58 protein-coding genes (1 of these 58 running past the window's edge) are annotated in these 54,287 nt (G+C 69.2%); 28 read left to right on the top strand and 30 right to left on the bottom strand.

The annotated features are described in order from the left end of the window. Positions 1-283: 283 nt before the first annotated feature. From H0523_RS07845 to H0523_RS07855, 3 genes are read left to right on the top strand one after another with little or no spacing between them, the layout of a single operon-like run. A complete protein-coding gene (locus tag H0523_RS07845) occupies positions 284-2,572 on the top strand; it encodes an NADP-dependent malic enzyme (RefSeq protein WP_054428540.1) in 2,289 nt (762 codons plus the stop codon). Next, positions 2,553-3,785 carry a patatin-like phospholipase family protein gene (locus H0523_RS07850; protein WP_231689738.1) on the top strand — a complete coding sequence of 411 codons (1,233 nt, stop codon included), beginning with the start codon at positions 2,553-2,555 and terminating at the stop codon, positions 3,783-3,785. The genes H0523_RS07845 and H0523_RS07850 overlap by 20 nt, the downstream gene beginning before the upstream one ends. Continuing rightward, positions 3,782-4,249 (top strand): barstar family protein, encoded by a 468-nt coding sequence (locus tag H0523_RS07855; protein WP_054428539.1) that lies wholly within the window; start codon positions 3,782-3,784, stop codon positions 4,247-4,249. The genes H0523_RS07850 and H0523_RS07855 overlap by 4 nt, the downstream gene beginning before the upstream one ends. Positions 4,250-4,318: 69 nt before the next feature. On the opposite strand, the gene H0523_RS07860 is transcribed toward H0523_RS07855, so the two are convergent. Together H0523_RS07860 and H0523_RS07865 are read right to left on the bottom strand one after the other, a co-directional pair. Beyond that, positions 4,319-5,050 (bottom strand): 16S rRNA (uracil(1498)-N(3))-methyltransferase, encoded by a 732-nt coding sequence (locus H0523_RS07860; RefSeq protein WP_054428538.1) that lies wholly within the window; start codon positions 5,048-5,050, stop codon positions 4,319-4,321. A 104-nt stretch (positions 5,051-5,154) separates the two neighbouring features. After that, positions 5,155-5,628: a hypothetical protein gene (locus tag H0523_RS07865; RefSeq protein WP_054428537.1), complete on the bottom strand. Its 474-nt coding sequence runs from the start codon at positions 5,626-5,628 to the stop codon at positions 5,155-5,157. Between the two features lie 260 nt (positions 5,629-5,888). Between H0523_RS07865 and tkt the strand changes: the two genes are divergently transcribed. From tkt to H0523_RS07880, 3 genes are all read left to right on the top strand, one after another. Then, entirely contained in the window at positions 5,889-7,925 is a 2,037-nt protein-coding gene (tkt, locus tag H0523_RS07870; protein ID WP_054428536.1) for a transketolase, read from the top strand. Between the two features lie 15 nt (positions 7,926-7,940). Continuing rightward, positions 7,941-8,951 carry a type I glyceraldehyde-3-phosphate dehydrogenase gene (gap, locus tag H0523_RS07875; protein WP_006390861.1) on the top strand — a complete coding sequence of 337 codons (1,011 nt, stop codon included), beginning with the start codon at positions 7,941-7,943 and terminating at the stop codon, positions 8,949-8,951. Between the two features lie 98 nt (positions 8,952-9,049). Continuing rightward, the gene (locus tag H0523_RS07880; RefSeq protein WP_054428535.1) at positions 9,050-10,243 is read left to right on the top strand and encodes a phosphoglycerate kinase; all 1,194 of its coding nucleotides are present in this window, start codon (positions 9,050-9,052) and stop codon (positions 10,241-10,243) included. A 99-nt stretch (positions 10,244-10,342) separates the two neighbouring features. Here the strand turns inward: H0523_RS07880 and H0523_RS07885 are convergent, their stop codons facing one another. Beyond that, the gene (locus H0523_RS07885; RefSeq protein ID WP_054428534.1) at positions 10,343-11,323 is read right to left on the bottom strand and encodes a Bug family tripartite tricarboxylate transporter substrate binding protein; all 981 of its coding nucleotides are present in this window, start codon (positions 11,321-11,323) and stop codon (positions 10,343-10,345) included. 305 nt (positions 11,324-11,628) lie between these two features. On the opposite strand from H0523_RS07885, the gene H0523_RS07890 reads away from it, so the two are divergent. After that, entirely contained in the window at positions 11,629-13,320 is a 1,692-nt protein-coding gene (locus H0523_RS07890; RefSeq protein ID WP_082404283.1) for a SulP family inorganic anion transporter, read from the top strand. A gap of 91 nt (positions 13,321-13,411) precedes the next feature. Here H0523_RS07890 and fabI read toward each other — a convergent pair whose 3' ends face one another. The 8 genes from fabI to H0523_RS07930 form a co-directional block, all read right to left on the bottom strand. Continuing rightward, positions 13,412-14,185: an enoyl-ACP reductase FabI gene (gene fabI, locus H0523_RS07895; RefSeq protein ID WP_054428533.1), complete on the bottom strand. Its 774-nt coding sequence runs from the start codon at positions 14,183-14,185 to the stop codon at positions 13,412-13,414. Further along, a complete protein-coding gene (locus H0523_RS07900; RefSeq protein ID WP_054429211.1) occupies positions 14,182-15,366 on the bottom strand; it encodes an acetate/propionate family kinase in 1,185 nt (394 codons plus the stop codon). The genes fabI and H0523_RS07900 overlap by 4 nt, the downstream gene beginning before the upstream one ends. Before the next feature lie 78 nt (positions 15,367-15,444). Continuing rightward, positions 15,445-16,389, bottom strand: coding sequence for a phosphate acetyltransferase (locus H0523_RS07905; protein ID WP_006390855.1), 945 nt, complete (start codon positions 16,387-16,389; stop codon positions 15,445-15,447). Beyond that, the gene (locus H0523_RS07910) at positions 16,386-18,797 is read right to left on the bottom strand and encodes a DUF3141 domain-containing protein (protein ID WP_054428532.1); all 2,412 of its coding nucleotides are present in this window, start codon (positions 18,795-18,797) and stop codon (positions 16,386-16,388) included. The genes H0523_RS07905 and H0523_RS07910 overlap by 4 nt, the downstream gene beginning before the upstream one ends. Positions 18,798-18,980: 183 nt before the next feature. Beyond that, positions 18,981-19,382 carry a VOC family protein gene (locus tag H0523_RS07915; RefSeq protein WP_054428531.1) on the bottom strand — a complete coding sequence of 134 codons (402 nt, stop codon included), beginning with the start codon at positions 19,380-19,382 and terminating at the stop codon, positions 18,981-18,983. Between the two features lie 20 nt (positions 19,383-19,402). Then, positions 19,403-20,038, bottom strand: a complete 636-nt coding sequence (gene yfcF / locus H0523_RS07920; protein WP_082404281.1) for a glutathione transferase — start codon at positions 20,036-20,038, stop codon at positions 19,403-19,405. 85 nt (positions 20,039-20,123) lie between these two features. Continuing rightward, positions 20,124-20,453 carry a DHCW motif cupin fold protein gene (locus tag H0523_RS07925; RefSeq protein ID WP_006390851.1) on the bottom strand — a complete coding sequence of 110 codons (330 nt, stop codon included), beginning with the start codon at positions 20,451-20,453 and terminating at the stop codon, positions 20,124-20,126. 46 nt (positions 20,454-20,499) lie between these two features. Then, complete coding sequence (locus H0523_RS07930; protein WP_054428529.1) at positions 20,500-20,985, bottom strand: GNAT family N-acetyltransferase; 486 nt, start codon at positions 20,983-20,985, stop codon at positions 20,500-20,502. Between the two features lie 189 nt (positions 20,986-21,174). On the opposite strand from H0523_RS07930, the gene H0523_RS07935 reads away from it, so the two are divergent. The 3 genes from H0523_RS07935 to H0523_RS07945 are packed head-to-tail and all read left to right on the top strand — an operon-like array spanning position 21,175 to position 23,065. Next, positions 21,175-22,122, top strand: a complete 948-nt coding sequence (locus tag H0523_RS07935; protein ID WP_054428528.1) for a DnaJ C-terminal domain-containing protein — start codon at positions 21,175-21,177, stop codon at positions 22,120-22,122. A 2-nt stretch (positions 22,123-22,124) separates the two neighbouring features. Then, complete coding sequence (locus tag H0523_RS07940) at positions 22,125-22,439, top strand: chaperone modulator CbpM (protein WP_054428527.1); 315 nt, start codon at positions 22,125-22,127, stop codon at positions 22,437-22,439. A gap of 11 nt (positions 22,440-22,450) precedes the next feature. Beyond that, on the top strand, positions 22,451-23,065 hold the full coding sequence (locus H0523_RS07945) for a glutathione S-transferase family protein (RefSeq protein WP_054428526.1): 615 nt from the start codon (positions 22,451-22,453) through the stop codon (positions 23,063-23,065). On the opposite strand, the gene H0523_RS07950 is transcribed toward H0523_RS07945, so the two are convergent. The 4 genes from H0523_RS07950 to H0523_RS07960 form a co-directional block, all read right to left on the bottom strand. Further along, entirely contained in the window at positions 23,066-23,716 is a 651-nt protein-coding gene (locus H0523_RS07950) for a DsbA family protein (protein ID WP_054428525.1), read from the bottom strand. It lies immediately after the preceding gene. Positions 23,717-23,815: 99 nt separating this feature from the next. Next, the gene (locus H0523_RS07955) at positions 23,816-25,291 is read right to left on the bottom strand and encodes an inorganic phosphate transporter (RefSeq protein WP_054428524.1); all 1,476 of its coding nucleotides are present in this window, start codon (positions 25,289-25,291) and stop codon (positions 23,816-23,818) included. A 126-nt stretch (positions 25,292-25,417) separates the two neighbouring features. Then, positions 25,418-25,543 (bottom strand): hypothetical protein, encoded by a 126-nt coding sequence (locus H0523_RS32225; protein ID WP_006390843.1) that lies wholly within the window; start codon positions 25,541-25,543, stop codon positions 25,418-25,420. A gap of 40 nt (positions 25,544-25,583) precedes the next feature. Then, on the bottom strand, positions 25,584-26,708 hold the full coding sequence (locus H0523_RS07960) for a D-alanyl-lipoteichoic acid biosynthesis protein DltD (protein WP_054428523.1): 1,125 nt from the start codon (positions 26,706-26,708) through the stop codon (positions 25,584-25,586). Positions 26,709-26,987: 279 nt separating this feature from the next. Here H0523_RS07960 and mog point away from each other — a divergent pair, with 279 nt between their 5' ends. From mog to H0523_RS07975, 3 genes are read left to right on the top strand one after another with little or no spacing between them, the layout of a single operon-like run. After that, positions 26,988-27,635, top strand: coding sequence for a molybdopterin adenylyltransferase (mog, locus tag H0523_RS07965; protein WP_054428522.1), 648 nt, complete (start codon positions 26,988-26,990; stop codon positions 27,633-27,635). 39 nt (positions 27,636-27,674) lie between these two features. Next, a complete protein-coding gene (locus tag H0523_RS07970) occupies positions 27,675-28,022 on the top strand; it encodes a hypothetical protein (protein ID WP_054428521.1) in 348 nt (115 codons plus the stop codon). After that, positions 28,022-28,906: a peptidoglycan DD-metalloendopeptidase family protein gene (locus H0523_RS07975; RefSeq protein ID WP_180180047.1), complete on the top strand. Its 885-nt coding sequence runs from the start codon at positions 28,022-28,024 to the stop codon at positions 28,904-28,906. The genes H0523_RS07970 and H0523_RS07975 overlap by 1 nt, the downstream gene beginning before the upstream one ends. A gap of 88 nt (positions 28,907-28,994) precedes the next feature. Here H0523_RS07975 and H0523_RS07980 read toward each other — a convergent pair whose 3' ends face one another. The 5 genes from H0523_RS07980 to H0523_RS08000 all read right to left on the bottom strand — a co-directional run bounded on the left by H0523_RS07980 (position 28,995) and on the right by H0523_RS08000 (position 31,739). Further along, positions 28,995-29,309: a hypothetical protein gene (locus H0523_RS07980; RefSeq protein WP_054460441.1), complete on the bottom strand. Its 315-nt coding sequence runs from the start codon at positions 29,307-29,309 to the stop codon at positions 28,995-28,997. Between the two features lie 161 nt (positions 29,310-29,470). Next, complete coding sequence (infA, locus tag H0523_RS07985; protein WP_054460443.1) at positions 29,471-29,737, bottom strand: translation initiation factor IF-1; 267 nt, start codon at positions 29,735-29,737, stop codon at positions 29,471-29,473. Positions 29,738-30,355: 618 nt separating this feature from the next. After that, positions 30,356-30,895, bottom strand: coding sequence for an SRPBCC family protein (locus H0523_RS07990; RefSeq protein WP_054428519.1), 540 nt, complete (start codon positions 30,893-30,895; stop codon positions 30,356-30,358). Beyond that, positions 30,892-31,254 carry an ArsR/SmtB family transcription factor gene (locus H0523_RS07995; protein WP_054428518.1) on the bottom strand — a complete coding sequence of 121 codons (363 nt, stop codon included), beginning with the start codon at positions 31,252-31,254 and terminating at the stop codon, positions 30,892-30,894. Before H0523_RS07995 ends, H0523_RS07990 begins: the two co-directional genes overlap by 4 nt. A gap of 53 nt (positions 31,255-31,307) precedes the next feature. Next, the gene (locus H0523_RS08000) at positions 31,308-31,739 is read right to left on the bottom strand and encodes a GFA family protein (RefSeq protein ID WP_054428517.1); all 432 of its coding nucleotides are present in this window, start codon (positions 31,737-31,739) and stop codon (positions 31,308-31,310) included. Positions 31,740-31,935: 196 nt separating this feature from the next. Between H0523_RS08000 and phnC the strand changes: the two genes are divergently transcribed. From phnC to phnE, 3 genes are all read left to right on the top strand, one after another. Next, positions 31,936-32,778, top strand: coding sequence for a phosphonate ABC transporter ATP-binding protein (gene phnC, locus H0523_RS08005; protein WP_054428516.1), 843 nt, complete (start codon positions 31,936-31,938; stop codon positions 32,776-32,778). A gap of 29 nt (positions 32,779-32,807) precedes the next feature. Next, a complete protein-coding gene (gene phnD / locus H0523_RS08010) occupies positions 32,808-33,788 on the top strand; it encodes a phosphonate ABC transporter substrate-binding protein (protein WP_054428515.1) in 981 nt (326 codons plus the stop codon). Between the two features lie 76 nt (positions 33,789-33,864). Further along, a complete protein-coding gene (gene phnE, locus H0523_RS08015; protein ID WP_054428514.1) occupies positions 33,865-34,659 on the top strand; it encodes a phosphonate ABC transporter, permease protein PhnE in 795 nt (264 codons plus the stop codon). Positions 34,660-34,691: 32 nt separating this feature from the next. Here the strand turns inward: phnE and H0523_RS08020 are convergent, their stop codons facing one another. Genes H0523_RS08020 through H0523_RS08030 form a run of 3 tightly spaced genes read right to left on the bottom strand, consistent with a single transcriptional unit; the run spans position 34,692 to position 38,046 of the window. Further along, positions 34,692-35,189 carry a GAF domain-containing protein gene (locus H0523_RS08020; protein WP_054428513.1) on the bottom strand — a complete coding sequence of 166 codons (498 nt, stop codon included), beginning with the start codon at positions 35,187-35,189 and terminating at the stop codon, positions 34,692-34,694. After that, complete coding sequence (locus H0523_RS08025; protein ID WP_054428512.1) at positions 35,186-36,157, bottom strand: Bug family tripartite tricarboxylate transporter substrate binding protein; 972 nt, start codon at positions 36,155-36,157, stop codon at positions 35,186-35,188. Before H0523_RS08025 ends, H0523_RS08020 begins: the two co-directional genes overlap by 4 nt. A gap of 56 nt (positions 36,158-36,213) precedes the next feature. Further along, positions 36,214-38,046 (bottom strand): gamma-glutamyltransferase family protein, encoded by a 1,833-nt coding sequence (locus H0523_RS08030; protein WP_054428511.1) that lies wholly within the window; start codon positions 38,044-38,046, stop codon positions 36,214-36,216. 106 nt (positions 38,047-38,152) lie between these two features. Between H0523_RS08030 and H0523_RS08035 the strand changes: the two genes are divergently transcribed. After that, positions 38,153-39,112: a LysR family transcriptional regulator gene (locus tag H0523_RS08035; RefSeq protein WP_054428510.1), complete on the top strand. Its 960-nt coding sequence runs from the start codon at positions 38,153-38,155 to the stop codon at positions 39,110-39,112. Between the two features lie 61 nt (positions 39,113-39,173). Here H0523_RS08035 and phnN read toward each other — a convergent pair whose 3' ends face one another. The 4 genes from phnN to phnF all read right to left on the bottom strand — a co-directional run bounded on the left by phnN (position 39,174) and on the right by phnF (position 42,512). Further along, positions 39,174-39,752, bottom strand: coding sequence for a phosphonate metabolism protein/1,5-bisphosphokinase (PRPP-forming) PhnN (gene phnN, locus H0523_RS08040; RefSeq protein ID WP_054428509.1), 579 nt, complete (start codon positions 39,750-39,752; stop codon positions 39,174-39,176). Further along, positions 39,749-40,492, bottom strand: a complete 744-nt coding sequence (locus tag H0523_RS08045) for a DUF1045 domain-containing protein (protein WP_054428508.1) — start codon at positions 40,490-40,492, stop codon at positions 39,749-39,751. Before H0523_RS08045 ends, phnN begins: the two co-directional genes overlap by 4 nt. A 2-nt stretch (positions 40,493-40,494) precedes the next feature. Then, on the bottom strand, positions 40,495-41,691 hold the full coding sequence (locus H0523_RS08050) for an alpha-D-ribose 1-methylphosphonate 5-triphosphate diphosphatase (protein ID WP_054428507.1): 1,197 nt from the start codon (positions 41,689-41,691) through the stop codon (positions 40,495-40,497). A gap of 98 nt (positions 41,692-41,789) precedes the next feature. Continuing rightward, the gene (gene phnF / locus H0523_RS08055) at positions 41,790-42,512 is read right to left on the bottom strand and encodes a phosphonate metabolism transcriptional regulator PhnF (RefSeq protein ID WP_006390823.1); all 723 of its coding nucleotides are present in this window, start codon (positions 42,510-42,512) and stop codon (positions 41,790-41,792) included. 184 nt (positions 42,513-42,696) lie between these two features. On the opposite strand from phnF, the gene phnG reads away from it, so the two are divergent. From phnG to H0523_RS08100, 9 genes are all read left to right on the top strand, one after another. Beyond that, on the top strand, positions 42,697-43,167 hold the full coding sequence (gene phnG, locus H0523_RS08060; RefSeq protein ID WP_054428506.1) for a phosphonate C-P lyase system protein PhnG: 471 nt from the start codon (positions 42,697-42,699) through the stop codon (positions 43,165-43,167). 1 nt (position 43,168) lies between these two features. Next, the gene (gene phnH / locus H0523_RS08065) at positions 43,169-43,786 is read left to right on the top strand and encodes a phosphonate C-P lyase system protein PhnH (RefSeq protein WP_054428505.1); all 618 of its coding nucleotides are present in this window, start codon (positions 43,169-43,171) and stop codon (positions 43,784-43,786) included. Between the two features lies 1 nt (position 43,787). Continuing rightward, the gene (locus H0523_RS08070) at positions 43,788-44,903 is read left to right on the top strand and encodes a carbon-phosphorus lyase complex subunit (protein WP_054428504.1); all 1,116 of its coding nucleotides are present in this window, start codon (positions 43,788-43,790) and stop codon (positions 44,901-44,903) included. Then, a complete protein-coding gene (locus H0523_RS08075; RefSeq protein ID WP_054428503.1) occupies positions 44,900-45,790 on the top strand; it encodes an alpha-D-ribose 1-methylphosphonate 5-phosphate C-P-lyase PhnJ in 891 nt (296 codons plus the stop codon). Before H0523_RS08070 ends, H0523_RS08075 begins: the two co-directional genes overlap by 4 nt. After that, positions 45,787-46,563 (top strand): phosphonate C-P lyase system protein PhnK, encoded by a 777-nt coding sequence (phnK, locus tag H0523_RS08080; protein ID WP_054428502.1) that lies wholly within the window; start codon positions 45,787-45,789, stop codon positions 46,561-46,563. Before H0523_RS08075 ends, phnK begins: the two co-directional genes overlap by 4 nt. A gap of 2 nt (positions 46,564-46,565) precedes the next feature. Next, positions 46,566-47,282 carry a phosphonate C-P lyase system protein PhnL gene (gene phnL / locus H0523_RS08085; protein ID WP_054428501.1) on the top strand — a complete coding sequence of 239 codons (717 nt, stop codon included), beginning with the start codon at positions 46,566-46,568 and terminating at the stop codon, positions 47,280-47,282. A gap of 2 nt (positions 47,283-47,284) precedes the next feature. Continuing rightward, positions 47,285-48,484, top strand: coding sequence for an alpha-D-ribose 1-methylphosphonate 5-triphosphate diphosphatase (locus tag H0523_RS08090; RefSeq protein WP_054428500.1), 1,200 nt, complete (start codon positions 47,285-47,287; stop codon positions 48,482-48,484). 17 nt (positions 48,485-48,501) lie between these two features. After that, the gene (locus H0523_RS08095) at positions 48,502-49,044 is read left to right on the top strand and encodes an MOSC domain-containing protein (RefSeq protein WP_054428499.1); all 543 of its coding nucleotides are present in this window, start codon (positions 48,502-48,504) and stop codon (positions 49,042-49,044) included. A gap of 121 nt (positions 49,045-49,165) precedes the next feature. After that, positions 49,166-49,600 carry a hypothetical protein gene (locus H0523_RS08100; RefSeq protein WP_054428498.1) on the top strand — a complete coding sequence of 145 codons (435 nt, stop codon included), beginning with the start codon at positions 49,166-49,168 and terminating at the stop codon, positions 49,598-49,600. A 40-nt stretch (positions 49,601-49,640) separates the two neighbouring features. Here the strand turns inward: H0523_RS08100 and H0523_RS08105 are convergent, their stop codons facing one another. Both H0523_RS08105 and H0523_RS08110 read right to left on the bottom strand, forming a co-directional pair. Next, positions 49,641-50,018: a hypothetical protein gene (locus H0523_RS08105; protein ID WP_054428497.1), complete on the bottom strand. Its 378-nt coding sequence runs from the start codon at positions 50,016-50,018 to the stop codon at positions 49,641-49,643. 169 nt (positions 50,019-50,187) lie between these two features. After that, entirely contained in the window at positions 50,188-51,474 is a 1,287-nt protein-coding gene (locus H0523_RS08110) for a dicarboxylate/amino acid:cation symporter (RefSeq protein WP_054429208.1), read from the bottom strand. Positions 51,475-51,775: 301 nt separating this feature from the next. Here H0523_RS08110 and H0523_RS08115 point away from each other — a divergent pair, with 301 nt between their 5' ends. Beyond that, the gene (locus H0523_RS08115) at positions 51,776-52,675 is read left to right on the top strand and encodes an SMP-30/gluconolactonase/LRE family protein (RefSeq protein ID WP_054428496.1); all 900 of its coding nucleotides are present in this window, start codon (positions 51,776-51,778) and stop codon (positions 52,673-52,675) included. An 18-nt stretch (positions 52,676-52,693) separates the two neighbouring features. Here H0523_RS08115 and H0523_RS08120 read toward each other — a convergent pair whose 3' ends face one another. Then, positions 52,694-53,467 carry an IclR family transcriptional regulator gene (locus H0523_RS08120; RefSeq protein WP_054428495.1) on the bottom strand — a complete coding sequence of 258 codons (774 nt, stop codon included), beginning with the start codon at positions 53,465-53,467 and terminating at the stop codon, positions 52,694-52,696. Between the two features lie 230 nt (positions 53,468-53,697). Here H0523_RS08120 and H0523_RS08125 point away from each other — a divergent pair, with 230 nt between their 5' ends. After that, positions 53,698-54,287, top strand: partial view of an ArgE/DapE family deacylase gene (locus tag H0523_RS08125; RefSeq protein ID WP_054428494.1) — the 5' portion only. Its footprint extends 733 nt past the window's final position; the window shows 590 of its 1,323 coding nt (coding positions 1-590); its start codon is at positions 53,698-53,700; its stop codon lies off the right edge, out of view.

The raw sequence follows: 54,287 nt of genomic DNA on the forward strand, positions 1-54,287 counted from the left end.
CGCCCAGGCGCCGCGCGATGCCGGAACGGCCGCTGCGGCGCCGCGGCAGGCCGCCGCCCTGCAGGCGCGCATCAAGGCGCTGTTCGACCCGTATGGGCGTTTTCCCGAATTCACGCCGCCGCCGAATAGCGACAGTTTGTAAGCCGGGGGTAAGATGGGCGGCGCCCGCGGCCCGGCCGGGGCGGCGCGTCCCGGGGGCCGCGCAGGGAACGTTTCGCGCGGTTCGCCATCGGAATAGAATTGCCCCCTTTCGTGTTCCTCACTCTAGCCAGTAGCCGCCCCTATGGATGCCAACCTCCGCAAAGCCGCCCTTGAATATCACGAGCACGGCCGCCCCGGCAAGATCTCGGTCACGCCGACCAAGCAGCTCACCAACCAACGCGACCTGGCCCTGGCGTACTCGCCCGGCGTGGCGGCGGCCTGTGAGGAAATCGTGGCGGACCCGGCCAATGTGTTCCGCTACACCGCGCGCGGCAACCTGGTCGGCGTGATCACCAACGGCACCGCGGTGCTGGGCCTGGGCAATATCGGCGCGCTGGCCTCCAAGCCGGTGATGGAAGGCAAGGCGGTGCTGTTCAAGAAGTTCGCCGGCCTGGACGTGTTCGACATCGAGATCAACGAAACCGATCCGGACAAGCTGGTCGAGATCATCGCCGGCCTGGAAGCCACCTTCGGCGGCATCAACCTCGAAGACATCAAGGCGCCGGAATGCTTCACGGTCGAGCGCAAGCTGCGCGAGCGCATGAAGATCCCCGTCTTCCACGATGACCAGCACGGCACCGCGATCTGTGTGTCGGCGGCCTTCATCAATGGCCTGAAGGTGGTGGGCAAGGACATCGACAAGGTCAAGGTCGTGACGTCCGGCGCCGGCGCGGCCGCGCTGGCCTGCCTGGACCTGATGGTGGACCTGGGCCTGCCGCTGGAAAACATCTGGGTCACCGACATCGAGGGCGTGGTCTACGAAGGCCGCACCGTGCTGATGGACCCGGACAAGGCGCGCTTCATGCAGAAGACCGACGCCCGCAAGCTGGCCGAGGTGATCGAGGGCGCGGATGTGTTCCTGGGCCTGTCGGCCGGCGGCGTGCTCAAGCCCGAGATGGTGGCCAAGATGGGGCCGCGCCCGCTGATCCTGGCGCTGGCCAACCCGACGCCGGAGATCCTGCCCGAGCTGGCCCATTCGGTGCGCGACGACGTGGTGATGGCGACCGGCCGTTCGGACTACCCGAACCAGGTCAACAACGTGTTGTGCTTCCCGTACATCTTCCGCGGCGCGCTGGACGTGGGCGCCACCACCATCACGCGCGAGATGGAAAAGGCGGCGGTGTATGCCATCGCCGCGCTGGCCGAGGAAGAACAGAACGAAGTGGTGGCGGCGGCCTATGGCACGTTCGACATCTCGTTCGGCCCCGAATACCTGATTCCCAAGCCCTTCGATCCGCGCCTGATCGTGCGCATCGCGCCGGCGGTGGCCAAGGCCGCCATGGAAGGCGGCGTGGCCACGCGCCCGCTGGCCGACCTGGAGGCCTACGAAGAGCAGCTGCAGCAGTTCGTGTACCACTCCGGCGCCTTCATGAAGCCGCTGTTCTCGGCCGCCAAGCGCATCGTGCGCGAAGGCGGTCCGGCCCGCATCGTGTTCGCCGAGGGCGAGGACGAGCGCGTGCTGCGCGCGGTGCAGGTGGTGGTGGACGAAGGCCTGGCCCGTCCCATCCTGGTGGGCCGTCCGTCGGTGCTGCTGACCCGCATCGAGAAGCTGGGCCTGCGCCTGCGTCTGGGTGAAGACGTCGAGGTCACCAACCCGGAATACGACGAGCGCTTCCATCAGTACTGGACCACCTACTGGGAACGCATGTGCCGCCGCGGCATCACCAAGGAAATGGCGCGCGTCGAAATGCGCCGCCGCATGACGCTGATCGGCGCGATGATGGTGCACCTGGGCGACGCCGACGGCATGGTCTGCGGCTCGGTCGGCGCCTATCACGACCACCTGCGCTTCATCGACGAAGTGATCGGCCGCCGGCCGGGCCGCAACGTCTACGCCGCCATGAACATCCTGCTGCTCAACGAGCGCACGGTGGTGCTGGTGGATACGCACGTCAACGATGAGCCGACGGCCGAGCAGATCGCCGAGTTCACCATCGCCGCGGCCAAGGAAATGCAGCGCATGTTCCTGGCGCCCAAGGTGGCGCTGCTGTCGCGCTCGAACTTCGGCTCGGGCAGCTCGGCTTCCGGCGCCAAGATGCGCCGCGCGCTGGAACTGGTGCGCGAAGCCGCGCCGGAACTGGAGATCGATGGCGAGATGCACGGCGACTGCGCGCTGGACGAAGCCCTGCGCCTGCGCATCCTGCCGTCCTCGACGCTCAAGGGCGAGGCCAACCTGCTGGTGTGTCCGAACGTGGATGCCGGCAACATCGCCTACAACCTGCTCAAGACGGCGGCCGGCGGCAACGTCGCGGTCGGCCCGTTCCTGCTGGGCGCCAACGCGCCGGTGCACATCCTGACCTCCAGCTCGACCGTGCGCCGCATCGTCAACATGACCGCGATGACTGTGGTCGATGCCAATACGCCACGTTGAAGTCACCAATGGCGGTCCGGTGTGCCCGCGCACGCCGACCGGCCTGGTCCTGACCGGGGGCGGCGCCCGCGCCGCCTACCAGGTCGGCGTGCTCAGCGCCATCATGGAGCTGCTGGACCCCGACTGGCATTCGCGTTTCAAGAATCCCTTCGACATCATCTGCGGCACGTCCGCCGGCGCCATCAACGCCGCGGCGCTGGCCTGCCGGGCCGAGCGGCCGCACCTGGGGGTGCGGCGCATCCGCCGCCTGTGGTCGTCGCTCAATACCGACATGATCTACCGGGCCGACGCGCCCGGCCTGATCCGCACCGGCGTGCGCTGGCTGGGCCTGCTGTCGCTGGGGTGGATGTATTCCGGCCTGACGCGCAAGCGGCCCCAGTCACTGCTGGACAACAGCCCGATGCAGGAGCTGCTGGGCCGGGTGCTGGATTTTGGCCACCTGCAATCGAATCTGGAGAGCGGCGCGCTGTCGGCGCTGGCGATCACGGCCTCGGGCTACACCAGCGGCGAGCACCTGACGTTCTACCAGGCGCACGCGCCGATCGAGCCCTGGCACCGCTACCTGCGGCTGGCCATTCCCACGCCGATCACGGTCGACCACCTGATGGCCTCGTCCGCCATTCCCTTTGTCTTTCCCGCCCGCCAGATCACGGTGCACGGCAAGGGCGAGTGGTGCGGCGACGGTTCGATGCGGCAGCTGGCGCCGATCAGCCCGGCCATCCACTTGGGCGCGCACCGGGTGCTGGTGATCGGCACCGGGTTCCGCGACGACACCCACCCCGAGCACCGCGAGGCGGCGCCGCCGTATCCCTCGCTGGCCCAGGTGGGCGGCCATGCCCTGTCCAGCATCTTCCTGGACGGCCTGTCGATGGACGTCGAGCGCCTGGAGCGAATGAACTACCTGATCGACCACGCCGCGCCGCGGGAGGGCGACGAGGTCACGGTGCGCCGCATCCAGGTGCTGACGATCACCCCCAGCCGCTCCCTTGACTCCCTGGCGCTGGAACACCTGGGCGACATGCCGGCCCAGGCCCGTGCCCTTTTCCGCGTACTCGGTGTATCGTCCGATCCAAGCCGCCCCGGGGGCGGCGCGCTGATGTCCTACCTGTTGTTCGAGTCCAGCTACACCAAGCGATTGATCGAACTGGGTTATGCCGATACGATGCAGCGTAACGATGAAGTGATCGCCTTTTTCAAGGAGGCACAGGCATGACGCGCAATGCCCAATCTACCCTGCAGAAGCAGTTGAAGCGAGGTGGAGCGCTGGCCCATGACGGGCTGGACAAAAAGGCCGTGGTCGACGCCGCGCACGAGCTCGGCCTGGCACTGTTTGTGGCCAATTGCGACCCGGCCCGCAGCCGCTCCGCGGTGCTGCGCGCCATCGTCAAGGCGGTGGATTTCCCCGAGTATTTCGGCGGCAATCTCGACGCGCTGTACGACTGTCTGTGCGATACCGTGCTGGATCACAAGACCGGCGTGGTGCTGTGGCTGTACAAGCTGCATTCGGGGGATCCGGCGCTGGAAGAAGACGCCGCCCGCATCGAGTCGGTGTGCGCCGACGCCGCCGAATTCGCCCACGAGAATGGCCGCACGTTTGCGTATGTGGTGGAACACGCGGGCAGGCACCCGGATCCCGAACCCGGCGTGGCCGCCGCGCCTTACGGCGAACACGACTGACGACCCCGGGCAGGGCGCTCGCGCCGCCGGCCCGCCGGTCACCTGCCTGTCATGTCGCGGGGGCGCCGATCACCAGCCGAGCAAGGCGCCGGCCGCTGAAATCAAGGCCAATCCCGCTGTTTCCGTGCGCAGCACGCGCGGGCCGAACCTGACGGCCTGGACGCCCGCCTCGCGTGCCTGGGCCAATTCCTTGTCCGACCAGCCCCCCTCGGGGCCCACCAGCAGCGTCAGCGATTGCAGGCCCGGCGTGGCGCCGAGCCGGCCGGCCAGGTCGGCGTCGGCCTCCGGGTGGCACAGCAGGCGCAGGCCCTCGGCGGGTTGCGTCAGCCAGTCGGCCAGCGTCACGGGGGCGTCGACCGCCATCAGCCGGTTGCGGCCGCATTGCTCGGAGGCCGACTGGGCGATGCGCTGCCAGTGCGCCACCCGTTTTTCCAGCCGCGGGCCGGACAATTGCAGCACGCTGCGCTGCGCGGCGATGGGGCAGACCCGGGCGGCGCCCAGCTCCACCGCCTTTTCCACCACCCAGTCCATCTTGTCGCCGGCGGGCAGGCCCTGCACCAGCGTGATGCGGCCGGCCAGCTCGGCTTCGCGCGGATCGAACGCGCCCAACTGGGCGAAACCGGCCTTGCCCTCGATTTCCAGCACCGCCGGATACTCGCCGCCCTGGCCGTTGAACAGCGCCACGGATTCGCCGGCGCGCAGCCGCAGCACCCGGATGGCGTGGTGCGCCAGGGCCTCCGGCAGGGCGATACGGGCGCCGGCGGACAGGGGGGCGTCGCAGAAGAAGCGGGGAGCGGACATGGGTAGTGCGGTGGCGGACGGAAGGCGGACATTGGGGCCGGGCGGAGACCCGGGGCGCGGCCCGGGCGGCGCCCCGGCGATTCAGGGCCTGGCTCGTCGCCGGGTCACCTGAGCGCGTAGCCTACCACCTTGATGCCCCAGTCGATCAGGGTGGGGGCGCTGGACGCCAGTTGCAGCGTCAGCAGGGTCAGGAAGCCCACGGTCATTTTCTTGTCCAGGCGCAGGAGGTCGTGGCGCACCTCGGCCAGGTCTTCGTGGGTGGCGAAGCGCTTGAGTTCCTCGCGGGTGGGCAGTTGCGCGACGACTTCGACGAGTCTGTCGAATTGGTCCTGGGCGGCGCGCCTGGCGATGTCGCGTTCGAGTTCAGCCCTTTCGCGGGCGTAGTCGACGCGTGACAGGGCATAGGCGTGGAGTTCGGCGCGGGCCTCGTCCTGCGAGCGCTTGAGCAGATCGGCCTCGCCCTGCAGGCGGGCTTGTTCCAGCGCCTGCGCCACCGCGATGGCGCGTTCCTCGCCGAGCGCGTTGCGCAGGGCCAGGATGCCGGCGGCGGGAATGGTGAAGCTCAACATGGCAATCATGATACGGATTCCGACAAGGGGCTGTGCCAGGCCATCATGAATCTCGGACCGCCCCGCCGCAATTGTGGCAACTACGCCATGACATCGCTGTCTCCCCCTGGGGTTTGCCGCGATTTCGCCACGGGCCACCGTCCATTTGGCGGACCCCGCCGCCCGTGGCCGGACGGGTCATCCCCAGGTGTTAAAATCGTCTGCTTCGCAACCTACTCAACTGGCCCCCATTTCCTGCGTGGGCGCGCCAGCTTCAAAGAGCCTTCCGAATGAGCAATCCGACCGCCCCTAAACTTGCCTTGGCGGATGCCATCCGCGCCCTCGCGATGGATGCCGTGCAACAAGCGAACTCCGGGCACCCGGGCGCTCCCATGGGCATGGCGGAAATCGCCCAGGCCCTCTGGATCGGCAACCTGCGCCACAACCCCAAGGATCCCGCCTGGGCCAACCGCGACCGCTTCGTGCTGTCCAACGGCCACGGCTCGATGCTGATCTACGCGCTGCTGCACCTGACCGGCTACGACCTGCCGATCGAAGAACTGAAGAATTTCCGCCAGCTGCATTCCAAGACGCCGGGCCACCCCGAAGTGGGCATCACCCCGGGCGTGGAAACCACCACCGGCCCGCTGGGCCAGGGCCTGGGCAATGCCGTCGGCATGGCGCTGGCCGAAGCGCTGCTGGCCGCCGAGTTCAACAAGCCCGGCCACACCATCGTCGACCACCACACCTACGCCTTCACCGGCGACGGCTGCCTGATGGAAGGCATCTCGCACGAAGTGTGTTCGCTGGCCGGCACGCTCAAGCTGTCCAAGCTGGTGGTGCTGTATGACGACAACGGCATCTCGATCGACGGCCATGTCGAGCACTGGTTCGCCGACGACACCGCCAAGCGCTTCGAGGGCTACGGCTGGAACGTCATCCGCGGCATCGACGGCCACGACGCCGCCGCCGTGGACGCCGCCATCAAGGCCGCCCGCGCGCAATCGGAAAAGCCCACGCTGATCGTCTGCCGCACCGTCATCGGCAAGGGTTCGCCCAACATGGCCGGCACCCACAACGTGCACGGCGCCCCGCTGGGCAAGGACGAGATCGCCGCCACCCGCGCCGCGCTGGGCTGGTCGGCCGAGCCGTTCCAGATCCCGCAGGACATCTACGACGGCTGGGACGGCCGCAAGACCGGCGCCGCCGCGCAGGCCGAATGGCAGTCGGCGTTCAACGCCTACGCCGCCGAATTCCCGGCCGAGGCCGCCGAGTTCACCCGCCGCATGAAGGGCGAGCTGCCCGCCGGCTACGCCGACCAGTTCCAGGCGTTCCTGAACGCCACGCTGGAAAAGGCCGAGACCGTCGCCACCCGCAAGGCCTCGCAGTTCGCGATCACGGCGCTGGCCGCCGCGCTGCCGGAAATGCTGGGCGGCTCGGCCGACCTGACCGGCTCCAACTTCACCGACTGGAAGGGCGTCGCCGCCGTCCGCGCCGGCGACAAGGGCATCCAGTTCGGCCGCCACATCAACTACGGCGTGCGCGAATTCGGCATGGCCGCCATCATGAACGGCGTGGCGCTGCACGGCGGCTACCTGCCGTTCGGCGGCACCTTCCTGACGTTCTCGGACTACTCGCGCAACGCCATCCGCATGGCCGCGCTGATGAAGCAGCGCGTGGTGCACGTGTTCACGCACGACTCCATCGGCCTGGGCGAAGACGGCCCGACCCACCAGTCGATCGAGCACGCCTCCAGCCTGCGCCTGATCCCCAACCTGTCGCTCTGGCGTCCCTGCGACACGGCCGAAACCGCCGTGGCCTGGAACGTCGCCGTGACGCGTCCGGCCAGCATCGGCATGGACGTGCATGACGGCGGCCCGACGGCCCTGCTGCTGTCGCGCCAGAACCTGCCGTTCGTGCAACGCGACGCCGCCACCGTGGACGCCATCGCCCGCGGCGGCTACGTGCTGCGCGACGCCGACGGCGCCCGCGCCGTGATCATCGCCACCGGTTCCGAAGTCGCCATCGCCCTGGACGCGCAAGCCCAGCTGGCCAAGGACGGCATCGCGGTGCGCGTGGTGTCCATGCCGAGCACCGACGTGTTCGACAAGCAGGACGCCGCCTGGAAGCAATCGGTGCTGCCCAAGGGCCTGCCGCGCGTGGCCGTCGAGGCCGGCGTGACCGCCTTCTGGCACAAGTACGTGGGCCTGGAAGGCGCCGTGGTCGGCATCGACCGCTACGGCGAATCGGCCCCGGCGGGTGCGCTGTTCAAGTTCTTCGGGCTGACCGCCGACAAGGTGGCCGAGACCGTCAAGCAAGTTCTGTAAAAAAGGAGCCTAGTCATGACCATTCGCGTCGCCATCAACGGTTACGGTCGCATCGGCCGCAACATCCTGCGTGCCCACTATGAAGGTGGCAAGAAGCACGATATCGAAATCGTCGCCATCAACGACCTGGGCGATCCCAAGACCAACGCCCACCTGACCCGCTACGACACCGCCCACGGCAAGTTCCCGGGCACCGTCGAAGTCGACGGCGAGTTCATGGTCGTCAACGGCGACAAGATCCGCGTGCTGGCCAACCGCAACCCGGCCGAACTGCCGTGGGGCGAGCTGAAGGTCGACGTGGTGCTGGAATGCACGGGCTTCTTCACGACCAAGGAAAAGGCCGGCGCGCACATCAAGGGCGGCGCCAAGAAGGTCATCATCTCGGCCCCCGGCGGCAAGGACGTTGACGCCACCGTCGTCTACGGCGTCAACCACGGCGTGCTGAAGTCGACCGACACCGTCATCTCGAACGCGTCGTGCACCACCAACTGCCTGGCCCCGCTGGTCAAGCCGCTGAACGACAAGCTGGGCCTGGAAAACGGCCTGATGACGACCGTCCACGCCTACACCAACGACCAGGTCCTGACCGACGTCTACCACGAAGACCTGCGCCGCGCCCGTTCGGCCACCATGAGCATGATCCCGACCAAGACCGGCGCCGCCGCCGCGGTCGGCCTGGTGCTGCCGGAGCTGAACGGCAAGCTGGACGGCTACGCCATCCGCGTCCCGACCATCAACGTGTCGATCGTCGACCTGTCCTTCGTGGCCAAGCGCGACACGACCGTCGAGGAAGTGAACAGCATCCTGAAGGCCGCCTCGGAAGGCGAGCTCAAGGGCATCCTGGACTACAACACCGAACCCCTGGTCTCGGTGGACTACAACCACAACCCGGCCTCCAGCACCGTTGACGCGTCGCTGACCAAGGTCTCGGGCCGCCTGGTCAAGGTTTCGTCCTGGTACGACAACGAGTGGGGCTTCTCGAACCGCATGCTCGACACCACCGTCGCGCTGATGTCGGCCAAGTAAGCATCGCTGTCGAACCGAAGGGGACGAACAGGTTTTCCGCCACGGCGGAAAGCGGGTTCGTCCCCTTCGTTCGCCAACTCTAGGGAAAGCAAAGCATTATGTCCAAGGTCAATACCCTGTCCGCGCTGGCCAAGGCCGGCGCCCTGTCCGGCAAGCGCGTGTTCATCCGCGCCGATCTGAACGTGCCGTTCGATGACGCCGGCCGCATTTCCGAAGACACCCGCATCCGCGCCTCGGTGCCCGGCATCCGCCTGGCGCTGGACGCCGGCGCCGCGGTGATGGTCACCTCGCACCTGGGCCGCCCGAAAGAGGGCGTGCTGACCGAGGCCGATTCGCTGGCCAAGGTCGGCCAGCGCCTGTCCGAGCTGCTGGGCATGCCGGTGCCGCTGGTGCAGAACTGGGTCGACGGCGTCAAGGTCGAGCCGGGCCTGGTGGTGCTGCTGGAAAACTGCCGCGTCAACGTCGGCGAGAAGAAGGACGACGAGGCGCTGTCGCGCAAGATGGCGGCGCTGTGCGACGTCTACGTCAACGACGCCTTCGGCACGGCGCACCGCGCCGAGGCCACCACGCACGGCATCGCGCGCTTCGCGCCGGTGGCCTGCGCCGGCCCGCTGCTGGAAGCCGAGCTGGACGCGCTGGGCCGCGCGCTGCACGAGCCGAAGCGTCCGCTGGTCGCGATCGTCGGCGGCTCCAAGGTGTCGACCAAGCTGTCGATCCTGCAATCGCTGGCCGACAAGGTCGACCAGCTGGTGGTGGGCGGCGGCATCGCCAACACCTTCATGCTGGCCGCCGGGCTGCCGATCGGCAAGTCGCTGGCCGAGCCGGACCAGGTGGACCAGGCGCGCGCCGTGATCGAGCTGATGAAGCAGCGCGGCGCGGATGTGCCGATCCCGGTGGACGTGGTGTGCGCCAAGGCGTTCGGCGCGGATGCCGAAGCCACCGTGAAGGCGGCCGATGAGGTCGCCGCCGACGACATGATCCTGGACATCGGTCCGCAGACGGCGCAGCAGCTGGCCGCGATCCTGAAGCAGGCCGGCACCATCGTCTGGAACGGCCCCGTGGGCGTGTTCGAGTTCGACCAGTTCGCCAACGGCACCAAGGTGGTGGCGCAGGCGATCGCGGATTCCGAGGGCTTCTCGATCGCGGGCGGCGGCGACACGCTGGCCGCGATCGCGAAGTACGGCATCGGCGAGCAGGTCGGCTACATCTCGACCGGCGGCGGCGCGTTCCTGGAATTCCTGGAAGGCAAGACCCTGCCGGCGGTGGCCGTGCTGCAAGAGCGGGCCAAGTAAGTCGCTGGCCTGGCGCAATGCAAAGCCGCTCCTTTCGGAGCGGCTTTTTTCATGGGCGTGAGCGGTGCGGGCGGAGATCGCCGCCGCCTCGCGAAAAGGCTATTCCATCTTCGCGCCCGACAGCTTCACGATGCCGGCGTAGCGGTCGATCTCGGCGCGCATGAAGTCGCCGAAGGCGGCGGGCGTCTGGCCCGCGGGGACGATGGCGCCCATCGATTCCATGCGCTGGCGCATGGCGGGGTCGGCGGTGATGGCGTTGATGTCGCGGTTCAGGCGCTCGACGATGGCGTCGGGCGTGCCGGCCGGCGCGACGATGCCGTACCAGGCGGAGGCATGCATGTCGTTGACGCCGGCTTCGGCGAAGGTGGGCACGTCGGGCAGGGCGGGCAGGCGCTGGCGCGAGGCGACGGCCAGGGCGCGCAGGGCGCCGGCCTGGACCTGGGCGAGCGAGCCGGTGTCGATCATCATGTCGACCTGGCCCGCGAGCAGGTCGGAGACCGCGGGGCCGCTGCCCTTGTACGGGATGTGCAGGATGTCGACGCCGGTGCGGGCCTTGAACATGGCGCCGGCCAGGTGCTGCGACGATCCCACGCCGCCCGAGCCGTAGTTGAGCTTGCCGGGCGCGGCCTTGGCGGCGTCGACCAGCTGCCGCACCGACTGGTAGGGCGATTGCTTGGGCACTTCGAGGATGTTGGGGATCTCGGCGACGAAGGCGACGGGCGTGAAGTCCTTGACCGGGTCGAAGCCCAGGCGCGCGTACAGGTGCGGGTTGGCGGCGTTGGTCGAGCTGGTGGCGACCAGCAGGGTGTAGCCGTCGGGTTTTTCGCGCACAAAGGCGGCGGTGCCGATGTTGCCGCCGGCGCCGGCCTTGTTGTCGACGATGACGGTCTGGCCCAGGCGTTCGGTCAGGCGCTGCGCCAGCATGCGGCCCAGGGCGTCGGTGGCGCCGCCGGGGGGCCAGGGCACGACCAGCTTGATGGGCCGCTCGGGGTAGGCCTGGGCCTGCGACAGGGCGGGGGCGACGGCGAGCGCGGCCAGGGCGAGCGCGCTCGCGGCGCGGCGCAGGAATGCGTGGGGCATGGAGTCTCCTGATGCGCGGTCCGGCGAGCGGCCGCGCTGTTGTCCGAGGGCCGCGTGGGCGGCGCCGGGGCGGCTTGGGGCCGCGTTTGTTGTGTCCAGGACTCTACGCAATCCGCCACTTGATAAAAAGGGATAAATATTTAAGGAATTTCATTCCTTTTGGGAATGATCTGTTCCGCGCGGGCGCCACCCGGCGGCGAGACGGTTTGATTTGCCATCGGTTTTGGGGACGTAGACTGGTGTAGGCTTGGCGCTCCTCCGCGCCCCGCGGTTTCCTCTCTCCGTTTCCTCCGTTTCACCGCTCCATGACTCTACGATTTCTTCCTGGCCTGAACAATTTCCGGGGCATCACCCGGGAGTCCGCCGGCCGCGATATCGCCGCGGGGTTGAGCGTGGCCGCGGTGGCGTTGCCGGTGGGACTGGCCTATGCCGCGATGATGGGCGTGCCGCCGGTGGCCGGGCTGTGGGCGGCGATCGCCGGCATGCTGGGCTACGCGCTGTTCGGGTCCTCGCGCACCTTGATCGTGGGGCCCGACACCGCCACCTGCACCCTGATCGCGGCGACGCTGACGGGCATGGCGCTGACCACCCCGGAAGACCGCTTGGTGGCCGCCACCGGGATCGCGCTGACGGTCGGCGTGGGCTGCCTGATCGCGCGGGTGCTGCGGCTGGGCGTGCTGGCCAACCTGCTGTCGCGGCCGGTGCTGATCGGCTACATGGCGGGGGTGGCGGTGACGCTGGCGCTGTCGCAACTGAGCGGCCTGACCGGCGTGGGACTGCGCAACAGCGGGCTGGTGCATCCGTTCCTGGAACTGTCGCGGCGCGTGTCGGAGATCCGCATTCCGACGCTGTGCCTGGGGCTGGCGTCGTGCCTGCTGCTGGTGGCGATCAAGCGCTGGCGGCCGACCTGGCCGGGACCGATCATGCTGGTGGTGGGCGCCTGCCTGCTGTCATGGCTGTTCGACTTCCCCAACCTTGGCATCGCGGTGGTGGGCGAGGTGCCGGCGGGCCTGCCGGCGCTGCGCCTGCCGGTGCGACTCGAAGGCGTGGACAACATCCTGCTGGGCGCGGCGGGCGTGCTGGTGGTGAGTTTCTCCAGCGGCATCGTGACGGCGCGCAGCTTCGCCGCGCGCAGCGGCGAACACGTGGACCCGAACCGCGAGCTGGTCGGCTTCGGCGCGGCCAACGTGGCGGCGGGGCTGTTCCAGGGCTTCGTGGTGACCGGGGCCGATTCGCGCACGGCGGTGGGGCTGGCGGCGGGCGGCTCGTCGCCGCTGGTCGGCGTCAGCGCGGCGGCGGCGCTGGCGTTGGTGGTGGGCCTGCTGAGCGCGCCGCTGTATTGGCTGCCGCAGGCGGTGCTGTCCGCGATCCTGCTGCTGGCGGCCACCAGCCTGTTCGACGGCCAGGCCTTCATGCGGCTGGCGCGGATCTCGCGCATCGAGCTGGCCTTCGGCATCCTGGCCGCGGTCGGCGTGGTGGGCTTCGGCGTGCTGCAGGGCGTGGCGGTGTCGGTCGGCGCCACGCTGCTGTACGCCATGTATGTGTCCGGCAATCCGCGCGACGCGCTGCTGGGCCGCTTGCCGGGCGAGTCGGTGCTGGGCAAGATGCACCTGAATCCGCAGGCGCAGCCGGTGCCGGGCACGGTGATCTGGCTGTTCGAATCGTCGGTGTGGTTCTTCAACGCCGACGCGTTCCGGCGGCGCGCGCGCGAGATCATCGAGCAGGCCGGCGACGTCACCTGGTTCGTGCTGGACGCCGAGGCCATGACGCAGGCCGACGCCGACGCGATCGAGGCGTTGTACGAATTGCGGCGCGAGCTGCGCGATCGCGGCATGGTGCTGCTGGTGGCGGGCGGCCATGGCCAGTTCCGCATGGCGCTGGAACGCTCCGGCCTGGCCGACCGCATCGGCCGCGACAAGATCTTCCCCTCGCCCGAACAGGCGGTCGAGGCCATTGAGCGCTGGCGCCAGGGACCGGCGCCGGCCACGCTGTCCTGAGCCTCTGGGCGGGCGACGCTGTCGCCGCCCCGTCCGTCCATGCTGATCCGTCTACGCGACCGGGCCTCGCCGCGCCGGCCGCGGGCGGCCTTCAGTCGATGATGTGATAGCCGCCGTCGATGTACAGCGTCTGCCCGGTCATGCGGCGGGCGGCGTCGGTGGCGAGCCAGGCGGTGGCCTCGCCGACGTCTTCGATCGACACCAGGCTGCGCGCCGGCGCCTTGGCCTGGGCGCGGTCGAGCAGCGCGTCGAACTCGGCGATGCCCGAGGCCGCGCGGGTCTTGAGCGGCCCGGGCGAAATGGCGTGCACGCGGATGCCCTGCGGGCCGAGTTCGGCCGCCAGGTAGCGGGTGGCCGATTCCAGCGCGGCCTTCACCGGACCCATCATGTTGTAGTGCTCGACCACCATCTGCGAGCCGTAGTAGCTCATGCAGAACAGCGCGCCGCCGCCGGGCATCAGCGGTTCGGCCAGCTTGGCCATGCGGATGAACGACCAGCACGACACGTCCATGGCCGTGAGGAAACCGGCGCGCGAGCAGTCGGTGACGCGGCCGTGCAGGTCGTCGCGCGGGGCGAAGGCGATGGAGTGCAGCACGAAGTCCAGGCCGCCCCATTCGGCGGTGATGCGTTCGAACACGGCTTCCAGTTCGCCGTCGCGCAGCAGGTCCAGCGGCATCAGCAGCGATGCGTCGACCTGGCGCGCCAGCGGTTCGACGTGCGGGCGCGCCTTGTCGTTCAGGTAGGTCACCGCCAGCTCGGCGCCCATGGCGCGGAACGCCTTGGCGCAACCCCAGGCAATGGAGTCGGCGTTGGCGATGCCGGTGACCAGGCCGCGCTTGCCGGCCAGGGGCAGGGCGGCGCTCATCGTTGCTTCACCAGGGCCAGGGTGTGCTGCGCGATGATCAGCTCTTCGTTGGTGCGCACCACGTACACGCCAATGCGGCTGTCGTCGCTGGAAATGCGCGGTCCGTGATGCGCATTGCGTTCGGGGTCGAGCTTGATGCCGAGCCAGCCCCAGTGCTCGCTGATGGCCTGGCGGATCTCGGCCGAGTTCTCGCCGACGCCGGCCGTGAAGACGATGCCGTCGATGCCGTTCATGGCGCAGCCCAGGCCGATCATGCCCTCGGCCACGCGCCAGGCGAAGTACTTGAGCGCCAGCCTGGCCGACGGCGCGTCGCTGGCCAGCAGTTCGCGCATGTCGTTGCTGATGCCCGACAGGCCCTTCATGCCGCAGTCGTGGTACAGCACGTGCTCGATGTCGTCGTGCGACATGCCCTGTTCCATCATCCACAGCACCACGCCGGCATCCAGGCGGCCCGGCCGCGTGCCCATGGGCAGGCCCTCGAGCGCGGTGAAGCCCATGGTGCTGTCGACGCTCTTGCCCTGGTGCATGGCGCAGGCCGACACGCCCGAGCCCAGGTGCGCGGCGATGATCTTGCCCATGGCGATCTCGGGCAGCGCCTGGCGCAGCCGCTGCGCGATGTATTCGTAGGACAGGCCATGGAAGCCGTAGCGCCGCACGCCCTGCTGGTACAGCGACTCGGGCAGGGCGTAGCGGTCGGCCACGTCCGAATGGCTGCGGTGGAAGGCGGTGTCGAAGCACGCCACCTGCGGAATCCACGGACGCCGCTCGCGGATCACGCGGATCGGCGCCAGGTTGTTGGGCTGGTGCAGCGGCGCCAGCGGCGTGAAGGCCTCGAGCCGGGCGAGGATGTCATCGTCGATCAGCACCGGTTCGGACAGGTCGGGGCCGCCGTGCACCACGCGGTGGCCGACGGCCAGCGGCGCGCCGCCCAGGTGGCCGCTGAGCCAGGTGCCGACCACTTCCTGGCCGTTTGGCACGTCGGGCGCGTGGCTGGGCGCGATGTCGCGCTCCACCAGCGTCTGGCCGGCGGCGTCGCGCACCCGCAGGCGCGGATGGCTGGTGCCGATGCCTTCGAGCTGGCCGCCCAGGCGCGGCGCCAGGGCCTGCTTGTCGTCGATGTCGTACAGGTAGAACTTGATGCTGGAACTGCCGGCGTTGATGACGAGAATGGTGTCGGACATGGAGTCGATCGCCTCTTGATGCAAGGGACAAGGCGGGGCGGGGGCCCCGCCGCTCATTCACGGCCTGTCGGGCCGGCGCTAGGCCAGCGGACGCGCCTGCTGCGTGGCCAGGTGGTGCGCGTAGATCGCCGCCACCGCGCACGACGCCAGGCGCGAGCGCGGGCTGTCGGCGCGGCTGGTCAGGATGATGGGCACGCGCGCGCCCAGCACGATGCCGGCGGCTTCGGCGTTGGCCAGGAACGTCAGGTTCTTGGCCAGCATGTTGCCGGCTTCCAGGTCGGGCACCACCAGCACCTGGGCCACGCCCGCCACCAGCGAGCGGATGCCCTTGATGCGGGCGGCGTCGGGGCTGATGGCGTTGTCCAGCGCCAGCGGGCCGTCCAGCACGCCGCCGGCGATCTGGCCGCGGTCGGCCATCTTGCACAGCGCGGCGGCCTCGATGGTGCTGGGGATGCTGGGGGTCACCTGCTCCACCGCCGACAGGATCGCCACGCGCGGCTCGCCCAGGCCCAGGCCGTGGTGCAGGTCGATCACGTTGCGGATGATGTCGGCCTTGGTTTCCAGGTCCGGGAAGATGTTGATGGCCGCGTCGGTGATGAACAGCGGCTCGGCATAGGTCGGCACTTCCATGATGAACACATGGCTGATGCGGCGGCCGCTGCGCAGCCCGGTGGCGCGCGCCACCACTTCGTGCATCAGCTCGTCGGTGTGCAGGCTGCCCTTCATCAGCAGCGAGGCCTCGCCGCCGCGCACCAGCGCCACGGCGGTCTCGGCCGCGGCGTGGCTGTGCGGCGCATCGACGATGCGGGCGTCGCCCAGGTTCAGCTTGTACTGCGCGGCCGTGTCGCGGATCTTGAGCTCCGGCCCCACCAGGATGGGACGCAGCAGGCCCAGGTCGCGCGCTTCCAGCGCGGCCGACAGCGACGGCTCGTCGCAGGGATGGGCGATGGCGCAGGCGGCGGGCGCCAGGGTCTGGGCGCGCGCGATGAGCTTGTCGTAGTGCGTGGAGGTGGGCAGACTCATTCCGGTTTGGCCTTGGCGGTGGCGGGTTTGCGGACGCGCACGGGCGCGGCTTGCTTGCGGGCGGCGGCCTTGACCGCGGCTTGCGGCGTGGACTTGGCGCTGGCCGCCGTGGCGGCGCGGCGCGGACGGGCGGCGGGCGTCGCGGATTCGGCCGGCGCGGCATCGCGTTTTGCGGCTGCCGGTTTGCGGGCGGCGGGCCGGGTCGGGGCCGACGGCTCCCGTTTCGCCGTCGCTGCGCGGGCCGCCGTCTCGAAGATCCGTTCCATCTCGGCCAGGCTGGCGCGCGCGGCCGGGTTCAGCGGCTCGGCGGCTTCCAGCACGTGCTTCATGCTCTCCAGCGCCTCGCGGATGGCGGCCGGCGACGAGCCTTCCAGCAGCTTGGGCATGGTCTGCAGCACGGCGGCCGAGTCCAGCCGCATCATCATGGCCTGGTCGCGGGTGATGTCCTTGAATTCCTGCAGCGTCATGGCGTTGCCGGCCTCGGCGCGCATCTTGCGGATCAGCGCGAAGCTGCGCTCGTCCAGGCCGCCCTCGGCGCCGGCCACGTACAGCAGCATGCGGATGGCCGCGACGCGCAGGCCGCCTTCCTGCAGCAGCGAACGCAGTTCGGCGGCGCGCTCTTCCATGAAGCGGCGGTGTTCCGGCGACACGCCGGGGTGGCGGCGCGGCTGGCCGTCCTTGCCGCCCAGGCCGGCCAGATCCTGCACCAGCGGCGAACCGTAGACGCCCATGAAGGTGCGCTCGTCGGCCGAGTCGCGCAGTTCCTGGAAGATGTTCAGGCTGGTCTCGACCAGCTTCGAGAACATCTCCTGGGCCAGCAGGAACGGATTGTCCGGCGCCACCGGCTGGCGATGCTCGCGCACCTGTTCGGCCACCTGGGCGACCGGGGCGATCAGCGGGTTGCGGTCGGACACCAGTTCGTAGGGCAGGCGCAGCGGGTGCAGGCGCTGGCTCCATTCGGCCGACTGCGGCGTCACCAGGGCGCGCACCCAGGGCTGCACGAAGCTGCGATAGATGCCCAGGTTGATGTCGGAGATGCGGGCCACGGCCGCGAAGCGGCGGTCGTCGTCTTCCTTGCGGTCGACGATGGCGCGCACGTCGTCCATGTTGCGCTGCTCGAACGACAGCACGTACTTGCCATAGGCCAGGTCGGCGTTGGGCGTGTCCGGCGTCTTGTCGGCGATCTCGGCCTGGTAGATGCCCGGCGGCAGCACATCGATCATGTCGATGTTGGAAGTGAATTCCTGGTGCTCCTTGCGCGCCACGCTGCCGGACACGAAGATGCCCAGGTGGCCGATGCTTTCATGCACGGCGTAGACGATGGTCTGGTCGTGCGCCAGCACCTCGGCGTCGTCCTGGTACAGGTCGGGGATCCAGCCCAGCGCCTGCGGCGGCGGGGTGATGTTGTCGCCTTTGGAGCAGAACACCACGATCGGCGAGCGGATGTTGCGCAGGTCGATGCGGATGCCGTCGGAGGTGACCAGCCCGGCGGTCGACAGGCGGTTGCCGACGAACAGGTTGTCGACGATGTACTGGATTTCCGGCCCGTTCAGGAAGACGTGGCCGCCCCACCATTTCTCGAAGCTCAGGTAGCGGTCGGCCTCGGTGTCGACCTTGGCGTACAGGTTGTACTGCTTGGACCAGAGCGTGTTGGCGGGGTTGAGGTTCTCGAAGTTCTGCACCAGCCAGGCGCCGTCGAATTTGCCGTCGCCCAGGTCGCTGGTCAGGGCGGTGAGCCAGCTGCCGCCGAGCAGGCCGCCGGCGTAGCGCATCGGGTTCATGCCGCGCCAGCCGGCCCAGTAGGACAGCGGCGCGCCGGCGATGATGATGGGCCCGAACAGTTCCGGGCGCACGGCGGCGGTCATCATGATCTGCCAGCCGGCCTGGCAGTTGGCCACCACCACCGGCTTGCCCTCGGCGTCGGGGTGGCGGGCGATGATCTCTTCCAGGAAGTGCGCCTCGGCCTTCATCACGTCTTCGACGGTCTGGGTCGGCACCGGCTGCGGCAGGAAGGTGGCGAAATAGCAGGGATGGCCGGCGCGCACCGCCACGCCGATCTCGCTCTCGGGCTTGAAGCCGCCGATGCCGGGGCCATGGCCGGCGCGCGGATCGACCACCAGGAAGGGGCGCTTGATCGGGTCGACCGTCACGCCTTCCGGCGGCTTGATGCGCAGCAGGCCGTAATTGACCGGGCGCGGCAGCTCGCGGCCGTCCAGCACGAATTCGTACTCCATGCTGAGCACGTTCGGGGCCCGCTTGGCCATATGGTCGTGGTACTGGTTGCCGCGCTGGCGCATGACGTCGGCGTACAGCACGCCGCGCTGCCAGGCGTCCACGGCATATTCATAGGCGGCCGTCCAGGGGTTGAAGGACGGGGCGGGGACGCGATCGTTGCCGGATCCGGCCATGGCGATCTCCTATAGGTAGCACCCGGCAGCGGGTGCTACCGGACCGGTTCTCCAAGTGGAACCAGCTGACTTGACCCCCCCATTACACCCGAATGGATGTTGCATCGCAACATGGGGACGGTTGATGCAAGTCAAACGCCCGGAACTATCCGTCCCTGCTTGATGCCGGGCCCGCGCCGTGATTCATGGGGCGTGGTGGCACACGGCTTCGATGCGGTTACCGGACGGGTCCGACAGAAAGGCGGCGTAGTAATGCGGATGGTAGTGCGGCCGCAGCCCCGGGGCGCCCTGGTCGCTTCCGCCGTGGGCCAGTCCGGCGGCGTGGAACGCATCCACGGCGGCGCGGTCGGCGGCCTTGAAGCACCAGTGGCGGCGCGCCGGCGGCGTTGGCGACGCCGCGGGATCGGCCTGGACGCTCAGGTAGGTATGGCCGGCATCGCCGGGGCGGCAGCGTTCGCCATAGCCCAGGGCGTCGGCGTGGTCGTAGACCTTGGCCGCGCCCAGGGCCGCCATGACGGCATCGTAGAACGGCCGGGCGCTGTCGAGTCCGGCGACGCTGATGGAGACGTGATCCAGCAATTGCATGGCGGCTCCGGGGGCGGGAATCAGGCGCGGGCCGCCGCGTTGTGCTCCAGCCATTTGCGCACCGAGGGGCGCTGCCACTGGGTCTCGGCATAGTCGCGCAGCGGATCGGGCAGGCCGTCCAGCCACAGGCGGCGCAGCGCCACCGCCAGGTCCAGGTCGGCCAGGCACCATTCATCGAACAGGGTCGACTGGCCCGCGCCGATCAGCGCGCCGGCCACGTGGATCAGCTTGGCCGCGGCCGAATGGCCGGCGTCCGACAGCGGTTCGCCGGCCCGGTCGTAGAAGACCGTCTCGGTCGGGCGTTCCAGGCGCAGCGCGCCCAGGTCGCTGCGCAGCCAGGCCTGCAGCTGGCGGGCGCGGGCGCGCTCGCGCGGCTGAGCCGGATAGAGCGCGGTGCAGGCGGGCGCCGGATGCAGGTCTTCCAGGTACTCCGCGATCGCGGTGGACTCGGTCAGGTTGAAGTCGCCGTGGGTCAGGGCCGGCACGCGCGCGGTCAGGGCGCGGCATTGGTACGGCTGCATGCGCTGTTCGCCGGCGTCGAGGTCGATCATGCGGACCTCGAACGGCAGCTGTTTCTCGGTCAGCGCCACATAGGCCGACATGGCGTAGGGGCTGAGGAACTGGGAATCGACGAACAGCGTAAACGGGGCGCCCAAGTGCATCTCCGGTCAGGCGGTGGATAAAAGGGGACTATGACGCAGAGCGTAACGCAATTGAAGTTTCGCGTGTCGCGCCGATACGTCAGTCGACGATGAAGAGCTTGGCGCCGACGGCGGTGGACGAGCGGTGCGGCTCGGCCTGGTCGGCCACCTGGTAGCTCATGCCGGGGGTCAGCACGAAGGTGCGGCCGTCTTCCAGCTCGGTGTGCAGCTCGCCTTCCAGGCAGAACAGGATGTGGCCCTTGCTGCACCAGTGATCGGCCAGGTAGCCGGGCGTGTATTCGACCATGCGCACGCGCAGGTCGCCGAACTGGCGGGTGCGCCAGTAGGCCTTGCCGGTGTCGCCGGGATGCTCGGTGGGTTCGACCTCGGACCAGTCGGTGGTGCCGAAGGGGATGTTGCTCATCTTCATGGTGGTTTTTTCCTTGGGGGCGGCGCGCCGCGAAAAAGCGGAGGGCTCAGGCGGCCAGTTTCTTCTGCCAGAACATGGCGCGGCCGGTGTCCTCGTCGAGCGAATAGCCCTCGTAGCCGAGCTTGCGGTACAGGCCCTGGGCCACGTCGTTGCCTTCCAGCACTTCCAGCGTGATCTTGCAGCAGTCGAGCCGGCGGGCGCGGTCTTCCAGCGCGGCCAGCAGCTGCTTGCCCACGCCCTGGCCCTGGAACCGGGGCGACACCGCCAGGTCGTGCAGGTTCACCAGCGGGCGGCAGGCGAAGGTCGAGAAGCCCTCGAGGTAGATGGCCACGCCGGCCGCGGCGCCGTCGACCCGCGCCAGCAGGGCGCGCGCCGTGGGCCGCCTGGCCAGTTCCGCGATCAGGTTGCGCTGCGCGTACTCGGGCAGGGGCGTGCTGCCGCCCATGGGGCCGCTGGCGTATTCGTTGAGCATGGCCAGCACCTGCTGGCCGTGTTCCGGGTTGTTGAAGTCGACGTCGATGATTTCCAGCACGATCGGTTCCTGTTCATGGGCGGCCCCGCCTGTGGCGGCGGGTGGCGCGACCGTCAATTATGCGCGAAGCGGCGCGACGGGTCGAAGCGCATTGAAAAATCGCGCCAGAGCCCCTATCTTCTTTCTGTTCAGGGCCGAATCCGGCGCGAGCCGCCGCCTTTGGCTGCAACCCTCACCATGGGCTGGAAAATGGAGTTCAAGGACTACTACAGCATTCTTGGGGTGGAGCGCGGCGCCTCCGAAGACGACATCCGGCGCTCCTACCGCAAACTCGCCCGCAAATACCACCCCGACGTCAGCAAGGAAAGCGACGCCGAGGCCCGCATGCGCGACGTCAACGAAGCCTACGACGTGCTGCGCGACAAGGAAAGGCGCGAGGCCTACGACAACCTTGCCGCCGGCGTCTCGCCCGGGGGCGGCTTCCAGCCGCCGCCCGGCTGGGACGAAGGGTTCGAGTTCCATCGCGGCGCCGCCCCCGGCGAGGAGGCGCAATTCAGCGAGTTCTTCTCGTCGCTGTTCGGCGGCCGCGGCCGCCACGCGCAGGGCGCGGGGCGCGAGCAGGAATTCCGCGCCCGCGGCGACGACCACCACGCGGCCATCGAGGTCGATCTCGAGGACGCGCTGCAAGGCGCCACCCGCGACATCAGCCTGCGCTCCATGACGGTCGACGACCAGGGCCGCCCGCAGGTGCAGACGCGCACGCTCAGCGTGCGGATCCCGCCGGGCGTGCGCGAGGGCCAGTTCATCCGCCTTGCCGGGCAGGGCATGCCGGGCTACGGCGGCGGCGAGAGCGGCGACCTGTACCTGGAGGTGCGCTTCAAGCCCCATGCGCGCTACCGCGCCGAGGGCCGCGACCTGTACATGACGCTGCCGGTGGCGCCCTGGGAAGCCGCGCTGGGCGCCCAGGTCAACGCCCCCACGCCGGGCGGCACGGTCGAGGTCTCGGTGCCGGCCGGGTCCGGCAACGGCCGCAAGCTGCGGCTGCGCGGCCGCGGCATCCCGGGCGATCCACCCGGCGACCTGTACCTGGTGCTGGAGCTGGCGCTGCCGCCGGCCGACAGCGACGCGGCCAAGGCGGCCTATCGCAAGATGCAGCAAGACCTGCCGTTCAATCCGCGGCGCCACCTGGGGGTCTGATCATGAAGAAAGTCGTCATCAGCAGCGCCACCGTGGTGGGCAAATCGCAACCGCTCAGTGCCGACGACCTGGCCCGCGCCTGCGGCGCCGAGGTCGACTGGGTGGTGCAGCTGGCCGAGGTCGGCATCGTCGACGCCAACGGCCCGCGCCCGGCGGAATGGCGTTTCTACAGCCTGGACCTGCAACGCGCCCTGGACGCGCGCCGCCTGGAGCGCGATTTCGGCGCCGGCCTCGACGCCGTGGCGCTGATCCTGGACCTGAGCCAGGAAGTCCGCCGCCTGAAGGCGCAACTGCGCGCGCTGGGCGCCGACGAATAAGGAGACAGACCATGCTGACCCTCTATCACGCGCCGCGCTCGCGTTCCTTCCGGATTCTCTGGCTGCTGGAAGAACTGGGCGTGCCCTACGACACCGAGATGGTGTCGATCCGCCGCCGCGACGGATCCGGCCACATCGCGCCCGACTACATCGACATCCACCCGCACGGCAAGGTGCCGGCGCTGGTGCACGACGGCGTGCCGGTGTTCGAGACCCCGGCCATCGCGCTGTACCTGACCGACCTTTATCCCGAGGCCGGCCTGGGCCCCGTCGTGGGCGACCCGCAGCGCGGCCCCTATCTGACCTGGCTGTCGTATTCCACTGGCGTGTTCGAGCCGGCCATGACCGAGCGCGCCTTCAAGACGCCGCACCAGGACGGCACGATGGGCTGGGGCTCGGCCGACGAGGTCGAGCAGGTCCTGACCCGCGTGCTGCAGTCCCGCCCGTTTTTCCTGGGCGAGCATTTCAGCGCGGTCGACATCGTGCTGGGCGGCTCGCTGCAATTCATGATGCAGGTCAAGGTGATCCCGGAGAACCCGGTGTTCTCGGCCTATGCCGAGCGGCTGGCGGCGCGTCCGGCGATGCACCGCGCGCTGCAGCGCGACGGCGACATCGGCGAGTCCTGATTACCTGAGGCGTTCGCGCAGGTCCGCCTGCCATTGCGACGGGCGGCCCAGGAAGCGGGCGGGTTCCAGCAATTCGCAGGCGCCGTCGCGCTCCAGCGCCAGCGTCGGGAAGCCCGAGCCGCGCAACTGCTCCAGCAGCGCGCGGCTTTGCGCGAAGTGGCGGTCGGTGGCTTCGCCGGCGGCGGCGTCATACGCGGCCTGGAAGGCCGCGCCGTCCAGGCCGATCTCCTCGGCCAGGCGGCGCAGTTCGGCGGGATCGGCGATGCGCCGGCCCTCGACGTAGTGGGCGCGCTGCAACCGTTGCAGCATGTCCAGGCCGCGTCCGTCCAGGGCCTGGGCGGCCAGGATCGCGGTGGTGGGCGGAGCCGAATCGAACACCGCGCCGCGGTCGCGCAGCAGGCCGTCGACATACTCCGGGCCGAACACCTGGCCGGTCAGGCCGGCAATGCGTTCATCGTGCGGCATGACGTAGCGGCGCAACGCCTCGGTGACCGGCTGGCGGTTGCCGCCGGTCATCATGCCGCCGCCGTGCAGCGCGATGGACAGGCCGTCGATGCCGCGGGCGGCCTGCACCAGCGGCGCGGCGCCGTAGCACCAGCCGCACAGCGGGTCGTAGATGTAATGCAGGATGGGAAGGGAAGAGGTAGCCATGGCGCCATGGTAGAGGCGCGTGCGCGCCGGAAATAGCCCGGCGCGGTAGCCACAGTGTTGCGCCGGCCGTGCAGATGATGCACGGCCGGCGCGGGGGCGTCAGCCCGCGATCTGCACGCCGATCCAGAACAGGCCGGCCGCCAGCAGCATCGAGGCGGGCAGGGTCAGGATCCAGGCCAGCAGGATGTTGCGCACCGTGCCGCCCTGCAGGCCGCTCTTGTTGGCGATCATGGTGCCGGCCACGCCGGACGACAGCACGTGGGTGGTGGACACCGGCAGGCTGAAGACGTTGGCCAGGCCGATGGCGCCGACCGCGGTCAGCTGCGCCGACATGCCCTGCGCGTAGGTCATGCCCTGCTTGCCGATCTTCTCGCCCACCGTCAGCACCACGCGGCGCCAGCCGACCATGGTGCCGGCGCCCAGCGCCAGCGCCACCGCCACGATCACCCAGAAAGGCGCGTATTCGGTGGTGGCGGTCAGGTCGGCGCGCAGGCGCTGCAGGTCGGTGCGCTCGCGCGCCGGCAGGCCTTCGATGCGGGCCACCTTCTTGGCGGTGTCGTCCAGGCACAGCAGGTAGCGGCGCACGTCGATGCGCTTGGCCGCCGACAGGTCGGCGTAGTTGCTGACGCCGTGCAGGTCGGCCTGCAGCGCGTCGATGGTGGGCAGGGTCAGTTCGGGATCGCAGCGGAAGGTGCGCGGCAGGTCCGAGGCCGAGCCGGCGCGCTTGAGCGCCAGGAAGTCGCCCAGCATGGCTTCGTTGCGCTGGTAGAACGCGCTCAGGTGGGTGGCGGCGTCGCGCGTGCGCTCGATCTGGTAGGTGGTGCTGTTGGTGTCCAGCACGAAGTTGGCCGGCACGATGCCGATCAGCACCAGCATGATCAGGCCGATGCCTTTCTGGCCGTCGTTCGAGCCATGCACGAAGCTCACGCCCATGGCCGACAGCACCAGCACCAGGCGATTCCAGAACGGCGGGTGCTTCTTGTTGTCGATGGCGCGGCGCTGCTCGGGCGTCTTGTGCATCTTCGACAGCGGCAGCCAGCGCTTGAGCGCCAGCAGCAGGCCGCCCGCGACCAGGAAGCCGGCCACCGGCGACACCACCAGCGAGGCGCCGATGTCGATCGCCTTGCCCCAGTTCACGCCCTCGGCCAGCGGCAGGTCGGCGATCAGCGCGTTGGCCAGGCCCACGCCCAGGATCGAGCCGATCAGCGTGTGCGAGCTGGAGGCCGGAATGCCGAAATACCAAGTGCCCAGGTTCCAGGCGATGGCGGCGGCCAGCATGGCGAACACCATGGCCAGCCCGCGTCCGGTATCGACGTTGATCAGCAGCTCCACCGGCAGCAGGTGGACGATGGCGTAGGCCACGCCCACGCCGCCGAGCAGCACGCCGAGGAAGTTGAAGATGCCGGAAAGCACCACCGCCAGATGCGGCGGCATGGCCTTGGTGTAGATGACCGTCGCGACGGCGTTCGCCGTGTCGTGGAAGCCATTGATGAATTCGAAGGCCAGGACGAACGTCAGGGCCAATGCAAGGCTGAGGCCAACCCAGAGGTCGAGGCCGTGAAAGAGGGTGGACATGGAGGCGGGGGAGGATCCGGCGGAGGCCAGATTATTACAGATTTGTGACCTGTCCCTGGTTGCGTCAGACAACTTTTGCCGTCCGCCATGACCGCCGGCCGGAGCAGCGCCGCCCCGGCCGCCGCCTCAGAACTTCTGGTACTGGAACTCGATTTCCAGCGGCTTGCCCAGGTTGGCCGAGGTGTCGGCCTGGATCATCATGACCGCCAGCAGGCCCAGGTAGAGCAGGCACAGCCACAGGGTTTTCTTCATCGCGCGGCGTCCGGGACGGGGAGGGGTGGATTGGGGGCGTTCATGGGCGGAACACCTCGGCGATGCGCTGATTCACCCGCAGCCAGCCCAGTTCGCCCAGGTGCTGCACGTCGCGCAGGGTGCCGATCTCGTAGGGCGCGTCGTACATGTCCATGCAGGCCATGGCGTAGCGCGCGCACAGCGCCTCGACCTGGCGTTGCACGGGGGTGAAGCGGTCCAGATCCCTGAAGACCATCGGGTGCAGCGGCTGCATCACGAACAGCGCGTTGACGCCGTGGTTGCGCAGCAGCCGCATCAGCGCTTCCAGCTCGCGCAGTTCGTCCTTGCCGGTCAGCGGTTGCGGCTGGAAGGCGGTCTTGCCGCCGGCCGCGACCGTCTGCAGGTACTTGTCGAAGAAATCGTCGCGCACCGCGTAGCGGTTGCGCGTCATCTGCGCCTGTTCGGCTTCCTGGGCCTCGCGCGCCAGGGCGTCCCAGTCCACCACCCGGGCCGCCGCCGTCGGACCGGCGGCTTCCTGCTCGGGCGCGGGGGCGGCGTGCGCGGGCGTCCACAGTCCGATCAGCCGCTGGCGGAAGACGTAGGCCTGCTCGGCCGCCATCGACCACGCCACCCGGGCGTCGCCCTTGTCGCGCAGCCAGCGCGCCACCTGTTCGCGGCCCTCGGGCTGGCGCAGCAGGCGCGGCAGCAGGGGATTGGCATGCTCGCGGAATTCATCCGGGCCCAGCCCGCCGTCGCCGTCGAACCACCCCGGCGACACCATGATGACGACGCGCGAGGCGGACGACAGGTCGTCGGCCAGCGCCGCCAGCACCAGCTGCATGCCCAGCGACTGGAAGCCCGAATGGCCGTAGGCCATGACCGGCATGCGCAGCTCGTCGGCCAGGAAGCGGTAGGGTACGAAGCGCAGGTCGGTGCTGGTCAGCTCGGACGAGCCCAGCACCACCAGCCGGTCGCCGGTGCGCAGCGCCTGGCTCAGCCGCGACAGGTTGCGGGTCTGGTCTTCGAGGGTGTTGCCGAGGTTGTGGATATAGACGCCCGTCGCCGCTTCGGCGCAGGGCCCGGTGCGCAGGGCCAGCCAGTGCCAGGCGCCCCAGCCCGCGGCCAGCGCGACGGACAAGGCCAGCGCCGCCGCCAGCGCATGCTGCCCAAGGGTGCGTGTGAACATGAGGAACCAGGAAGGCGCGGCGCGCGGATCGGGGTGAAAGAGAAGATTGTGAGCGGATGTTATCCAGCCCCCATGACCGAGACAAGCGCGCAAACCCGCGGGTGCCCGCGGATTCCCCTTTTTGCCACAGGGGGACCGGCGCCCCCGGCCGGCTGCCCGGCGGAGAATGCGATAGCATCCTTGTCTGGCGGGGTCCTGGATTTCCAGGATTGACCGCGCCCCGGCCCGCCGGCGGCGTCCGTGCCCCGCGCCTTCCGCCCACTCCACGCCCGAGCGCCCATGACCGCCCCTACCCGTATCGCCCGCCGCCATCCCGACGAACTGATCATCGGCCTGGTGTCGATTTCCGACCGCGCGTCGGCCGGCGCCTACCAGGACGAGGGCCTGCCGTCCCTGCGCGCCTGGCTGGGCGGCGCGCTGGCCTCGCCGTGGCAGGCGGTGGACCGGCTGATCCCCGACGAAACCGCCCGCATCTCCGAGACGCTGATCGAGCTGGTCGACACCTGTGGCTGCGACCTGGTCCTGACCACCGGCGGCACCGGCCCGGCGCGCCGCGACGTCACGCCCGAGGCCACGCTGGCGGTCGGCACCAAGGAAATGCCGGGCTTCGGCGAGCAGATGCGCCAGATCAGCCTGCGCTTCGTGCCCACCGCTATCCTGTCGCGGCAGGTCGCCGTGATCCGCGAACGGCCCGCGCACGCTGCCCTGATCGTGAACCTGCCGGGCCAGCCCAAGGCGATCCGCGAGACCCTCGAAGGCCTGAAGGCCGATGACGGATCGACGCTGGTGCCGGGCATCTTCGCCGCCATTCCCTATTGCATCGACCTGATTGGCGGGCCCTATGCCGAGACCCGTCCCGAGGTCATCGCCGCGTTCCGCCCCAAATCGGCGCGCCGCCCGCAACCGTCGCCGGACGCTGCGGTATAGTTGGCCGCCTCTTCCCATTCATTGCCAGAGAGTCCTGATATGAAGGTCCGTACCGCCTTGTCCCTTACCGCCGTCGTGCTCGCCGTGTCGGCCTGCGCCAACGTCAAAGACGTCCGCGACCGCGATCCGGTGTTCTACGGCTCGACCCAGCGCACGGCCGACGAATACACCAACTGTGTCGCCGCCGCCTGGAAGGACCAGGGCGTGCGCTTCGAGCGCAAGGCAGTGCGCAACGGCTTCGAGCTGATCCAGTCGGACAGCCTGGGCGTCGAGGCGGTGCTGACCACCACCACCTGGAAGGGCAAGACCGAGGCCCGCCTGTCGACCCGCATCGCGCGTCGCGACCAGACCCTGATCGAACCGGCCAACCTGTGCCTGCAGCAGTGATGCCGCAACGCCGAGACATGCTGCGGCTGGGCCTGGCCGCGGCCGCGGTGTGCCTGGCCCTGCCGGTGCGCGCCAGGCAGGCGCCCGCCGCAGAGCAGGGCGGTTTCATCAGCCGCAAGCTCAATGCGCCGGTGCCTGGCGGCGTCGCCGTGCTGGCGCTGGGCGACGCGGCGACGGCGCCCGAGGTCACTTATCGCGATCGCCGCGTGCTGGTGGTGCGCGAAGACGGCAAGCAGTGGATCGCCGTCGTGGGCATCCCGCTGGCGGTCAAGCCGGGCCCGCAGGAAATCTCGGTGCGCGACGGCGCCGGCGCGCGCCAGCTGCCGTTCACCGTGCGCGCCAAGGAATACGTGGCGCAGCACATCACGCTGAAGAATCCGCGCCAGGTCAATCCCGATCCCGACGACATGAAGCGCATCGAGCGCGAGATGGTCGAGCAGAGCGCCGCCAACCGCGCCTACCGCGCCGGCGTCACGCCCAGCAACCTGCTGCTTGACCGCCCGGTCAGCGGCGGCCGCCTGTCCAGTCCGTTCGGGTTGCGCCGCTTCTTCAACGGCGAAGAGCGCAATCCGCATTCCGGCCTGGATTTCGCCGTGCCGGCGGGCACGCCGATCAAGGCGCCGGCCGCGGGCGTGGTGTCGCTGGTGGGGGATTATTTCTTCAACGGCAAGACCGTCTTCCTGGACCATGGCCAGGGCTTCGTGAGCATGTTCTGCCACATGTCGGCGATCGACGTGAAGGTGGGGGATGTGGTGCCGCGCGGCGGCGTGGTCGGCAAGGTCGGCGCGACCGGCCGGGCGACGGGCCCGCACCTGCACTGGAACGTCAGCCTGAACGATGCGCGGGTCGATCCCGCGATCTTCATCGGCGCCTTCAAGCCCTGACGCAGCGAGGCCCGCAGGCGCGGCAAGGCCGCGCCGGGCGTCGGCGCCGCTGTGAAACTCGATGGCTGGGGAAAAGGCCGGGCCGCCTTCAGGCGGTGGCCGCTTGCGGCGCGGGCGCGTCCTGCGGCTGCTGCAGGGAGATGCGATGCAGGACGTACTGGTGCATGCGCTCGGCGTACATCATCTGGTCCAGCATGCCGTGCAGCTGCACTTCCTGCTCGTCCAGGCAGTTGTCGTACTTGGTCTTGGCCTCGGCGTAGGTGAGGCCGGTATTGCGCAGGCTGTTGATGAACGCTTCACGCGATTGGTGCAGCAGGCGCAGGCCTTCTTCCCCCTTGGCGAATCGTCTTCGCGTCAGGGAGAGCTGGTCGGCCGCTTCTTTCAATTCCTGTGTCAGATCCATCTTGCTGCTTCATGCGTGTTCCGCCGGGCCTGGCGCCGGGGGAGCGCCATTCTTTCACGAACCGGGGTCTTGCGCATTACTACGGCAGGGCGCGGGCGAGTTTAAGGCCCGGGGGCGCCCGCCGCGGCGGCGGCAGGCCGGCGCGGCGCCGGCCCCGCGGTTCAGCGGCGGTGTTGCTGGGGACGGCTGGTCGGGGCGGGGCCGCGCTCGTCCTTGTGACGGAAGTTGATGCGGCCCTTGGTCAGGTCGTACGGCGACATTTCCAGCGTGACGCGGTCACCGGCCAGGATGCGGATGCGGTGCTTGCGGATGCGGCCGGAGGCGTAGGCGCCGACTTCGATGCCGTTGTCCAGGGTGACGCGGTAGCGGCTATCGGGCAGCACTTCGTCGACGATGCCGTCCAGTTCGATGAGTTCTTCTTTAGCCATTCTCTACTCCTTGATCAATACGCGCCGCCATGCCGTCGGCATGGCGCGCCATCCGGGGATGGCGAGCGCGTCGGACTCTGTTAGCCAGGTCCAGCGGTTGAACGTAAAACGTCCGGGCAAGCGCGGGTATGGGCCACGGCATCCCAAGTGGATGTCTGAAATGACGGATACTCGCGCCGCGAGGGCAGTGTGCGCGTGATGCGCAGCTTGGTCGCGGGTCGGCGCTTGTGGCGCGTTGCCGGAAGAAGCGGGTTGGAGTGTCTGCTGCGATACCGGGCGACGCGGGTTGCGCCACGGGGCGAGGGCAGGTTTCACCCAAGAAAACCGGTTGCAGCGTCGCGGGAATGCCGGGCGAAAGTCCGTCCTGACCCGCCACTGCGGGTAGGTACTCAGACTGCCACCGTGGGTTGGCACTCAATGTTGTGAACGAAGCCCGGTTTTTGCGGAAAAATCACGGACTTATGTTACTGCAAAGCGCAATGATTAGCCAGTTTTTATCCGCCCTGACGGCGTGATAGTTGCTATTGAACGACTGTGCGGCGGCGGATCCGGCCGCGGGAATAACGGGGAAGGAACGGTGGTCCCGCCCCGACAGGCGCGGGGCGGGAATGGCGTCCCTTATTGCGCCGGAATGCGCGCCTGGTAGTCCGTTTCCCAGCGCAGCAGCGCCGACCAGAACGGGCCCGGCTCGCGGCCCGCCAGGCGCGCGGACAGCACGCCCAGGTGCGTGTGCCAGCCGCCGGCCACGTCGATCATGTCGGCGCGCGAGGCCAGCTTGCGGTGGGTCAGCACCAGGCGGGTGCCATCGCCTTGCGGCGACAGCTCGAACGTCACTTCCGATGGCTGGCCCTGCGAGCCGCCCCAGGTGAACGCCAGCAGCCGCGGCGGCTCGCACCGGGTGATGACGCCGTGCGTGGTGACGCCGTTTTCATAGGGCTTGTAGGGCTCGGGCGTGGGCTCGGCCACGGAAGACAGGTCGGCGTGCACGAAGCGCAGCGTGACGCCGCCGCCTTCGCGCAGCTCCATGTCGCCGCTCGCCAGCCACAGTCCGCGCTTGTCGGATTCGGTCAGGAAGGCCCAGACCCGTTCCACGCTGGCGGGCAGGATACGGGTAAAGCAAAGGGACGCGGGGCTGGTGACGACACCGTAATCACTCATGTTGGCTCTCCGGGGGAGGCGGTCGGGGGCGCATGGGCGGCCAGCGCGGCTTCGAGCGCGTCCAGCCGACCCGACCAGAAATGTTCATAGAAGCGCAGCCATTGCATGGCTTCGGCCATCGGGGCCGGATTCAGGCTGCATACGTGGCTGCGGCCGTTGACGGTCCGCCGCAGCAGGCCGGCCCGTTCCAGCGCCTGCACGTGCTTGGAGGCGCCGGCGAAACTCATGCGCAGGGGCGCGGCCAGTTCACCGATGGTCCGGTCTCCGCCGGCCAGGCGCTGCAGCATGTCGCGGCGCGTGGGATCGGCCAGCGCGCGAAAGACGGCATCGAGGGACGGAGGAGGCAATGATTCAACCATGAGGTTGAATATAGCCGCCCTTCCGATCAAAGTTCAACTACATGGTTGAATTTTTATGTAACGGCGTGGGGCAGGGCCGTTTCCGCGTCCTCGTAGGCCTCGGGATACTGCGGCAGGGCGTCGGTGATGTCGAACCAGGGCGCCTTGCTGGCGACGTGGCAGTGCGCGCCCGGCTTGACGCCAGGGTCGTCGTCCAGCGCGCCCAGCGGCAGGCCGTAGATGTCGGGCGTCTGGTCGAAGCGGCTGAGCAGCGGCGTGCCGCAGGCTTCGCAGAAGCCGCGGTAGTTGCCCGGCGACGAGCAATACCAGGTGACGTGGTTTTCCCCCTTGGTCCAGGCGAAATCCTTGGCCTGGACGGTGGCTCGGCTGCGGAACGCGGCGCCGTGCGACTTGCGGCACATGGCGCAATGGCAGTTGAGGGCGTCGGTGAGCGGACCGGTGATCTGGTAGGCAACGCGGCCGCAGAGGCAGGAACCGTTGAGCATGATGACCGCCTGTCGGAAGGGGGATGCTTCGAATATACCCGTCGCCCGCGACGATGGCGCGACCTTATATGACGGATGTCTTTCAGTCGGTTGCCATGACCCCTATTTTCAGCCAAATGATTCGATCGTCGGGTCATCGCGCTGTCATGCCGCGAAAACAGAATGCGCGAATGAACCAATCCAAGGGGTTTCAACGATGACATACGCCATCGAAGTACAGGGGCTGAGCAAGTCCTTCCACCCCGGCGCGCTGGCGCTGGACAACGTCGATCTGCGCGTGGCGGACGGCGAGATGGTGGCGCTGCTGGGCGCCTCGGGCTCGGGCAAGTCGACGCTGCTGCGGCATCTGGCGGGCTTCGTGGTCGGCGACGCGGGGCAGGGCAGCGTCACGGTCAACGGCCAGTTGATCCAGCGCCATGGCCGCCTGTCGCGCCAGGTGCGCGGCGCGCGCGCCAGCATCGGTTTCGTGTTCCAGCAATTCAACCTGGTGGGCCGCCTGCCGGTGATCACCAATGTGCTGACCGGCCTGTTGCCGCGGGTGCCGCTGTGGCGCAGCCTGACGCGCGTATTCCTGCGCGATGAAGTGCGCCAGGGCCTCGACGCGCTTGCCCAAGTTGGTATAGACGACTATGCATTTCAGCGCGCCTCGACGCTGTCCGGCGGCCAGCAGCAGCGCGCCGCCATCGCCCGCACGCTGGTGCAGAACGCCCGCGTGATCCTGGCCGATGAACCGATCGCCTCGCTCGATCCCGAGTCCTCGCGCCGCGTGATGGACACGCTGGCGCACATCAACCGCAGCCGCAAGGTGGCCGTGGTGGTCTCGCTGCACCAGGTCGACGTGGCCCTGCGCTACTGCCCGCGGGTGGTGGCGCTGCGCCACGGCAAGGTGGTCTACGACGGCCCCTCGGCCGACCTGACGCCGGCCATGCTGCGCGACCTGTACGGCTCGGAACTGAGCGAGCTGCTTCCCGAATATGCGCCGCAAGCTCAGCCCCTGCCGGGCCTGGCGCCGCTTTCCCAACAGGCCTACGCGGCCTGACCTTACCCGTTCCCTACCCGGAGCTTTCCATGCTACGCAGAACCTTTGTTGCCCTGATCGCCGCTGCCGCCTTGTCCACGCAAGTCCATGCGCAAGACGCCAAGACGCTGAACTTCGGCATCATCTCGACGGAATCGTCGACCAACCTGAAGTCGGTCTGGCAGCCCGTCATCGACGACCTGAGCCGCGCCATCGGCGTGCCGGTCAAGCCGTTCTTCGCTTCCGACTACGCCGGCATCATCGAAGGCATGCGCTTCAACAAGGTGCAGATGGCCTGGTACGGCAACAAGGCCGCCATCGAAGCGGTCGACCGCGCCAGCGGCGAAGTGTTCGCCTCGGTGATCGACAAGGACGGCAACCCGGGCTACTGGTCGCTGCTGATCGTCAACAAGGACAGCGACATCAAGACCCTGGACGATCTGCTCAAGCGCCGCGGCCAGCTGACCTACGGCGCCGGCGACCCCAACTCGACCTCGGGCACCGCCGTGCCGGGCTACTACCTGTGGGGCGCCAACAAGATCGAGCCGAAGACCTTCTTCAAGGCCGTGCGCGTCAGCAACCACGAAACCAATCTGCTGTCGGTCATCAACAAGCAGGTCGACGTGGCCGTCAACAACACCGAGGCGCTGGAGCGCTATCGCCTGAACACCGGCAAGGACGCCAACGACAGCGTGCGCATCCTGTGGAAGTCGCCGCTGATCCCGGCCGATCCGCTGGTCATGCGCACCGACCTGCCGGCCGACATGAAGGCCAAGATCCGCGACTTCTTCGTCAACTACGGCAAGGGCAAGGACGCCGCGCGCGAAATGGCCAACCTGAAGGCGCTGACCTACCAGGGGTTCCGCGCCTCGGACAACCAGCAGCTGGTGCCGATCCGCCAGATCGAACTGGCGCGCGAGAAGGCCAAGATCGAAGCCGACGCCACCATCGGCCAGGCCGAGAAGCAGAAGCAGCTGTCCGACCTGGACGCCAAGCTGGCCAGCCTGGGCCAGCCGACCGCCAAGCAGTAACGATGCCGCGCCGCGCCGGCGCCTGCCCCGCAAGCGCCGGCGCGCGTCCATCCGATTTTTCACCTCCGGAATCCTCATGACCCTGGCCGTGCCTTCTTCCCGTTCCCCCGCCGCCCCGCGCTCGTCGCTGCCGGTCCTGCTCGTATGGGCCTTCGTGCTGGCGCTGCTGGTGATGTCCTGGCGCGGCGCCGACATGCGGCCGCTGGACCTGTTGCGGGACTCGGGCAACATGGCCCAGTTCGCCGCCGACTTCTTCCCGCCCAATTTCCGCGACTGGCGCATGTACCTGGACGAGATGGTGGTGACGGTGCAGATCGCGGTGTGGGGCACGTTCCTGGCGATCGTGGTGGCGGTGCCGCTGGGGCTGCTGTGCTCGTCGAACATGGTGCCGGCCTGGGTCTACCAGCCGATGCGGCGCCTGATGGACGCCTGCCGCGCCATCAATGAAATGGTGTTCGCGATGCTGTTCATCGTGGCGGTGGGCCTGGGGCCCTTCGCCGGCGTGCTGGCGCTGTGGGTGCATACCACCGGCGTGCTGGCCAAGCTGTTCTCCGAGGCGGTCGAGGCCATCGACCCGCGCCCGGTGGAGGGCGTGCGCGCCACCGGCGCCAATGCGCTCGAAGAGATCGTCTATGGCGTGATCCCGCAGGTGCTGCCGCTGTGGATCTCGTATTCGCTGTACCGCTTCGAGTCGAACGTGCGCTCGGCCTCGGTGGTGGGCATCGTCGGCGCCGGCGGCATCGGCACCGTGCTGTGGGAGATCATCCGCAGCTTCCGCTACGCCGAGACCTGCGCGGTGATGATCATCATCGTCGGCTTCGTGGTCGTGATCGACATGGCCTCGGCCCGCATCCGCCGCGCGCTGATCTGAGCCAGGGGGCGCGTCGTGGCGCCCCCCTTTGTTCAACCGGCCGGCGTCAGCGCCAGGAAGGCCGGCAGGGCCAGCAGGCCCGCCAGCCGGGCGGCGGCGAGGTCGGCCGGCGTCAGCGCCGCGCGCGGCATCAGGAAGTTGACGGTGCCCAGGCAGGCGCCGTCGAACACCACCGGCACGTTGATCACCGACCGCAGGCCGAGCGCCTGGATGGCGTCGTGGTCGTCGAAGAACTCGCGGATCGCGTCGACCCCCTCGCCGATGAAGACCTTGCGTTCGAGCAGGACGTGGCGGCCCCAGGCGGTGCCCCGCTTGTCCTTGCTGCCGCCGGGGGGATAGGCCGCGGGATTGGAGCTGTACAGCCGCACCACCCGCATCTGTTCGGCGTCGTGGCGGTTGATGGTGCATAGCGTGTGCCCCAGCGTGCCATGGGCATGGGCGTCGAGCGCGGCGAAGGCGGCCGGGGCCGAGGCCTCGGCATAGGCCTGCGCCAGGCGCTCTACGGCGGGAGTGTCGGACGTGAGGCTCATTCGGCGGTGATTCCCAGTTCCTTGATCAGCTTGCCGTACTTGTCGGCGTCGCGCGCCAGCACCTGGCCGAACTGCTCCGGCGTGGTGTCCAGCAGCAGCACGCCCATGTCGCCCATCTTCTTGATGACGTCGGGGCGCTTGAGGATCTTGTTGATTTCCTGGTTCAGGCGCGTCGTCAGCGCCGGCGGCATGCCGGCCGGGCCGAAGGCGCCGTACCAGACCGACAGCTCGTAGCCGGGCAGGGTCTCGGCCACGGTCGGCACGTCGGGCAGCAGCGGCGAGCGCTGCGCTTCGGTGACGGCCAGCAGCTTGAGCTTGCCGGTCTGCACGTGCGGCAGGGTCTGCGTGCCGGCGCTGAACAGCACCTGGGTGCGGCCGGCCACGGTATCGAGCACCGCGGGCGCGCCGCCGCGGTAGGGGATGTGCATCATCTTCACGCCGGCGGCCTTCTCGAACAGCGCGGCGCTCAGATGGTTGGTCGAGCCCTGGCCGGCCGAGGCGTAGGCCACCTTGTCGGGATTGGCCTTGACGTAGTCGATGAATTCCTTGACGTTGCTGGCCGGCACCGAGGGGTGCACCACCATCGTGTTGGTGACCAGCGCCAGTTCGGCGATGGGCGTGAAGTCCTTGACGCCGTCGAATGGCATGCTGCTGTACAACGCCTGGTTCATGGTGTGGGTGCTCATCGAGCCGACCAGCAGCGTGTAGCCGTCGGGCTTGGCGCGCGCGACGAAGGTGCTGCCGATGTTGCCCGAGGCGCCCGAGCGGTTCTCGACGATGACGGGTTGGCCGAGCGATTGCGTCAGTCCTTCGGACAGCACGCGCGCCAGGATGTCGGTGGAGCCGCCGGCGGCCCACGGCACGATCAGCGTGATCGGCTTTTCGGGCCAGGCGGCGTGCGCCAGCGCGGGCGCGGCGCAAGCCAGGGTCAGGGCGCAGGCGCGCAACAGTCGTCGGATGGTCTTCATGGTGTTTACCCCTTGTGATAAGGCCGGTCTCGTCGCCGGCTGGATGGAAAATCGGTTCATCGGCCGACCGCGTAGCCCTGCATGCCGCGCGGGTTGGCGGCGGCGCGCAGCAACAGGCTGCCGCCGGCCGCCGGTTCGCGGGTGCAGGCGCTGATGCGGCCTTCGGACCAGTCGGGGCCGACGCGCACGTCGTGGCCGGCCTCGCGCAGCGCCTGCCGCGTGGCCTCGGGCAGGCGGCCTTCGACGGTCAGGCGGTTCAGCGTCAGCGAACGCGGCCAGAACGAGCCCGGGAAATGGTCGATGTGCCAGGACGGCGCGTCGATCGCCTGCTGCAGGTTCAGGCCCATGGCGTGGCGCAGGAAGAAGGACACGGTCCACTGGTCCTGCTGGTCGCCGCCGGGCGTGCCGAAGGCCATGTAGGGCTGGCCGTCGCGCAGCGCCAGGCCGGGCGACAGCGTGGTGCCGGGCCGCTTGCCGGGTTGCAGCTGGCCGGGCACGCCGTCGTCCAGCCAGGTCATCTGCAGCCGCGTGGTCAGCGGAAAGCCCAGCGCCGGCACCACCGGGCTGGACGACAGCCAGCCGCCGGACGGCGTGGCCGCGACCATGTTGCCGTCGCGGTCGATGACGTCGATCTGGCAGGTGTCGCCGACGAAGATCTCGCGCGCGGCCCATTCGGCCACCGGCGGCAGCGCCGCGAAGGTCGGCTCGCCCACGCCGAAGCGGGTGTCGGACGCGGCCAGGGTGCGGGCGGCGGCCTCCAGGTCGGGCAGGCGCGGCGCGCGGCCCGCGGGGGAGCCGGGTTGCAGCGTCGTGGCGGCGCGCGGGCCGATGGCGGCGGCGCGCGCGCGGGCGTAGTCGTCGCTCAGCAGCGCGGCCAGGGGCACGTCAACGAAATCGGGATCGCCGTACCAGGCGGCGCGGTCGGCGAAGGCCAGCTTGGCGGCCTCGGCGATGCGGTGCACGAATTGCGGCGAGGCCGGGTCCAGCCCGTCCATTTGCAGGTGGCGCAGCAGCGCCAGCTGCTGCAGGTGCACCGGGCCTTGCGACCAGACGCCGCACTTGGCAACCGTGTAGCGGCCGTATTGCAGCGTGACCGGATCGTCGTAGCGGGCGCGCCAGTCGGCCAGGTCGGCCTTGCGCAGCAGGCCGCGATTGCGCTGGCCGGTGGTGTCGCGCACCGCTTCATGGGTGTAGTAGGCGTCGATCTCGTCGGCGACGAAGCCGCGGTACCAGATGGCCAGCGCGGCGTCGATGCGGCCGGCGCGGTCGGTCGCCGCCGCGTGGGCTTCGTCCAGGATGCGGGTGTAGGTGGCGGCGATGGCCGGCGTGCGCAGCAGCGCGCCGGGCGCGGGCACCTTGCCGTCGGGCAGCCAGACGGCGGCCGAGCTGGTCCACTCGTCGCGGAACAGGGCCTGCACCGCCAGGATGGCCTGCGAGATGCGCGGCACCAGCGGAAAACCGTTGCGGGCGTAGTCGATGGCCGGGCGCAGCACGTCGGCCAGTTCCCAGGTGCCGTAGTCGCGCAGCAGGGTCAGCCAGGCGCCGAAGGCGCCGGGCACGGTGGCGGGCAGCAGCCCGATGCCGGGCACCAGGTCCACGCCCAGTCCGCGGAAATAGGCCGGCGTTGCCAGCGCCGGCGCCGGCCCCTGGCCGCACAGTGCGCGCATGCGGCCTTCCCGCTCGCTCCACAGCAGGATCGGCACTTCGCCGCCGGGGCCGTTCAGGTGCGGCTCGACGATCTGCAGCGTGAAGCCGCCGGCCACCGCGGCGTCGAAGGCGTTGCCGCCGCGCTCCAGCACGCCCATGGCGACCTGCGAGGCCAGCCAGTGGGTGGACGAGGCGACGCCGAAGGTGCCGCGGATTTCCGGGCGGGTGGTGAAGTCGGACATGGGCGGTCGGGCGGGGTGGGGATACGGCGCAGTATAGGGTCGTGAAATAACTGATGTGTCCGTTGTTGGCATAATTGAATAACCAATCAGTTATGAGTAGACCGCCGTGACCTGGGACGCCGCCCGACTCGCCAACCGCCTGCGCCACCGCCACCTGGCGCTGTTGGCCAATATCGCCAAGCACGGCACGCTGACCCGCGTGGCGGCCGCCACCGGCATCAGCCAGCCCGCCGCCACCAAGGCGCTGGCCGAGCTCGAGGACATCTTCGGCGCGCCGCTGTTCCTGCGCACCGGGCGCGGCATGCAGCCCACCCCGCTGGGCGAACTGGCGCTGGTGCGGGCCCGCCGCATGCAGGGCGACCTGGACCTGTGGGCGCGCGAGGTCGAGGCGCTGCACGACGGCCGCGCGGCGCATCTGCATGTGGGCGTGGTGCCGTACGTGTCGAGCGCGCTGCTGACCGCCGCCATCGGCCGGCTGCACCAGCGCCACGGCGTGACCCTGACGCTGCACCGCGCCACCACCGACCACCTGGTGCCGATGCTGCGGCGGCAGGAACTCGATTGCATCATCAGCCGGGCGACCTCGACCGTGGCGCAGGACGACCTGACCCATCGCGTGCTGTACCGCCAGCGGCCGCGCCTGATCGCGCACAGCCGATTGGCGCAGCGCCTGGCGCGGCGAGCGGCGGATTGGGCGGCGGTCGCGCAGATGGATTGGGTGCTGCCGGCGGTCAACACGCCGACGCGCCAGCTGATCGTCGAGCACTTCATCCGCGCCGGCCTGCGTTCGCCGGCGCCGGTGCTGGAAGCCTATTCCACCGATGTGATCGAGGGCATGCTGAGCGCCAATCCCGCGCTGATGTCGGTGGTGCCCGAGGACATCGCGCGCGAACTGTGCCAGCGCGGCAAGCTGGGCATGGTGCCGTGGGACTTCGGCTGGGAGTTGCCGCCGATCAACCTGATCCGCCGCCGGCGCGAGCAGGCGCTGGCGGCGGAGGAGTGGTTCTCGGCGATCCTGCTGGAGCTGTGCGCCGACCTGGGGCCGGACGCGCGGCCTCGGGAGTGAGGCGTCCGGCCGGCGCGGTCGTGGCGTCGCGGCGGCCGTTTCGCGGCGATGCCGGCGCGGGCTACGCGATCAGGCGGCCGCGGGCGATATCCAGCAGTTCGGCGGCGGCGGCTTCGGGCGCGCCGTTGTTGCCGACGCGCAGCAGGCGGCAACCCTCGGGGACCGGGAAATCCTGCGCGGCGCGCTGCAGGCGCTGGGCGATCTGTTCGGGCGTTTCGCGGCCGCGCGCCGCCAGCCGCCGCGCCAGTTGCGCGGGGTCGACCGTGATCTCGACCGCGGTCAGCGCCGGATAGCGTCGGTGGGCCTCGGCCAGGTGCGCGCGCGAACCGTTGATGATGACGGCCGCGCCACAGTCCAGCCAAGTGTCGACCTCGATGCCGATGCCGTAATGCAGGCCATGGCTGGCCCAGCGCAGCGCGAAGCAGCCGAGCGCGGCGCGGCGCGCGAATTCCTCGACGCTCAGGCGCAGCGCGTCTTCGGTGGCGCCGCTGTCGCGCGTGATGTAGCGGTGCGCCACCAGCACCGGCTCGTCGCCGCGCAGGCCGGCGCGCAGCAGCCGCAGCAAGGTGTCCTTGCCGCTGCCGGAGGCGCCCATCAGGTAGATCAGGCGCGCGCCGCTGGCGGGGTCGGGCGGGTTCATGCCGCGGCAGGTCCTTCCAGGTAGGCCGCGCCCGCCGCGTCGGCGTGGCTGCCGTCGAAGTGGTAGTGGCGCGCCGCGATGAAGTCGGCGCCCGCCCGCGGCTGCACATACACGCTCACGCCGGGAACCGTCATGGGCTGGCCGCGCAGCGGGTCGGCGAAGGCGGCGATGCCGGCCTGCGCCTGTTCCAGCGCGGCGCCGTCGAGCTTGCCGGTCAGCGTGATGTGGAAGGTGAAGGTGTCGAACACGTACGGGTAGCCCCAGCGCGCCAGCATGGCCTGCTGCTCGGGCGAGAGCGCATGCGCCTGGCGCCGGGCCAGCTCGTCTTCGCTGGGCGCGGCGCGCAAATCGTCCAGGCCGCGCACGGCTGCGGCGGCCAGGGCATTGATGCGGGCATGGCCCTCGGCGTCCGAGGCGGCGATGCGCCAGGCCAGGAAGCCGCGCAGCGGCTCGCATTCGAGCTGGATGCCGAAGGCGTCATCGGCGGCGGCGAGCTGGCGCGCGGCGGCATCGACGTCCCGCGGCGTGGCGCCGGCGCGCAGCCGGAACGGCGGCTTCAGCGTGGCGTGCAGGCCGTAGTGGCGCGGCGCCTGGGTCCAGTCGCGCGCGGCCTCGGGTTGGCCGGGCAGCGGCGGCAGGGCCGCGCCGGTGTCGGCGCAGCGGCCCAGCCAGCGGCTGCCGAGTTCACGCCAGGGGCCGGTGGGGGCCAGGTACAGCGCATAGCGGTGGGCCAGCGGCATGGTCAGGCCGCCATGCGCTGGTTGCGGTCGTCGCCGAAAGCGCGGGTGGCGTAGCGCAGCTCGCCGCCGACGATGGCGGCGCAGACGCGCGGCAGGCCGGGCACCTGGTCGTCGACCACGATGGCGTCGGCGATCAGGCCGGGCGCCAGCGCGCCGCGATCCTGCAGGCCGGCGGCGCGGGCCGGGTTCAGCGACACCAGGTTCCAGGCCTGCTCCAGCGGCAGCACGCCGTCGTTCACCAGGCGCAGCGCCGCCGCCAGCGGGGCGGGGTAGTAATAGTCGGAAGTGAGGATGTCGCACAGGCCGGCGCGCACCATCTCGGTGGCGCTGGGGGCGTTGGTGTGGCTGCCGCCGCGCACCACGTTGGGCGCGCCGAACACCACCGAGTTGCCCAGGTCGCGGGCCACGCCGGCGGCATCGCGCGTCAGGGGGAATTCCGCCACGCTGCAGCCCAGCTGATGGTAGTAGCGGCGGGTGGCGGCGTCGGGGTCGTCGTGCGAGGCGACCTTCAGGCCGGCCGCCTGCGCGCAGGCGGTCAGTTCGCGCATGGCGTCGGCCACCGCGTCGGCCGCGCCCATGGCGCGGCGGATGCGTTCCTGGAAGGTGTCCAGGTCGCATTCGGCGCGGTCTGCGTATTGCAGCAGCTTGCGGTCGTCGCCCAGGCGGCGCGCCATGCTGGGCAGGTGGTCGTTGAGCGCGACGAAGCGCACGCGGCCGTCGCGGATCCATTGCTGGGCGGTCTCGACGCCGCCGACGTGGTGGGTCTCGAAACGCAGGTGCACGTAGTGGCGCGCGCCCATGATGTGGCGCATGCGTTCGAGGGCGGCGAACATGCGCTCGGCATAGGCTTCGCCGCGCAGGCCGCCTTCCCATGACAGCGTGACGCCGTGGAATTCGGTGGTGATGCCGTTGGCCAGCAACTGGCGGTCGACGTCGAACAGCGCGCCGTCGTAGGGGAAGGTGACGCTGGGGCGCGGCATGATGGCGCGCTCGAAGGCGTCGCCATGCAGGTCGACGATGCCGGGCAGCACCAGCAGATTGCCGGCGTCGAACCAGGCCGCGCCGCGCGCGGGCGTGCCGCCGGCGTCGTCGATCAGTCCTCCGTGGAATCGCAGGCTGGCGTGTTCGATGCCGCGAGGGGTCAGGATACGTTGGCCTGTGACACCGGCCAGGGGCGAGGGGGCGTGTGCTTGGTTCATGACGGGAAAGTTAGCGGTGCTGCATTACAACCAGATGTCTAGATGAGTGAAATCGCATGGCGGCGCAAGCGGCCGCGCGCGGCCGCCGCGCGCCGGCCTCAACTGTCGTCGGCCACCATGAGCTGGACCAGGTCGCCGACGAAACGGGTGATGCTGTATTGCAACGGCGCGCCGGCCTGGTCCACGTTCAGGGCCTCGACCTGCAGGATCGGGCGCGTCTTGGGCTGGCCCAGGATGCGCGCCACCTCCGGCGACGGCAGCGTGGCGGTGATGCGCGACCATTTGCGCGTGTAGTCGCCGATGTCGTAGTGGGCGTAGACCTTCGATACCGACCGCAGCGCGTTCATGCGCTCGATGAAGTCGGGGAAGCGCTTTTCATCGAAGTAGTGCTCGGACGCGCTGATGGGGCGGTTCTCGGCCTTGCCCACCATCTGCACGCGCAGCAGCGGGGCGTTGCGCGCCAGGCCCAGGTGCTTGGCGATGTCGGCCGCGCGCAGCGTCTGGCTGCCCAGGGCTTCGAGATGGCCCAGCATGCCCTGGCTGCGCAGGTTCTCGGAAAAGCGCGTGCGCTTGCCGATGGCGTAGTCGATGGCGTGTTCCTGCACGAAGGTGCCGCGGCCCTGTTCGATGCGCACCAGTCCGCTCTGTTCCAGTTCGCCCATGGCGCGCCGGATGGTGTGGCGGTTGACGGAGAACTTGGCGGCCAGCTCCGGTTCGGAGGGCAGTTGTTCGCCCGCCATGTACAACTTGTTGCGGATGTCGTCCGCCAGCGACTCGCCGATCTGTCGCCACACGGCGATACCGGAACCTCTTTCGACCATAGGATGTGCTCGTGCTGTCATATCAGCTTCATCAAGAATGGCTGTGATTGTGCACCAAGCGGCGGGCGCGGGATAGGCAATGCGTCCCCGCCGCAACTGTCATCAAAAATTCACGCCAGGCTGTTGAACTTCCACTTGAACGCGATCATACTCCATCCAGTCGTCTAGACGTTTAGAGGAAACAATGGACCATCCACAAACCGCGCAGGGTGAAACCCAGGCGCAACGGGCCGCCTGGATGCGGGTGTTGGCACTGGCCGATCCGGCCATGCTGGAAGGGGCGTTCGGCGCGCTTGGCGGCGTGCCGCCGCATCAGATGCTGCGCCCGGCGCAGACCGGCATGGCCATGGCGCGGGCCCGCAGCGGCGGCACCGGCGCGCGCTTCAACCTGGGCGAAATGACGGTGACGCGCTGCGCCGTCAGCCTGGACAACGGCGTGGTCGGCATCGCCTACGTGCAGGGCCGGTCGCTGCGCCATGCCGAGCAGGCCGCGGTGGCCGACGCGCTGCTGCAACTGCCCGATTGGCACGACACGGTGCAGGCGCAGCTGATCCAGCCGCTGGCGCGCGAACGCGCCGAGCGCATCGAGCGCCAGGCGCGCGTCGCCGCGCAGACCAAGGTCGAATTCTTCACGATGGTGCGAGGCGAGGACTGACATGCATCAAGAACTTCTTGGCGCCGCGGCCGCGAGCCGCAAGCTGCTGCCGGGTTTCGCGGACCCGGTGAACGACGCGCAGGCCACCTTCCGCACCGCGCTCGACGCCATGGCGCATCCGGGCCGCGTGTACGAAGTGGCCGCCGCCAGCGGCGTGCCGGCCGGCCTGTCGCCGGCGCTGACCGCGCTGCTGCTGACGCTGGTGGACGTGGACACGCCGCTGTGGCTGCCGCAGGGCCTGGACGCCAGCGTGCTGGATTTCCTGCGTTTCCATTGCGCCTGCCCGATGGTGCCGTCGGCCTCGCTGGCGCGCTTCGCGGCGGTGCCGGCGGGCGGCGGCGTGCCCGCGCTGGCGTCGTGCCATCCCGGCGACCCGGCCTATCCGGACCTGTCCACCACGCTGCTGATCGAGGTCGCGTCGCTGGACGCCGGCGCCGCAGTCACGCTGACCGGCCCCGGCATCCAGAGCCGCCAGGCGCTGCGCGCCGCCGGCCTGCCGGACGGCTTCTGGCGCGACTGGCGCATCAACCATCAACGTTTTCCGCTGGGCGTCGACGTGTTCCTGACGCACGGGCGGCAACTGTGCGCGCTGCCCCGCAGCACGCGCGTGGAGAGCTGACATGTATGTAGCCGTCAAAGGGGGCGAACGCGCCATCCTCAATTCCTACCGCATGCTGGACGACTACCGGCGCGGCGACCGGGCCCTGCCCGAACTGAGCCTGGACCAGATCCGCGAACAGATGCCGCTGGCGGTGTCGCGCGTGATGGCGGAAGGCTCGCTCTACGATCCGCAACTGGCGGCGCTGGCGCTGAAACAGGCCGCCGGCGACGTGATCGAGGCGGTGTTCCTGCTGCGCGCCTATCGCACCACGCTGTCGCGCTATGGCTACACCCAGCCGATCGACACCGGCGAGATGCGCCTGCAGCGCCGCATCTCGTCCACCTTCAAGGACGTGCCGGGCGGCCAGATCCTCGGGCCGACCTATGACTACACCCAGCGCCTGCTGGACTTCTCGCTGGAAGCCGAGCGCGAGGCCGACGCCCTGCCGGCGGGCAACGAGCCGCTGGACAGCGCCATGCCGCGCGTCACCGACCTGCTGGCGCACGACGACCTGATCGACGCCGAGGCGGTGCCCGAGGGCGATCCCGAGCCGTTCGATCTGACGCGCCAGCCGCTGGACTTCCCGGCCTCGCGCGCCGCCCGCCTGCAGAACCTGGCGCGCGCCGACGAGGGCTTTCTCTTGTCGATGGGCTATTCCACGCAGCGCGGCTACGGCAACACGCACCCGTTCGCCGCCGAGATCCGCTACGGCTTCGTGGAAGTCGAGATGCACATCGAGGAACTGGGTTTCGCCGTCACGGTGGGCGAGATCGAGATCACCGAGTGCCAGATGGTGAGCCAGTTCTCCGGCAACGCCGAGGAAGGCCCCAAGTTCACCCGCGGCTATGGCCTGACGTTCGGCTATGGCGAGCGCAAGGCCATGTCGATGGCGCTGGTGGACCGCGCCATGAAGGCGCAGGAACTCGGCGAACGCGCCGATTCGCCGGCCAACGACCATGAGTTCGTGCTGTACCACAGCGACAACGTCGAGGCCTCCGGTTTCGTGCAGCACTTGAAGCTGCCGCACTACGTGGACTTCCAGGCCAACCTGGAACTGCTGCGCCGCATGCGCGCCGAACGCGCCGCGCCGGCCCCCGAGAACACCCGCCAGCTGGACGAGGCCATTTCCTCATGACGACTTCCCACACCCCCGGCGCCGCGGTCGAACGCGACGACCACTACAACTTCGCCTACCTCGACGAGTCCACCAAGCGCATGCTGCGCCGCGCGCTGCTCAAGGCGGTGGCGATTCCCGGCTACCAGGTGCCGTTCGGCAGCCGCGAGATGCCGCTGCCCTATGGCTGGGGCACGGGCGGCATCCAGGTGACGGCGTCGATCATCGGCCCGGGCGACGTGCTCAAGGTGATCGACCAGGGCTCGGACGACACCACCAACGCCATCAACATCCGCCGCTTCTTCGGCCGGGTGACCGGCGTGGCCACGACCGAATCGACCCGCGACGCCAGCATCGTGCAGACGCGCCACCGCATTCCGGAAACGCCGTTGCAGGCCGACCAGATCATGGTGTTCCAGGTGCCGATTCCCGAGCCGCTGCGCTGGCTCGAGCCGAGCGAGACCGAGACCCGCACCATGCACGCGCTGGCCGAATATGGCGGCATGCACGTCAAGCTGTACGAGGACATCGCCCAGCACGGTCACATCGCCACCACCTACGACTATCCCGTGATCGTCAACGACCGCTACATGATGCGGCCGTCGCCGATCCCGAAGTTCGACAACCCCAAGCTCGACAACAGCCCGGCGCTGATGCTGTTCGGCGCCGGCCGCGAGAAGCGGGTCTATGCGGTGCCGCCGTACACCCGGGTCAAGAGCCTGGACTTCGAGGACCATCCCTTCACCGTGGAGAAGTGGTCGGAGTGCTGCGACCTGTGCGGCTCGCGCGACAGCTTCCTCGACGAGATCATCCTGGACGACGCCGGCACCCGCCGCTTCGTCTGCTCCGATACCGAATACTGCAACGACCGCCAGGCCGCGCAAGCCGAAAAGGAAGCCACCGCATGAACGCCCAACCCTTGCTTTCCGTGCGCGACATGACGCGCACCTGGGACGGCGTGCACGGTTGCCGCAACGTCAGTTTCGACCTGTTCCCCGGCGAAGTGCTGTGCGTGGTGGGCGAATCCGGTTCCGGCAAGAGCACGCTGCTGTCGGCCGTGTCGTACCAGACCGCGCCCGACGCCGGCAGCGTCTGGTACGACACCCGCGACCAGGGTTTCACCGACCTGGCCGCGCTGTCCGGCGCGCGCCTGCGGCTGCTGGCCCGCACCGACTGGGGCTTCGTGCGCCAGAACGCCCGCGACGGCCTGCGCATGCAGGTCAGCGCCGGCGCCAACATCGCCGAGCGCCTGATGGCGGTGGGCGACCGCCACTACGGCGAGTTGCGCCAGGCCGCGGGCAGCTGGCTGCAGAAGATGGAGATCGACGTCGGCCGCCTGGATGACGCGCCGGCCTCGTTCTCCGGCGGCATGCAGCAGCGCCTGCAGATCGCCCGCAACCTGGTGACCCATCCGCGCCTGGTGTTCATGGACGAGCCGACCGCGTCGCTGGACGTGTCGGTGCAGGCCCGCCTGCTGGACCTGCTGCGCCAGCTGGTGACCGACCTGGGCCTGGCCGCCATCGTCGTCACCCACGATCTGGCGGTGGCGCGCCTGCTGGCGCACCGCACCCTGGTGATGCGCGGCGGCGAGGTGGTCGAAAGCGGCCTGACCGACCAGATCCTCGACGATCCGCAGCATCCCTACACCCAGTTGCTGGTGTCTTCCATTTTGCAGAGCTGACCATGACTGTCGCGAAACCCATGATCGAGGTGCGGGGCCTCGGAAAGATGTTCACCCTGCACAACCAGGGCGGCATCCGCCTGCCGGTGCTGGAGGCGGTCGATTTCGACGCCGCGGCCGGCGACTGCCTGGTGCTGGCCGGCCCGTCGGGCACCGGCAAGAGCACCTTGCTGCGCTGCCTGTACGGCAACTACCTGGCCACCGAAGGCAGCATCCGCGTGCGCGCCGGCGATGACTGGGTGGAACTGGTCGGCGCGCCCGAGCAGCGCATCCTGGCGCTGCGGCGCGACGTCATCGGCTACGTCAGCCAGTTCCTGCGGGTGATCCCGCGCGTGTCGGCGCTGGACGTGGTGGCCGAGCCGCTGCGCATGGCCGGTGTCGAGCCGGACGAGGCCCGCGAGCGCGCCGGCGCCATGCTGCGGCGCCTGAACGTGCCGTCGCGCCTGTGGGGACTGGCGCCCGCCACCTTCTCGGGCGGCGAACAGCAGCGCGTCAACATCGCCCGCGGCTTCATCGCCCGGCATCCCATCCTGCTGCTGGACGAGCCGACCGCGTCGCTGGACCCGGACAACCGCGCGGTGGTGATGGCGCTGATCCATGAGGCGCGCGCCGCCGGCCGTTGCCTCCTGGGCATTTTCCACGACGCCGAAGTGCGCGACGCCGTGGCGTCCCGAATCCTGGCCTTGCGCCCCGCGCAGGCCGCCGTCGAACTGGAGTGAGCATGACCAGCACCTACCTGACCCACGCCCGCGTCGTGCTGCTGGACCGCGTGCTGGAAGACAGCGCCGTCCTGATCGAGGACGGCGTCATCGCCGCCATCGCGCCCGACGGCGCCCGCGCCGCCCACGAGATCGACCTGCGCGGCCTGACGCTGGTGCCGGGCCTGATCGACCTGCACTGCGACGCCATCGAAAAGGAAGCCGAGCCGCGCTCGAAGGTGCTGTTCCCGCTGGACTTCGCGGTGGCGCAGGTGGACCGCCGCAACGCCGCGGCCGGCATCACCACGCCCTACCACGCGCTGTCGTTCGCCAACAGCGACCTGGGCGTGCGCAACAACGAGACCGCCGCTCAGGTGGTGCGCGGCGTGCGCGCCTTCCGCCAGCACAGCCTGGTCGACAACCGCGTGCACTGCCGCTACGAAGTCACCGACGCGACCTCGGTGCCGGTGCTGCAGCAGTTGATGGATGAGGGCGCGGTGGACCTGCTGTCGGTGATGGACCACTCGCCCGGCCAGGGCCAGTTCAAGACGCTGGAGTCGTACCTGCAATACATGATCGGCAACCACGCCATGAGCCGCGAGCAGGCCGAAGAGGCCGCCCATGCCAAGACCCGCGCCAAGGACGGCGCGGTGCAGCGGGTCGAGACCCTGCTGGCGCATGCGCGCGGCCTCGGCATCCCGACCGCCAGCCATGACGACGATTCGATCCACCGCATCGCCACCATGCGCAACCTGGGCGTGGCGATGAGCGAATTCCCGATCACGCTGGACACCGCCCGCGCCGCCGTCTCCTGCGGCCTGCCCACCATCCTGGGCGCGCCCAACGTGCTGCGCGGCAAGAGCCAGAGCGGCTCGATGCGCGCCATCGACGCGATCCGCGCCGGCGTGGCGAGCTGCCTGTGCTCGGACTACCAGCCTTCGACCCTGATCGCCGCGGCCTTCGCGGTGGCGGCGCAGACCGAGCTGACGCTGCCGCAGGCGCTGGCGCTGGTCACCGCCAATCCGGCCGATGCCTGCGGCCTGTCGGATCGCGGCCGCATCGCGGTGGGACAGCGCGCCGATCTGGTGGCGGTGGCGCAGGTCGGCGCGTTGCCGCTCATCAGCTACACCTGGAGCGCCGGCCGGCTGGTGTTCTCGACCCACTATCCGTCCGCTCGCCTGCCCGCGCCTGCCGCCGAAGCGCGCGGCCTGGTGGCGGCTTGATCCGGCGGGAGCAAAGCATGCGGGCGATCGTGACCGCCGTGGCCGCCAGCGCGGCGCACGGCTTTTCCAAGCAGGTGCAGCCGGCCATCGTGCTGCGGCAGGGCGAGGGCGTGGAAGGCGACGCCCATGCCGGCGTGACGGTCAGGCATCGTTCGCGCGTCAAGGTCGATCCGACCCAGCCCAACCTGCGCCAGGTGCACCTGATCCACGGCGAACTGCACGACGAACTGCAGGCGGCCGGTTTCAATGTGGCCGAAGGGACGATGGGCGAGAACATCACCACCCGCGGCATCGATCTGCTGGGCCTGCCGCGCGGCGCGTGCCTGCACATCGGGCCGCAGGCGGTGGTGCAGATCACCGGCCTGCGCAACCCTTGTTCGCAACTGGACCACTACCAGAAGGGGCTGACCGCCGCCGTGCTCGGGCGCGACGCCGCCGGCGGCCTGATCCGCAAGGCCGGGGTCATGGGCATCGTGCTGGCCGGCGGCGCGGTGCGGGCCGGGGATGCCATCCGGGTGGCGTTGCCGGCGCCGCCGCATCTGCTCCTGGAACGGGTCTGACCGCGCCTGGCGACAAACCTTGTCGCCGGACAAGCGGCGGACACGCGCATCTGGTTAAATGGGCAATGACGAGGTGGCCGCGGCTTGCGCGGCCCGTCTCCCTTATTTTCCGGAGCGCACGATGGCACGATTCAATTTCACCCAGGACCCCGAAGAACCCGATCTCTGGGCCGCGGAAAACGTGCCCGTGGGCGAAGGCCGCCCGCCGATCCACGTCATGATCCAGACCGACGGCGAAGAGCCGGACGGCGCGGCCTCCAAGGTGGTCAAGGCCATCATCGGCAATCTCGACGAGCAGATCCTGGCCGCGGCCGATTTCCTGCTCGACAACTACTCCTACGAGCACTGCAAGAAGCTCGGCATCGAGGACGACCAGCTGCTGCGCGAGGAAACCGCCGAGGCCATGGCCGAGAAGGCCGTGCTGCGCGCGCTGTGGCTGTTCGACGAGGACGGCGACGGCTACGAGCTGTGGTTCACGCTGCCGTGGGATCCCGTCCATACCTACGACGTCGAATTCGAGGACGGCGCCCCGGTGTCGTGCTCGGTCAACGACTGAGCCTGCCTGCCGCGCGCCGCCTCGCGGGGCGGCCGCGCGTTCAGCGAGCCAGCTCGAAGCGGGTCGCGCGGGCCTCGCCCAGCGACTCGTCATAGCGATAGCGCAGTTTCAGCGCCTTGCCCTTGCGCACGGCGGCCATGTCGGCGCCGTCCAGCGCCACGTCGATCTGGCGGTCGACGAATTCGGTGCAGTCGGTATCGGCGCGCGCGCCCTCGGGGATATCGGCCGCCTTCACATTCAGCCGGAACAACAGATGCGAGACCTCGGTGCCGTCGGTACGGTACTGGCGCATCTGCACGGGCGGGTTGGCGACGGTGCCGGACAGGTCGCAGGCAATGCGGGTCCAGGCATGGGCGGAGGGCAGGGCGGCCATCAGGACGGCCGCCGCGAGCGCGTGGCGCGGGCGTAGCGATTTCATGGCATATGCAATGAGCGCCGCCGCCTTGGCGCGGCGCCCTTAAGGGGTGCCTGGGGGCTTCCATGTTGCGCCGGGCGTGTGCGCCGGTCAAGGCCGGCCGCCGCATGAAAAAAGGCCCCGCATCACCTGCGGGGCCTTTGCCGGAAAGCGGGGAAACGCCGCGGCGCGTTCAGGCGTCGCGCGTCGCCGTTTGCGTGGCCGGCGCGGACTCGGCCTTGGGCGCCAGGTCCTCTTCGTTGCCTTCCATCTTGGCGATGACGGCGGTGGCCAGGCTGTTGCCGACCACGTTGGTGGCGGTGCGGCCCATGTCGAAGAACTGGTCGATGCCCATGATCAGCAACAGGCCGGCTTCGGGCAGGTGGAACATCGGCAGCGTCGCCGCCACCACCACCAGCGAGGCGCGCGCCACGCCGGCCATGCCCTTGCTGGTCACCATCAGCACCAGCAGCAGCGTCAGCTGCTGCGAGAAGCTCATCTCGATGTTGTAGGCCTGCGCGATGAACAGCACCGCGAACGACTGGTACATCATCGAGCCGTCCAGGTTGAACGAGTAGCCCAGCGGCAGCACGAAGCCCGAGATGCGCTTGGACACGCCGAAACGCTCCAGCGCCTCGATGGTCTTGGGGTAGGCCGATTCGCTGCTGGCGGTCGAGAAGGCCAGCAGGGTCGGTTCCTTGATCAGGCCGCCCAGGCGGAAGGTGGACTTGCCCAGGAACAGGTAGCCCACCGCGAACAGGATGGCCCACAGCAGCGCCAGGCCGAGGTAGAACTCGCCGATCAGCTTGCCGTAGCTGACCAGCACGCCCAGGCCCTCGGTGGTGATGGCGGCGGCCATGGCGGCGAACACGCCCAGCGGCGCGAAGCGCATCACGTAGTCGGTGACGCGGAACATGATCTTGGCCAGCTCGTCGATCATGTTGTAGATGGTGTTGTGGCCCTTGCCGCGGATGAACGACAGCGCCGCGCCGAAGAACAGCGAGAACACCAGGATCTGCAGGATCTCGTTGTTGGCCATGGCTTCGGCGATGCTCTTGGGGAACACGTGCGCGATGAAGGCCTTGAGGGTGAAGTCGCCGGTCTTCAGGCCGGCGGTGGCGGCCGCGTCGGGCAGCGCCAGGTTCAGGTGAGCGCCGGGCTGGAAGATGTTGACCAGCGCCAGGCCCAGCAGCAGCGAGATGGCCGAGGCGGCGATGAACCAGAACATGGCGCGCAGGCCGATGCGGCCGACGGCGCTGGCGTCGCTCATGCTGGCCAGGCCGGACACCAGGGTGGCGAATACCAGGGGCGCGATGATCATCTTGATCATGCGCAGGAAGATGTCGGTGATCAGGCTGAAGTACGAGGCGATGTCCTTGGCCTCTTGCGCGTTCTGCGCGTACTTGTTGCAGAAATAACCCACCACGACGCCCAGCACCATGGCGATGCCGATGTAACGCGTCAGCTTCTTAGTATTCATCTTCAAAAACGGAAAACAGGGACCCGATCGGTCGGCCGGATAGGCCTTACCCGCCGGCATGGGGCGGGGCGAAGCGGTCCAATGACGGATATGCCGGAGGGGACCCGGAGCGGCGCGGGTTAACCCTTGGGGCGCGATGTTAACGCCGCCAACCTGACAGTTAGTTGTCAGGTTGGGGACGGGTCATACCTGACTGCCACGGTTGCCGGGGCATGACAAAATGGTCCGGCCTGGCCGGCTGCGCGCCGGCGGGCCACACAAAAAGGGCCGCACAGGCCCGCCCCCTATAGGAGACAGAGCTATGCCGAAACGCGAATTGTCCGTGCTGGTGTCGGGGTATACGTTCCTGGAGGGCCTGCGCTGGCACGAAGGGCGCCTGTGGGCCTCCGATTTCTATACGGGCAAGGTGATCGCCGTCGACCTGCTGGGGCGGGCCGAGGTGATCTGCCGGGTGCTGGAGCAGCCCTCCGGCCTGGGCTGGCTGCCCGACGGGCGGCTGCTGATCTCTTCCATGAAAGACCGCAAGCTGCTGCGGCGCGAGGCGGACGGCCGGCTGGTGCCGCACGCGGACCTGTCGGCGCTGACCGGCGGCCCGATCAACGACCTGGTGGTCGATGCCCAGGGCCGCGCCTACGTCGGCAACTTCGGTTTCGACCTGATGGCCGGCCAACCCTTCGCCACCACCACGCTGGTGCGGGTGGACCCGGACGGGGTGGCCCAGGTGGTGGCGGACGGGCTGTGGTTTCCCAATGGATCGTTCATCACCCCTGATGGCAAAACCCTGATCGTCAACGAGACCTTCGGCAACCGGATCTCGGAATTCGACATCCTGCCCGACGGCGCCCTGGGGCCGCGGCGCGACTGGGCCCACTTCGGCGCCTTGCCGGACTCCGACGACCTGTCGGTGCTGATCGCGGCGTCGGCCATCGGCCCGGACGGCGGCGCGCTGGACGCCGAGGGCGCGCTGTGGGTGGCCGACGCCATCGGCAAGCGCATCGTGCGGATGGCCCGCGGCGGCCGGATCCTGGAACAGATCGATACCGGCGAGCTGGGCATCTTCGCCGCGGCCCTGGGCGGGCCGGACGGCAGAACGCTGTTCATGGCGGCGGCGCCCGACTTCATCGAGGCCAACCGCCGCGCCAAGCCGGAAGGGCGGATCCTGGTGACCGAGGTGGACGTGCCGCACGCGGGACGGCCGTAGCGCGCCCCTCCAGTCGCTTCAGGAGCGGTTGGGGCGGCCGCTGAGGGCGCGCGCGGCCGAGACCGCCAGCGAACTGAAGCGCTGGGAAAAGGACTCCAGCGTCCATTCCGCCAACAGGCCGGAAATGTGGATGGCGGCCAGCGGGCGGCCGCTGTGGTCGACTACGGCGCTGGCCAGCACGATCTCGCCCACCATGCTCTCTTCCATGCAGAGGGCGTACCCCTGTACCCGCGCCTCGCGCACGCGCTCGCGGATCCGCTCGGGATCGGTAATGGTCTTGGGGGTCAGCGGCCGCAGGTCGCTGCGCGCCAGTATGTCGTCGACCTCGGCGTCGGTCAGGTGCGACATGATTGCCCGGCCGCCGGAGGACGAGAAGGTGGGCATGCGCCGGCCCACCAAGGTGGCGTAGAAGGTCTGGCGCTTGGTCTGGCGGCGCAGCGCGTAAACGATGGTCAGGTCATCGAACAGGCTCAGGTCGACCCGCTCGCCGCACTCCTGCTGCAGTTGTTCCAGGATGGGCGTGGCGCGCTCCAGCAGCGGATGGCCGCGCAGGAAGTCGAAAGTCCGGTCCAGGATCTTTTTGCCCAGCACGTAGCCGCGCTGGTTGCTACCGCGTTCGAGGTAGCCCAGCGCCACCAGCGTATGCAACATGCGCTGGGTCGAGCTGCGGTCCAGTCCCGACAATTCCGTCAGCTCGTTCAGGCTGAGCGGACCGGGGTGGCTGGAAAAAGCCTCGAGGATGCCAAAGCCTTTCGCCAGGGATTGGTTGAACCGGGTCTCGGTTGTGGCCATGTCGATCTACTCCATTCTCTTTGTTTTGATGGCGTTGCAACGGCGCGTTGCCGTTGGGGCGCCGGATACGCACTGTAGCGGCAACAGCCCGCGACCAGGCTAGGGAAATCACCCATGTTTTCGTATTGCCCGCCGCTTGTACGAACTCTATCATGTCAAATATAGATATCTAAGTATCAAATATTGATACTTATGGTGTTCGATATTTCATAGCCAACAAGGGGAGTGCAATGACCGCCGTCGCAGCAGCCAGCCTGAGTCAGGACCAGATCGCCGGAGCCGTGGGCAGGCTTCGCCAGTACATGACCGACACGCTGACGGGATTCGTGCAGTGCCGCAGCCTGCCCGGCGAGGAAATGTCGGCCGCCCGCTTCCTGGAAGACGCGCTGGCGCAGCTGGGGCTGGCGTCCGAGCGCATCGCGTTGCGGACCGAGGAATTGAAGAATCTGCCGCTGTACTCGCCGGCCTGCTGCCCCGACGGCGGCCGCTACAACGTGCTGGCGCGCCATGAGCCGCGCGCCGCGGGCGGACGCGCCGTGCTTTTCAATGGCCACCTGGACGTCGTGCCAACCGGTCCGCATGAACTGTGGGACCCGGCGCCGTTCGACGGCGAATTACGTGACGGCTGGCTGTACGGCCGAGGCGCGGGCGACATGAAGGCCGGCATCATCTGCGCGCTGGCGGCATTCAAGGCCCTGCAGGACCTGGGCGTGCAACCCGCCGGCGCCGTAGGCTTCAACGGCGTGCTTGAAGAGGAGAACACCGGCAACGGCACCCTGGCCACGGTTTCGGCGCTGCAGAGCGCGATCGCCGCAGCCAA

Source organism: Achromobacter insuavis, assembly GCF_902859645.1.
Classification (GTDB): domain Bacteria; phylum Pseudomonadota; class Gammaproteobacteria; order Burkholderiales; family Burkholderiaceae_B; genus Achromobacter; species Achromobacter insuavis.

Bases quoted from the DNA above. Each gene is read 5' to 3' on its own strand.
- H0523_RS07990 (WP_054428519.1), bottom strand. From the start codon at position 30,895: ATGAGTGATTACGGTGTCGTCACCAGCCCCGCGTCCCTTTGCTTTACC.
- phnG (WP_054428506.1), top strand. From the start codon at position 42,697: ATGGACCATCCACAAACCGCGCAGGGTGAAACCCAGGCGCAACGGGCC.
- phnH (WP_054428505.1), top strand. From the start codon at position 43,169: ATGCATCAAGAACTTCTTGGCGCCGCGGCCGCGAGCCGCAAGCTGCTG.
- phnD (WP_054428515.1), top strand. From the start codon at position 32,808: ATGCTACGCAGAACCTTTGTTGCCCTGATCGCCGCTGCCGCCTTGTCC.
- H0523_RS08025 (WP_054428512.1), bottom strand. From the start codon at position 36,157: ATGAAGACCATCCGACGACTGTTGCGCGCCTGCGCCCTGACCCTGGCT.
- H0523_RS07890 (WP_082404283.1), top strand. From the start codon at position 11,629: ATGACTCTACGATTTCTTCCTGGCCTGAACAATTTCCGGGGCATCACC.
- H0523_RS08105 (WP_054428497.1), bottom strand. From the start codon at position 50,018: ATGAAATCGCTACGCCCGCGCCACGCGCTCGCGGCGGCCGTCCTGATG.
- H0523_RS07950 (WP_054428525.1), bottom strand. From the start codon at position 23,716: ATGGCTACCTCTTCCCTTCCCATCCTGCATTACATCTACGACCCGCTG.
- phnC (WP_054428516.1), top strand. From the start codon at position 31,936: ATGACATACGCCATCGAAGTACAGGGGCTGAGCAAGTCCTTCCACCCC.
- H0523_RS07915 (WP_054428531.1), bottom strand. From the start codon at position 19,382: ATGCAATTGCTGGATCACGTCTCCATCAGCGTCGCCGGACTCGACAGC.
- H0523_RS08045 (WP_054428508.1), bottom strand. From the start codon at position 40,492: ATGCCGCTGGCCCACCGCTATGCGCTGTACCTGGCCCCCACCGGCCCC.
- H0523_RS07940 (WP_054428527.1), top strand. From the start codon at position 22,125: ATGAAGAAAGTCGTCATCAGCAGCGCCACCGTGGTGGGCAAATCGCAA.
- H0523_RS07955 (WP_054428524.1), bottom strand. From the start codon at position 25,291: ATGTCCACCCTCTTTCACGGCCTCGACCTCTGGGTTGGCCTCAGCCTT.
- H0523_RS07850 (WP_231689738.1), top strand. From the start codon at position 2,553: ATGCCAATACGCCACGTTGAAGTCACCAATGGCGGTCCGGTGTGCCCG.
- H0523_RS07865 (WP_054428537.1), bottom strand. From the start codon at position 5,628: ATGATTGCCATGTTGAGCTTCACCATTCCCGCCGCCGGCATCCTGGCC.
- tkt (WP_054428536.1), top strand. From the start codon at position 5,889: ATGAGCAATCCGACCGCCCCTAAACTTGCCTTGGCGGATGCCATCCGC.
- H0523_RS07945 (WP_054428526.1), top strand. From the start codon at position 22,451: ATGCTGACCCTCTATCACGCGCCGCGCTCGCGTTCCTTCCGGATTCTC.
- H0523_RS07970 (WP_054428521.1), top strand. From the start codon at position 27,675: ATGAAGGTCCGTACCGCCTTGTCCCTTACCGCCGTCGTGCTCGCCGTG.
- H0523_RS08115 (WP_054428496.1), top strand. From the start codon at position 51,776: ATGCCGAAACGCGAATTGTCCGTGCTGGTGTCGGGGTATACGTTCCTG.
- H0523_RS07905 (WP_006390855.1), bottom strand. From the start codon at position 16,389: ATGAGTCTGCCCACCTCCACGCACTACGACAAGCTCATCGCGCGCGCC.
- H0523_RS08100 (WP_054428498.1), top strand. From the start codon at position 49,166: ATGGCACGATTCAATTTCACCCAGGACCCCGAAGAACCCGATCTCTGG.
- fabI (WP_054428533.1), bottom strand. From the start codon at position 14,185: ATGAGCGCCGCCCTGCCCCTGGCCGGCAAGCGCGGCCTGGTCACCGGC.
- H0523_RS08020 (WP_054428513.1), bottom strand. From the start codon at position 35,189: ATGAGCCTCACGTCCGACACTCCCGCCGTAGAGCGCCTGGCGCAGGCC.
- H0523_RS07855 (WP_054428539.1), top strand. From the start codon at position 3,782: ATGACGCGCAATGCCCAATCTACCCTGCAGAAGCAGTTGAAGCGAGGT.
- H0523_RS07880 (WP_054428535.1), top strand. From the start codon at position 9,050: ATGTCCAAGGTCAATACCCTGTCCGCGCTGGCCAAGGCCGGCGCCCTG.
- H0523_RS07845 (WP_054428540.1), top strand. From the start codon at position 284: ATGGATGCCAACCTCCGCAAAGCCGCCCTTGAATATCACGAGCACGGC.
- infA (WP_054460443.1), bottom strand. From the start codon at position 29,737: ATGGCTAAAGAAGAACTCATCGAACTGGACGGCATCGTCGACGAAGTG.
- H0523_RS08090 (WP_054428500.1), top strand. From the start codon at position 47,285: ATGACCAGCACCTACCTGACCCACGCCCGCGTCGTGCTGCTGGACCGC.
- H0523_RS07910 (WP_054428532.1), bottom strand. From the start codon at position 18,797: ATGGCCGGATCCGGCAACGATCGCGTCCCCGCCCCGTCCTTCAACCCC.
- H0523_RS08030 (WP_054428511.1), bottom strand. From the start codon at position 38,046: ATGTCCGACTTCACCACCCGCCCGGAAATCCGCGGCACCTTCGGCGTC.
- H0523_RS07995 (WP_054428518.1), bottom strand. From the start codon at position 31,254: ATGGTTGAATCATTGCCTCCTCCGTCCCTCGATGCCGTCTTTCGCGCG.
- phnN (WP_054428509.1), bottom strand. From the start codon at position 39,752: ATGAACCCGCCCGACCCCGCCAGCGGCGCGCGCCTGATCTACCTGATG.
- mog (WP_054428522.1), top strand. From the start codon at position 26,988: ATGACCGCCCCTACCCGTATCGCCCGCCGCCATCCCGACGAACTGATC.
- H0523_RS08120 (WP_054428495.1), bottom strand. From the start codon at position 53,467: ATGGCCACAACCGAGACCCGGTTCAACCAATCCCTGGCGAAAGGCTTT.
- H0523_RS07975 (WP_180180047.1), top strand. From the start codon at position 28,022: ATGCCGCAACGCCGAGACATGCTGCGGCTGGGCCTGGCCGCGGCCGCG.
- H0523_RS08110 (WP_054429208.1), bottom strand. From the start codon at position 51,474: ATGAATACTAAGAAGCTGACGCGTTACATCGGCATCGCCATGGTGCTG.
- gap (WP_006390861.1), top strand. From the start codon at position 7,941: ATGACCATTCGCGTCGCCATCAACGGTTACGGTCGCATCGGCCGCAAC.
- H0523_RS08050 (WP_054428507.1), bottom strand. From the start codon at position 41,691: ATGAACCAAGCACACGCCCCCTCGCCCCTGGCCGGTGTCACAGGCCAA.
- H0523_RS07980 (WP_054460441.1), bottom strand. From the start codon at position 29,309: ATGGATCTGACACAGGAATTGAAAGAAGCGGCCGACCAGCTCTCCCTG.
- phnE (WP_054428514.1), top strand. From the start codon at position 33,865: ATGACCCTGGCCGTGCCTTCTTCCCGTTCCCCCGCCGCCCCGCGCTCG.
- H0523_RS08070 (WP_054428504.1), top strand. From the start codon at position 43,788: ATGTATGTAGCCGTCAAAGGGGGCGAACGCGCCATCCTCAATTCCTAC.
- H0523_RS07925 (WP_006390851.1), bottom strand. From the start codon at position 20,453: ATGAAGATGAGCAACATCCCCTTCGGCACCACCGACTGGTCCGAGGTC.
- phnK (WP_054428502.1), top strand. From the start codon at position 45,787: ATGAACGCCCAACCCTTGCTTTCCGTGCGCGACATGACGCGCACCTGG.
- H0523_RS08000 (WP_054428517.1), bottom strand. From the start codon at position 31,739: ATGCTCAACGGTTCCTGCCTCTGCGGCCGCGTTGCCTACCAGATCACC.
- H0523_RS07935 (WP_054428528.1), top strand. From the start codon at position 21,175: ATGGAGTTCAAGGACTACTACAGCATTCTTGGGGTGGAGCGCGGCGCC.
- phnF (WP_006390823.1), bottom strand. From the start codon at position 42,512: ATGGTCGAAAGAGGTTCCGGTATCGCCGTGTGGCGACAGATCGGCGAG.
- H0523_RS08095 (WP_054428499.1), top strand. From the start codon at position 48,502: ATGCGGGCGATCGTGACCGCCGTGGCCGCCAGCGCGGCGCACGGCTTT.
- H0523_RS08075 (WP_054428503.1), top strand. From the start codon at position 44,900: ATGACGACTTCCCACACCCCCGGCGCCGCGGTCGAACGCGACGACCAC.
- H0523_RS07900 (WP_054429211.1), bottom strand. From the start codon at position 15,366: ATGTCCGACACCATTCTCGTCATCAACGCCGGCAGTTCCAGCATCAAG.
- H0523_RS07885 (WP_054428534.1), bottom strand. From the start codon at position 11,323: ATGCCCCACGCATTCCTGCGCCGCGCCGCGAGCGCGCTCGCCCTGGCC.
- H0523_RS07960 (WP_054428523.1), bottom strand. From the start codon at position 26,708: ATGTTCACACGCACCCTTGGGCAGCATGCGCTGGCGGCGGCGCTGGCC.
- phnL (WP_054428501.1), top strand. From the start codon at position 46,566: ATGACTGTCGCGAAACCCATGATCGAGGTGCGGGGCCTCGGAAAGATG.
- H0523_RS07860 (WP_054428538.1), bottom strand. From the start codon at position 5,050: ATGTCCGCTCCCCGCTTCTTCTGCGACGCCCCCCTGTCCGCCGGCGCC.
- H0523_RS32225 (WP_006390843.1), bottom strand. From the start codon at position 25,543: ATGAAGAAAACCCTGTGGCTGTGCCTGCTCTACCTGGGCCTGCTGGCG.